Raw genomic sequence first — 56,377 nt, forward strand, 5'->3', positions numbered from 1 at the left:
TTTAATCTATAAATGAGAGTTTTTCAAATCGATAACATTATTTAGTTTTGAAGGTACAAAGAAGATTGTACTTGACAAAGCGAACAGGAATGTAATAGTATATGTAAGCGGTACAGAAGAAAGAAAAGGAAATGTTAAAAACTCTTCAAGGAGAGAAGAAGCTTGTTGAAGAGATACAAATTTCCGGTGGAAATGACGAGATGGACACACCCGTTCCCATACCGAACACGGAAGTTAAGCATCTCAGTGCTGATAATACTTGGCTGGTGACGGCCCGGGAAAGTAAGTCTCTGCCGGAATTATATCAGAGTTTTGAGCCTAAAGCTTGAAACTCTGTTTTATTTTGTTAAAAAAAATATAGAGCTGAATTTATAGATTATTATATCTTTTATGCGGGAATTTAGGATTTATACATAATTATAAGATAAGTTATATATTATAAGCCTATTATTAAAGTAAATTACGGCTTAAACCTTCGCGGCGATATTTTATATCGTTTTTTCAGGTCAATAAGCTTTTAAGCTAATTTTGAACGTAGTTTGGGTTTGAATTTGTTTTGACTTTAATTAAATAAAATAAAAATAACTCTTGCAAATGAATAAAAAATGTAGTAAAATATTGAATGTTGTGGCGAAGGCATACGATGACGTAGGAGATTGCTATTCAATAGAAATAGGTAACTTTTACTGAGAATGTCCGATTCAAGAAACCGGGCGACAAGTCACTGTACATTTTGCGTTATATAATATTGTGTAATATAATCGCTTTAAATGCCCAGGTTAAGTTTGTCCAATGAACCGAAGGTTCTGTGGGATAAGAACAATCCTGGGTTTTTATATAAAACGTTATGAAACACCCGGCGTAGTGTACAGAACAATACTTGTTGTACGTAACCAAATACAACGTACGAGGAGGTATATGTATGTCAAACAAACAGAAAATACGTATCAGATTAAAAGCGTTCGATCATCAGGTATTAGATCAATCAGCTGAAAAGATTGTTGAAACTGCCAAGAGAACAGGAGCAAAGGTTTCAGGACCGGTTCCTCTTCCTACTGAAAAGGAGATAATCACAATATTGAGAGCTCCGCACAAATACAAGGACTCAAGAGAGCAGTTTGAAATGAGAACTCATAAGAGATTGATTGATATTCTTCTTCCAACGCCAAAGACTGTTGACGCATTGATGAGACTGGATCTTCCAGCTGGCGTAGATATTGAGATTAAATTATAAGATATCTATAATATAATGAACTAACTCAGAGATTCATCGGTCAGGGCAGACAGGTCATGTTCATAGCGTGAAATGCGTCACGCAGACATATGAACCAATAACCATAGGAGGTAATTTAAATGAAAAAGGGAATGATAGGTAAAAAAATCGGAATGACTCAATTATTTGACGAAAAAGGATTGGTTATACCGGTGACAGTTATTGAAGCAGGTCCATTAACTGTTGTTCAAAAGAAGACAGTTGAGACTGACGGATATGATGCAATAAAGGTTGGATATTTAAAAGTTAAGGAAAAGAAGCTGAATAAGCCTAAATTAGGGCAGTTCACAAAGCTTAAGCTAGACCCGATGAAATATCTTAAAGAATTTAGGCTAGAAGATGTTTCAGGTTACGAAGTTGGACAGGAAATCAAAGCTGAAGATATGTTCCAATCTGGAGATAAAATAGACGTAACTGGTATCTCTAAAGGTAAAGGCTTTGCCGGTGTTGTTAAGAGATTTGGACAGAAAACCGGTCCGTTGACTCATGGTTCAATGTATCACAGAAGAACCGGTTCCTTGGGTTCAGGTACTACTCCGGGTAGAGTAATTAGAGGTAAGAAAATGCCAGGTCATTTGGGTATGGATAAAACTACAGTTCAAAATCTTGAAGTTGTCAGAGTTGATGCAGAGAGAAACCTTATTCTTATTAAGGGAGCTGTACCAGGTCCAAAGGGTGGATTGCTTGTTATTAAAAATACGGTTAAATCCGGTAAATAATAACGTTGAAGGGAGGACGTAACACATGCCAAAGGTTGATTTATATAACATGAAAGGTGAAGTAATCGGAGATGTTCAGCTTAGCGAAAATGTTTTCGGTACAGAAATAAATGAATTAGCACTTCACACTGTAGTAGTTAATCAGTTAGCAAACAGAAGACAGGGAACCCAGTCTACTAAAACCAAGAGTGAAGTTAGAGGTGGCGGTAAAAAGCCATGGAGACAAAAGGGAACCGGTCGTGCAAGACAAGGAAGTATCCGTTCGGCTCAGTGGATTAAGGGTGGTATTGTTTTAGGACCTAAGCCACGCAGCTACAAATATACTCTTCCTAAGAAGTTGAAGCGTATTGCATTAAAATCTGCATTGACATCCAAGGTATCAGCTAATGAAATGCTTGTATTAGATGCATTGGCATTAGATGCAATAAAGACAAAATCAATGGTAGGCGTTCTTAATAACCTGAAAATTGATTCGACTGCATTAATTGTAATTGATTCAAGTAATGAAAATGTTATTAAGTCTGCAAAAAATATTCCTGGAGTTAAGACTGCGTTTGTAAATACTATCAATGTATTTGATATTTTGAAGTATGACAAATTCATTATAACAAAGGATGTTGTTGAAAAGGTTGAGGAGGTGTACGCATAATGAGATTACCACAGGACATTATTCTTAAGCCATATATTACTGAAAAAAGTAATATGGAAATCGCTTCCGGAAAGTACACTTTTATAGTTGATGTTAAGTCAACAAAGACCGAAGTCAGAAAAGCGGTTGAAGCACTTTTTAATGTAAAGGTGTTGCAGGTAAATACGATGAATTATGATGGCAAAGTCAAGCGCACAGGTGTGCATGAAGGACCACGTCCGGCATGGAAAAAGGCTATTGTCAAAATAGATACTAATCCGAAGTCGGTTGAATACTTGGCTAAGGGCGGTAAGACAGTATCAAATGCTAAGAAATATAAATCCAGCATCGAAGAATTCGGTGTTGCTCAATAAAAGTTTTAAGTTATAAAGGAGTGAGAAGAGATGGCAGTAAAAAAGTATAGTCCTACAACCCCTGCCAGAAGGTTTATGACATCACTTGACTACTCGGAATTATCAAAGGTTGAGCCTGAGAAGTCATTGTTGGAGCCTAAAAGTAAAAACGGGGGAAGAAACTCATTTGGTAGGATTACTGTTCGTCACCAAGGCGGCGGTAATAGACAAAAATATAGAGTTATAGATTTTAAAAGAGATAAAGACGGGATTAAAGCAAAGGTAGCTACAATCGAATATGATCCAAATAGGACTGCAAATATTGCACTTCTTAACTATGCAGATGGCGAAAAGAGATATATTCTTGCGCCGGTAGGCTTAAGCATAGGTGATATGGTAGAGTCAGGTGAATCATCTGATATCAGACCGGGCAACGCACTTCCGCTTTCACATATTCCTCTTGGTTCATTAATTCATAATATTGAGCTTAAGCCCGGAAAAGGCGGACAGTTGGTAAGATCAGCCGGCAATTCTGCACAGCTTATGGCTAAAGAAGGCGAATATGCACAGGTTAGACTTCCGTCCGGCGAAGTTCGTATGATTAGAATTAATTGTAAAGCAACTATCGGACAGATTGGAAATATTGAACACGAAAATATTAAGGTTGGTAAAGCAGGAAGAAAAAGATGGATGGGTGTCAGACCTACAGTGCGTGGTGTTGTTATGAATCCATGTGATCACCCTCATGGTGGTGGAGAAGGCAAATCGCCTATCGGAAGACCAAGTCCTGTTACACCTTGGGGTAAACCAACTCTTGGTTATAAGACAAGAAAGAAGAAGAACAGTTCAGATAAGTTTATCGTTAAGAGAAGAAATCAGAAATAATGTATAGGGATGAGGCTTTTGAGCCTAGTAGTGAGAGCGGTGCAGCCGCTCCGCCAAATCCTAGAGATGCTGGCGAAGGGAGGATTTAAGAATTATGAGTAGATCAGTAAAAAAAGGACCTTATGTGTTAGAGTCTTTGATGAAGAAAATTGAAGATATGAACAAGGCTAATGAAAAGAAAGTTATCAAGACTTGGTCAAGAGCTTCAACTATATTTCCTCAAATGGTCGGACATACAATTGCTGTTCATGATGGAAAGAAGCATGTGCCGGTTTTTTTAACAGAAGATATGGTTGGCCACAAGCTTGGTGAATTCGCACCGACCAGAACATATAAGGGACACGGTGGCAATGAGAAATCCACTTCTCTGAGATAACAGAAGTTGGTTAATCAAGCACTGAAAGTATAAGTCTAAGATTAGAACTGAAAGGAGGCTATTCAGTTGGAGAAAAAGGTATTGTCCAAAGAGGAGCTATTAAAAAATAAAGATCAAATATTAGCTGAACAGAATGCTAAGCACAGGAAGTCAAATAAGCCTGCACTTCTTACTAAAAAAGAAAGAAAAGTTCTTGGTATAGGTAAGGATGAAGGAAGAGCAATATTAAAATATGCACGTATATCATCCAGAAAAGTTAAAATAGTACTGGATTTAATAAAAGATAAAGGTCTTGACGAGGCATATGCAATTCTCAAGTTTACTCCTAAAGCATCAGCAGAGGTTTTATATAAGATTCTCAAGTCAGCAGAGGCTAATGCAGTAAATAATAACAATTTAAATTATGGCGATCTTTATGTTGCTGAAGCATATGCAACACAGGGACCTACATTAAAGAGAATTCAGCCGCGTGCACAAGGAAGAGCGTTTAAAATTTTAAAAAGAACAAGTCATATTACACTGGTTGTAAAAGAAAGACAATAAGTGAAAAGGAGGTTGGATAATGGGCCAGAAAGTAAATCCACATGGATTCAGAATCGGGGTAATTAAAGATTGGGATACTAAATGGTATGCTAATAAAAAGACATTCAGCAATTATCTCGTTGAAGACGTTATGATCAGAGATTTTATAAAAAAGAAACTTTATATATCAGGTATATCAAGAATTGAAATTGATCGTGCAGCTAATAAAGTTAAAATTAATGTAAATACTGCAAAGCCGGGTCTTGTAATTGGTAAGGGTGGACAAGGCATTGAGGATTTAAGAAAAGAAGTTGAAAAATTGACTGGCAAGAGTGTTCTGATAAATATTACTGAGATTAAAACTCCTGATATGGATGCTCAGCTTGTTGCAGAAAATATTGCATCACAGCTTGAAAAGCGTATTTCCTTCAGAAGAGCTATGAAGCAGTGTATGTCCAGAACTATGAAAAGTGGTGCTAAGGGTATAAAAACTTCATGTGCTGGTAGACTTGGCGGAGCAGAAATTGCAAGAACTGAGCATTATCATGAAGGAACTATTCCGCTTCAAACACTTCGTGCTGATATAGACTATGGTTTTGCTGAAGCAAATACAACCTATGGAAAAATCGGCGTAAAGGTATGGATATATAAAGGAGAAGTTCTTCCAGCTGTTAAGAAAGAGATAAAAGCGGAAGGAGGAGTTAAATAATGTTAATGCCCAAAAGAGTAAAACGTAGAAGGGTTCACAGAGGCAGAATGACTGGTAAGGCTACCAGAGGCAATGTTGTAAGCAACGGCGAATTTGGCATTCAGGCTATGGAGCCTGCTTGGATAACAAGTAACCAAATCGAATCTGCCAGAATTGCTATGACTCGTTATATCAAGCGTGGTGGTCAAGTTTGGATTAAGATATTCCCAGATAAGCCGGTAACAAAAAAGCCTGCTGAAACTCGAATGGGTAGCGGTAAAGGTTCACCGGAATACTGGGTAGCAGTAGTTAAGCCGGGAAGAGTATTATTTGAGATCGCGGGAGTACCAGAAGAGACTGCAAGAGAAGCGTTAAGACTTGCTATGCATAAGCTTCCGGTAAAATGTAAATTTGTTGCCCGTGAGACAGAAATGGGTGGTGAAGCAAATGAAAGCTAGTGAAATCAGAGAAAAGAATATGGTAGAGTTGAATAAGGAATTGGTTGATTTAAAGTCTGAACTCTTCAAACTTAGATTTCAGCTTGCTACAAATCAGCTTGAGAACCCAATGAAGCTAAAGGATGTTAAAAAATCCATAGCCAAGGTTAAGACAATTATAAGGGAAAAAGAGCTTAGTGGTGCCGAAAAATAATAGTCAATAAGATTGATATAAGCTATTGAAAAACCTTAACCATAGAAGTATGTAAGTATTCGGAAGGAGGTAATTCCACTTGGTAGAAAGAGCACTGAGAAAGACTAGAGTTGGAAAGGTTGTCAGCAATAAAATGGATAAGACTATTGTTGTTGCTGTTGAAACTAGTGTAAAGCATCCGTTATACGGAAAGATTGTTAAAAGAACTTTTAAGCTGAAGGCACATGATGAAGAGAACAAGTGTAATATAGGCGATAAAGTTAAAGTTATGGAAACAAGGCCATTAAGTAAAGAAAAAAGATGGAGACTTGTTGAAATTGTTGAAAAGGCACAATAATATTGGTGTCAGTCTAAGCAGAAATATTGGAAGGAGGTACCATTATGATTCAAGTCCAGTCTAGAATGAAAGTAGCTGACAATACTGGAGCTAAAGAACTTATGTGTATAAAGGTTCTTGGCGGTTCTTGGAGAAAGTATGCTAACATAGGTGATGTAATAGTTGCTTCAGTTAAAAATGCAACACCCGGCGGTGTTGTAAAGAAGGGTGAAGTAGTTAAGTGTGTTATTGTACGTTCAAAAAGAGGTGTTAGAAGAGCAGATGGCTCATACATCAAATTTGATGAAAATGCTGCAGTAATTATAAAAGATGATAAAACCCCGAGAGGAACTCGTATATTTGGACCTGTTGCGAGAGAATTAAGAGATAAAGAATTTATGAAAATAGTTTCTCTGGCACCAGAAGTACTGTAAGGAAGGAGGCGGCTTAATTTGGCTAACAAAGTTCATATAAAGAAAGAAGATACGGTACTTGTTCTTTCAGGCAAGGATAAGGGTAAAAAGGGCAAAGTATTAAGCGTAAATCCTTCTACTAATCAAGTAATTGTTGAAGGTGTTAACATGGCAACTAAGCATAAAAAACCAAGAAGTAATTACCAGCAGGGTGGAATTATCCATCAGGAAGCACCTGTTGATAGTTCAAATCTGATGTTGGTATGTGACAAATGTGGCAAGCCTACAAAAGTAGCAAAGACAATTCTTGAAAATGGTGAGAAGGCAAGAACTTGCAAGAAATGTGATGAAATAATCGAAATAGTAATAAATAAAAAAGATGTTTAATAGCTCTACTGGAAGGAGGTAACGTGGATGGCAAGGTTGAAAGATAAATATAAATCGGAAGCAATTCCAGCTTTGCAGGCAAAGTTTAAATATAGCAGCAGCATGCAGATTCCGAAGCTTGAAAAAGTAGTTCTTAACATGGGCGTCGGAGAAGTTAAGGATAATCCAAAAGCTATGGATTCAGCTGTTAGTGATATGACGCTGATTTCTGGACAGAAGCCTGTTGTAACTAAGGCTAAAAAGTCAATAGCAGCATTTAAACTAAGACAAGGAATGAATATTGGTTGCAAAGTAACATTAAGAGGCGAAAGAATGTATGAGTTCGTTGACAAACTCTTAAATGTTGCTATACCTAGAGTAAGAGACTTTAGGGGTGTCTCAGGCAATTCATTTGACGGCAGAGGCAATTACTCTTTAGGAATCAAAGAACAGCTTATATTCCCTGAAATTGAATACGATAAGGTTGATAAAGTTAGAGGAATGGATATAGTTTTTGTGACTACGGCAAAAAGTGATGAAGAAGCCAGAGAGCTTTTGAAGTTGCTTGGTATGCCATTCAGCCAGAATTAAGGAGGGATTGAAGGCATGGCAAAGAAGTCCATGATAGTAAAGCAACAGCGTACACCCAGATTTAGTACTAGAGGTTACAATAGATGCAAATTATGTGGAAGACCGCATGCATACATTAGAAAATTTGGAATTTGCCGTTTGTGCTTTAGAGAATTAGCGTACAAGGGTCAAATACCTGGCGTTAAAAAGGCAAGCTGGTAATAGTCTTTGGAAGGAGGTTAAACATATGCAAATCACTGATGCAATCGCTGATATGTTAACCAGAATTAGAAATGCAGGTTCTGCTAAACATGAATCAGTTGATATACCCGCTTCCAACCTTAAAAGGTCAATAGCAACTATATTGCTGGAAGAAGGTTATATAAAGAATTTTGAAGAAATGAATGATGGTAAGCAGGGTGTTATCAGAGTTAATTTAAAGTATACAAATAACAAGCAGAATGTTATTACTGGAATAAAGAGAATAAGCAAGCCCGGGTTGAGAGTATATGCCGGTAAAGAGGAACTGCCTAAAGTATTGGGAGGACTCGGAATAGCAATAATTTCAACTTCAAGGGGAATTATGACTGACAAGAAAGCCAGAACTGAAGGTGTAGGCGGAGAAGTACTGGCATTTGTTTGGTAAAAGACGCAATTTTTCTGTTGAAAAATAGCGTAGGGAAAAACACTTCGTGTTTTTCATAATGGTCTGGCTGTTATAGATGGTTATCTGTGTACAGAAGATAGAAAGCACATTTTGTTTTTCCTGGCTATATGCCGATGAATGGCTATAAATTAATTAATAGCTAAAAAAAGGTCTGAAAAGGGCGAGTAATCGCTCATAATTTTAAGAACTGGAGGTATTGAAATGTCAAGAATAGGAAAGTTGCCTATTGCTGTCCCTAAGGGAGTAGATATTAAGCTTGACGGTGACAATGTATTGACTGTAAAAGGAGCAAAAGGCACACTTGTAAAAGCGTTCCACAAGGATATGATCATTAAAGTAGAAGGTGAGCAGATTTTAGTTCAGAGACCTTCTGATATTAAAATGCATAAGGCCCTTCATGGTTTAACAAGAACTCTTGTTAACAATATGGTTGAGGGTGTAACTAATGGATATGCAAAGAATCTTGAAATAAACGGTGTTGGTTACAGAGCTCAGAAGCAGGGGAAAAAGCTGGTATTAACATTGGGATATTCTCATCCTGTTGAAATGGATGATCCGGACGGAATTACAACTGAAGTACCTGCACCTAACAAGATAATTGTTAGAGGTATTGACAAGCAAGCTGTTGGAGAGTGGGCAGCAAAGATTCGCGGAAAGAGATTGCCTGAACCATATAAGGGTAAAGGTATTAAATACGATACTGAGGTTATCAGACGTAAAGAAGGTAAGTCAGGCGGCAAGGGTAAAAAGTAGAAAGGAGATGAGAGTAAATGATTAATAAACAGAACAAGAACGAGATTAGAGTCAGAAAGCACTTAAGAGTACGCAAAAAAATTAATGGAACTCAGGAACGTCCAAGAATGAACGTTTTTAGAAGTTTAAAGAATATCTATGTTCAAATCATTGATGATACGAACGGTAATACTCTTGTATCCGCTTCAACCCTTGATTCAGCTATAAAAGGAAAAGTTGCTAACGGTGGAAACAAGGAAGCAGCTAAAGAGGTTGGAAAATTAATAGCAGCTAAGGCTATTGAAAAGGGTATAAAGCAGGTTGTTTTTGATAGGGGCGGTTATATCTATCATGGAAGAGTTAAGGAGCTTGCAGATAGTGCCAGAGAAGCAGGTTTGGATTTCTAAGAGAAGGAGGGGAATACATTGCAACGAATTGATGCTAACACTTTAGGAGAGCTTAAAGAGAAAGTTGTTAATATAGGACGTGTAACAAAGGTTGTTAAAGGTGGTAGAAATTTCAGATTCAGTGCTCTTGTTGTTGTAGGAGATGAAAATGGATATGTTGGTAGCGGAATGGGAAAGGCAGCTGAAATACCCGAGGCTATTCGTAAGGGTATCGAAGATGCAAAGAAAAATCTTATTAAGGTTCCGTTAGTAGAAACAACAATTCCACATGAAGCTGTAGGAGTTTTCGGAGCAGGTAAAGTATTGCTCAAGCCGGCAGGAGAAGGAACTGGAGTTATAGCCGGCGGACCTGTCAGAGCTGTATTGGAGCTTGCCGGAATACATGATATCAGGACGAAGTCATTGGGATCAAACAATCCTATAAATATGGTCAATGCTACTATCAAGGGTCTTGCTCAGTTAAAGACAGTTGAAGATGTTGCCAGACTTCGCGGAAAAAATGCAGAAGAAATTCTAGGTTAGGGGGAAACATTAATGGCTAAGTTAAAGATAACTCTAAAACGAAGCACTAATAAAGCAGTCGCAAGGCAAAAAGCTACTGTAAAAGCGCTTGGTTTAGGAAAAATCAATACTTCTGTTGAGCAAAATGATAACCCTCAAATCAGAGGTATGATTAATAAAGTTTCACATCTTGTAAGTGTAGAAGAAATATAGGGAGGTGTAGTCAATGAAATTATTTGAATTACAGCCTGCTCCTGGATCCCAAAAACTACCTAACAGAAAAGGTAGAGGTATAGGCAGTGGTAACGGTAAAACAGCCGGCAAAGGTCATAAAGGACAGAATGCACGTGCGGGCGGCGGTGTTAGACCAGGCTTTGAAGGTGGTCAAATGCCTCTGTATATGAGATTACCAAAGAGAGGATTCAATAATTATGAGTTTGCAACTAAATATACAGAAGTGAATATTTCTCAATTGAATATATTTGAGGATGGTACTGTTGTAAATGAGGAGCTATTAAAATCATCTGGCCTTGCTAAAAAGATTATTGATGGAGTAGTTATTTTAGGTAACGGTGAATTAAATAAGAAATTAACAGTTCAGGCGGCTAAATTTACGAAAACAGCTATTGCAAAAATAGAAGCTGTAGGAGGAAAGGTCGAGGTGGTATAACGTGAGTGGAATGTTGGATACACTTAAGAATTCCTGGAAAATTCCTGATTTGAGAAAAAAACTCCTTATTACAGTGGGTTTGCTTATTGTTTTTAGGTTGGGTTCAAGACTTCCTGTGCCTGGCCTCGATCCTGCTGCTTTTGAGAAACTCCTTGGAAGCGGGCAGTTATTTAATTTTCTTGATGTTATTGGCGGCGGTGCTTTTAAAAATGCAACTATATTTGCAATGAGTATTACACCATATGTTAATTCATCAATTATAATGCAGCTCTTGACAATTGCTATACCCAGACTGGAGCAGTTGTCAAAGGAAGGCGAAGAAGGCAGGAAAAAGATAGGCCAATGGATTAGGTATGTTACAGTTATACTGGCTTTTTTACAAGCGACAGCTATTACTGTTGGTCTTAGATCTTCACTTATTTCAGGACTTAACGTTATGACCTTCATTACAGTAACATTTACACTCACTGCCGGTACAGCATTTTTGATGTGGCTTGGTGAACAGATTACAGAGTATGGTATCGGTAATGGTATATCTATGCTGATATTTGCCGGTATAGTATCGTCAGCTCCGACAGGTGCAATGTACCTTATAAATAATTATCAAATAGGAAACCTCGGCTCCGGAATTATAGGAATTATCAGTATTATAGCTATACTTTTAGTTTTTGTATTGGTAATAGCCTGCGTTGTTTGGGTTAATCAAGCTGAGAGGCGTATACCTGTACAATATGCAAAGAGAGTTGTGGGAAGAAAGGTATATGGAGGACAGAGCACTCATTTACCTATTAAGGTAAACTGGGCTGGTGTTATCCCGATAATTTTCGCTATGTCGATTATGATGCTGCCTTCTACTATAGTTGGATTTTTTGGCTCAAAATCAGAAAATGCATTTATTGTGTTTATGAAGGATTGGCCTTCACATTGGTCATATGCAGTATTTTACGGTATACTTATTGTTGCTTTTACATTCTTCTATACTTATGTTCAGTTCAATCCAATTGAGCTGGCTAATAATATGAAGAAAAACGGAGGATTTATTCCCGGTATAAGACCTGGAAAGCCGACATCTGATTATATCGCAAAGGTTTTGAACAGGATTACCTGGTTTGGTGCACTTTTCCTCGCAGTTATCACCCTGTTCCCATATTTAATTGGTGCTATTACCGGTGTCCAGGGCGTTTGGTTTGCCGGAACAAGCGTATTGATTCTAGTTGGTGTTGCACTTGATACTGTAAGACAGATTGAGTCACAAATGCTGACAAGACATTACAAGGGTTTTCTGGAATAAGAAGATATGTACTTTTTGTTTCAGAATATATTATTTGTGCAATTGATAAAAAAATGATAAAAATTGTTTGGGGTTTATGATACGTCATAGGCCCTAAACTTAGTATTAAATGTTTTATTTTTCGGCAAGAAAATTGCTATCGGCTTAAAGGCATAAATTTGAATAAGAGAGATAGGACAGTGTCTGAATATTTTATTGTGTAAAGGGCTTGAAGCCGTAATTGATTATATTGAATAAACGATAAAGGGGGACAGAGTCCATGCCGGTACTTATTACAACGAAATCTGTGCGTGGACATAATTCATGAAAATTATACTATTGGGGGCACCAGGTGCCGGTAAAGGTACTCAAGCAAAGGTAATCTCCGAAAAATATGAAATACCGCATATTTCAACAGGCGATATTTTCAGAGCAAATATAAAGGGCAATACAGCATTGGGGCAAAAGGTAAAGGGATATTTGGATAAAGGCGAGCTTGTTCCTGATGAGCTTACTGTAGAAATTATTAAAGATAGATTAGAAAATAATGATTGTGCCAAAGGATATATATTGGACGGATTTCCAAGAACAATTCCTCAGGCAGAATATTTGGATAAAGTTTTGATCGGGATGAATACTTCTATTGATAAAGCACTTTTAATAGATGTTAAGGATAAAGATATTATTGAAAGAATGTCCGGAAGACGTGTATGTAATAATTGCGGAGCTACATATAATATGGTTTTTAATCCTACGAAGGTTGAAGGCATTTGCGATGCCTGCAATTCCCCTGTGATTCAAAGGGCGGATGACTCGGCTGAAACTGTATTAAACAGATTAGAAACCTATCATAAGCAAACACAACCGCTTATTGATTACTATAAAAAAGCAGGAAAGCTTGTAACAGCAGAGGGTGCTGATGAAGTTAAAGAAACTACGGCAAGAGTTTTAAAAGTATTGGAGAGCTAAGCTATGTTTACTATTAAGTCGCAGGCGGAAATTGATAAGATGAGAAAATCCGGAGAGATTTTGTATGAAACTCTTCAGCTTATTAAGAAGAATTCTGTTCCGGGTGTTACTACTAAAGAATTGGACAGAATTGCTGAAGAATTTATAGTGAAAAACAAGGCTGTTCCGTCTTTCAAGGGATATGATGTGGGGATTCCTGGTGTTCCGCCTTTTCCTGCCAGCATATGTGCATCTGTCAATGAACAGGTGGTACATGGAATACCAGGTTTAAACAGGCTGAAAGATGGCGATATTATTAGCATAGATGTTGGGGTGTTTTTTAACGGATATCATGCTGATGCGGCCAGAACCTTCGCGGTTGGGAAAGTATCCGAGGGTGCACAGAAGTTGATCGATGTAACCAGACAAAGTTTTTTTGAGGGACTTAAGCAAATGGTTATAGGAAATCATATTCGTGATATTTCCGGTGCAATTCAAAATTATGCTGAAAATTCAGGATTCTCCGTTGTGAGGGATTTTGTAGGGCATGGTATTGGAACTCAAATGCATGAGCCACCTGAAATACCAAACTATGTTACAAAGCGCAGGGGGGTAAAGCTGGAAAAAGGGATGGTAATAGCTGTAGAACCTATGATAAATGAAGGCAGCTACAATGTTGAGGTATTGGATAATAACTGGACTGTTGTTACCTCTGATGGATTACTTTCGGCTCACTATGAGAATACTGTTGCAATAACGGAAGATGGGCCGGTGATACTGACAAGGTTCTAAAAAGTTTTTTTAATAAGCTATTGTTATTAGTTTTATTTTGTTGTATAATTTATAATTGGTTTGATTGTGAATCTAAATTATTGAGGTGACTAAGTTTGAATGTAGTCCTGGGACAGGTTGTGTATTCAAAAGCAGGGCGAGATACTGGGAAAATATTTATTATAACAGAGATTATAGACACTGATTACGTGTATATCAGCGATGGTGATCTTCGAAGAGTTGAAAATCCAAAAAAGAAGAAAATCAAACACTTAGTTATTACTAAAGATATTAATGATATAATTGTTCAAAAAATATCATCTGATATTAGAATTACGAATGCTGACATCAGGAAATCGCTTGCAGAATTTAAAAATTCAAATATAAAGGATGATTGATTATTTACTATAGATATTTCAACCTTTGGAGGAGGTGTTAGTTTGGCAAAAGATGATGTTATAGAGGTTGAGGGAACTGTTGTTGAGTCATTACCAAATGCTATGTTTCAAGTAGAATTAGAAAATGGACATAAGGTGCTTGCTCATATTTCAGGAAAGCTTAGGATGAATTTTATTAGGATTCTTCCGGGAGATAAGGTAACTCTTGAATTATCACCATACGATCTTACCAGAGGAAGAATTACTTGGAGAGCTAAATAATACATACCTTTATTATGGTCAATGACTAAAAAGAAAAGGTATTATTAAAAATATATAAGATTAAATAATATATGTAAATTTTTTCTTACCATAAGGAGGTTATTGTAATGAAAGTTAAACCATCAGTTAAGCCTATATGTGAAAAGTGTAAGATTATTAAGAGAAAAGGCAGAGTAATGGTTATTTGTGAGAATCCAAAGCACAAGCAGAAACAGGGTTAATAAGAACCCAATATTGTATTTATTAACTTCGTAAAATTTCATCAAGAAAGCGGCTGAACATAGAATTTTCAATTCATAAGAATTTTCAATTCATAAGAATTTTCAATTCCTTTGAATTATCCCAATTTCTTGTTTTTCTTGCTGATATTTTAAATATTTGACGATATCGTTTGGACTATGATGCCTGTGGGAATGGCGGTTGTATTTTACATCATTGTACATTCGGTGGAGAATTAGCTTGAAAAGCAAAATGCGGCTGCAAATTACCGCAACATTGCTTTGCTGATTTTTATGCCCAAGCTGGGCGTGGAGGTTAGCTCGAAAACGCGAGCATGCTTTAGGTGCATTCACCAATGAGCTTCGCGTGGCAAAAGGCCAAAGGCTTTTTGAAAGAAACATGAGAATTTTATTGGAGGTGTAAGATAAGATGGCACGTATTGCCGGAGTGGATTTGCCCAGAGAAAAAAGGGTAGAAATTGGTCTCACCTATATCTTTGGAATTGGAAGAGCTAAGTCTAATGAAATACTTGTGAAGACTGGCATTAACCCAGATACCAGAGTAAGAGATTTGACTGATGAGGAAGTAAATAAGCTTAGAGATGTAATTGACAAAGAGTTTAAGGTTGAAGGTGACCTGAGAAGAGAAATTGCTTTAAATATTAAGCGTCTTATTGAAATTGGATGCTACAGAGGAAGAAGACACAGAATGGGTCTTCCTGTCAGAGGTCAGCGTACAAAGACTAATGCCAGAACCAGAAAAGGGCCTTCAAAGCCTGTTAGCGGTAAAAAGAAATAGTTAAAGGAGGTTTGCAAACACATGGCAACAAAAACTGCTGGTGCTAAAAGGACTACCAGAAAGAGAAGAGAACGTAAAAATATTGAACGTGGAGCTGCTCATATACGTTCATCTTTTAATAATACAATTGTTACCTTGACAGATACTGCTGGAAACGCGTTATCATGGGCAAGTGCAGGTGGACTTGGTTTCAGGGGCTCAAGAAAGAGCACTCCGTTTGCTGCGCAAATGGCAGCTGAAACTGCTGCAAAGGCTGCAATGGAACATGGACTTAAGACTGTTGAAGTATACGTAAAGGGACCTGGAGCAGGTAGAGAAGCAGCTATAAGAGCATTACAGGCTGCAGGGTTAGAAGTAAGCCTTATTAAGGATGTAACACCAATTCCTCATAATGGCTGCAGACCACCTAAGCGTAGAAGAGTATAATTGATTATTAAAATGGAGGTGTAAACTTAGATGGCAAGATATACTGAAGCAGTTTGCAGACTCTGCCGCAGAGAAGGCGAAAAGTTATTCTTAAAGGGCGAGAGATGCTATACTGATAAATGTTCTATATCAAAAAGGGCGTATGCGCCAGGACAACATGGACAGGCAAGAAAGAAAATGTCTGAATATGGCATACAGCTTCGTGAGAAGCAAAAGGTTAGAAGATTTTACGGCGTATTGGAAAGCCAATTTAGCAAATATTTTGAAATGGCTTCAAGAAAGCGCACCGGAATCACAGGTGAAAATCTGTTGCAAATTTTAGAGACAAGACTTGATAATGCTGTCTACAGACTGGGCCTTGCAACATCAAGACCTGAGGCAAGACAGCTGGTTACTCATGGTCACTTTAAGATAAATGGCAAGCGTGTTAACATTCCATCTTATTTGTTAAAGGTGGGAGATGTTATTTCGGTTGCCGATAAGACAAAGAGTTCACCAAAGATAAAATCAATCAGCGACATTGCAGGCGGAAAAGTAATTCCAAAATGGCTTGAATTTGATGCTGAGAACTTAGTAGGAAAAGTTGCCGCTCTTCCTGCAAGAGAAGATATTGATTTACCAATAAAAGAACATTTAATCGTAGAGTTGTACTCCAAGTAATAATTCATAAAATGGTAGATGACTTGGAAGCAACTGAAAGAATTATTTTATTAATAATTCTCTATGAGGATTGTTTGTTAGAATCAGTTGCCCTCAAAAAATAAAAATGTTGTTAAGGGAGGGTTCTTGGTGATAGAAATAGAAAAACCTAGAATAGAATGTGTATCTAATAGCGATGATAACACTTATGGCAGGTTTATAATTGAGCCTTTGGAGAGAGGCTATGGTATTACGCTTGGTAATTCCTTAAGAAGAATATTGTTGTCTTCATTGCCTGGTGCAGCTGTTAATTCAATTAAGATTGATGGAGTATTACATGAATTCTCCACAGTTCCGGGTGTAGTTGAGGATGTAACAGAGATAATACTTAATATTAAGTCTCTTTCATTAAAAATGCATACAGAAGGATCAAAAGTTATTTACATTGATGCAAATGGAGAAGGACCAATTACGGCCGGTGATATTATCACCGATCAGGACGTTGAAATTTTAAATCCGGATCTTCATATTGCAACATTAAACGGTGACCATAGATTCTATATGGAAATGGTAATCAGTGTGGGTAGAGGTTATGTGGCTGCTGACAAGAATAAGCAGGCAGGGCAGCCGATCGGTGTGGTTCCGGTTGACTCTATTTATACACCGGTTAAAAAGGTCAACTATACTGTTGAAAATACTCGTGTAGGACAGATCACAGACTATGATAAGCTTACTTTGGAAGTTTGGACTGATGGAAGTATCAATCCTGATGAAGCTATAAGCCTTGGGGCAAAGATTCTGAGTGAACATTTGAATTTGTTTGTGGATTTGTCTGATCAGGCTAAGCATACAGAAATAATGGTAGAAAAAGAAGAAACTAAAAAAGAGAAAGTTCTTGAAATGACTATTGAAGAGCTGGATTTATCTGTAAGGTCTTACAATTGTCTTAAGAGAGCCGGTATAAATACTGTTGAGGATCTTACCAACAAAACCGAAGAGGATATGATGAAGGTTAGAAATCTAGGCAGAAAATCTCTTGAAGAAGTTCTTCAAAAACTGCAGGCTCTTGGTCTTGTATTAACTCCAAGCGAAGAGTAATTTTTGAATTGCCGTCTGATACTGGAAGATTAATAAATAATAAATCGTATTCGTTAAATTATTGAGCAAGGAGGGAAAGAAATGCCAGGATATAGAAAGTTAGGTCGTGCGTCAGACCAAAGAAAAGCCATTTTAAAGAATCTGACAACAGCCTTATTTGTAAGTGGTAAAATTCAAACTACTGAAGCGAGAGCTAAGGAAGTTAAAAATATTGCTGAAAAACTTATCACTATGGCAATCAAGGAAGCTGATAACTTTACTTCAAAGGCAGTGAAGGTCAGTAGTGCAAAGGTTGACAGCAAGGGTAACAAGCTTACTGATTCTAAGACATCAAAGAATGGCAAGAAGTATTTGGTTATTGACAGAGAAATAAAGACTGATATGGTGTCCGTTGACAGTCCATCAAGATTGCATGCCAGAAGGCTCATGATGAATTGGGTATATAGACCGACAACAGCTGATGGAAAGAATATTAATATCACAGATAAGCTTTTTGATGAAATTGCTCCAAAGTATAAAGGGAAAAACGGTGGTTACACCAGAATTTACAAGATTGGACAAAGAAGAGGCGACGCTGCTGAAATGGTTATCCTTGAATTGGTCTAATTTAAAAATGAAATAGCATGTTGGACTGCCAACTTGTTACATGGTAATTTTGAACTGGAAATAGGGGATTAGGCATCAATAGTGCTTAATCCCCATATTTATTTTATAAAGGTTAGTTTTGGAGGTAAGCTTTGAACAGCAATATTTTTGATGTAAGTGACGTTAACTTTTTATATGCTGCCTATGACAATAACAGTCAAGATGTTCATGCCCTTAAGGATATTAATATTAAGATTCAAAAGGGCGATTTCGTTGTTATTCTCGGAAGGAACGGCTCCGGTAAATCCACATTATCGAGACTTTTAAATGCCTTGCTTATTCCACAGACAGGTAAGGTTCTGGTAATGGGAATGGATACCGCAGATGAAAATAATACTTGGAGTATACGAAGTACGGCAGGAATGGTATTTCAAAATCCAGACAATCAAATAATTGCAACTACTGTTGAAGAGGATGTTGCGTTTGGGCCTGAAAATCTGGGAGTTGAGCCCGGGGAAATAAGAAAGAGAGTAGATGATGCCTTAGCAACTGTCGGTATAAGCCATTTAAAAGAAAATGCGCCGCATCTTTTATCCGGAGGACAGAAGCAGAGAGTCGCAATTGCGGGTATTCTTGCCATGAAGCCACAGTGCATTATTTTGGATGAAGCTACTTCCATGCTGGACCCTGTCGGACGAAAAGAGGTAATGAGCATATTGCGGAAATTGAATGAAGAGGAAAGCATTACCATAGTCCACATAACACATCATATGGATGAAGCAGCACTGGCTAAGAGATTGATTATAGTTGACAATGGGAAAATTGTTCTTGATGGCAAGCCTAGGGAAGTGTTTAGCAAGGTAAGTATTTTAAAAAGCTTTGGGTTGGATGTTCCTCAAGTGACTGATTTATTCTATTCTCTCAAGCAGCAAGGAATAGATATAAAAAAATTACCGTTGACAGTTGAAGAGGCGTTTGAAATTATTGATGATTTACAAAAACACACCTCTTAAGATTATATTTTCTTTATGCTTTTGTAAACTCTTATTCCGCCGCTTTTATCCATATCCTTAACATTACCGAAAACCTTCATCATAGTGTTTTTCAGTGTTGAGCCGCCTTTGTTATGAAAGGCTACTAACCAAAGTGAGCCGTTATCTGATAAATGTTCGTAGGCTTCCGATATTAAGCGTATATTTAATTCTTTGCCGGCTGCAATCGGAGGATTTGAAACTATATCGTCAAATATTCTATCTGATAAGGATGAAAAAAGATTGCTGTTTATTACTTCAACTTTAAGGTTATTAGTCTTTGAATTATTTCTGGAATATTCCAATGCCCTGTTGTTTACATCGATCATTGCAACCTTTTGTTCGGGGAAAAGAGCCTTTATATATAAACCTATGGCTCCGTAACCGCAGCCGATGTCAAGGACGGCAGATCCGCTCGGAGAAAAGCTCTTAATGAGATTGCAGGAGGCTTTATCAATTCTTGTTCCAAATGAGAATACTCCGCTTACAGATGTAAAGCTCAGTTGAATACCTGAAAGGTTTTCGGCAAATGCTTTTTCCTTGATATCTGATTCGGGATTTTCTGAATAGTAATGCTGACTCATGCTTGTAAACCTCCGGGAGTTCATGTAAAATCGCTATAATTAAATATTATTGCGTCCAAATAACCGTTAGCTAATATTATAACATAAATAAAGAATAAATTATTAAAAAATTCCATGATGAAGGTTTAAGCCTGAGGCATATGCTATTGGTCTACGCCGTCTTTTCTTCATATCCAGTTGCAGCATAATATAATAATTTTTATCAACGATAAAACAGGGTATAATAATTTGGTAATATATTATTGCTCTTTTCTTCATAATGGAGCACATTTGTGGTATTATAGATTGACGGGTGAACGGTAAGCTTTTAAGCTGGCTGTTTTGCACAGCTTGGGTTTGAATCTTGTTTTTGATTTTAGAAGGCCTTAGCCTCAAAGCCATACTATCTTCCGGGAGCATCGGTTTTTTGCCGAGAGTAATTGACTTTTGTAAATAATTATTAGGAGCAACAGTAGAGTATGCCAATTAAAATTGAAAATTTGTACTACACATATATGAATGGCGGGCCCTTTAAAAAAGATGCCTTGCATGATATAAATTTGGAGATAGCTGATGGAGAATTTATTGGAATTATTGGACATACCGGATCAGGCAAATCAACATTGATTCAGCATTTAAACGGTATTTTAAAGCCGACAAAGGGGAATGTAATAATCAATAATATAAACACCATGCAAAAAAATTTAAAAGAGCTGAGAAGCCAGGTGGGTATTGTTTTTCAATATCCGGAGCACCAGCTTTTTGAAGAGACTGTAAAGAAGGACATATCCTTTGGCTTAATTAATCAGGGGCTGAGTCAGGAGGAAATTGATAAGAGAGTAATTTCCTCATTGGAATCAGTAGGTCTCAGTGATAGAATTCTTGATAAATCACCATTTGAGCTTTCAGGAGGACAGAAGAGAAGGACAGCTATTGCAGGAGTCGTCGCAATGATGCCTAGAATACTGGTTCTGGATGAGCCGACGGCAGGACTGGATCCGAAAGGCCGGGATGAAATTTTTGGTTATATCAGTAAGCTCCATGAGGACTTTAATATGACTGTTATTCTTGTTTCTCACAGCATGGAGGACATAGCGAAGCTGACTGACAGGGTTATAGTTATGAATGAGGGGACAGTATTTATGGATAAGCCGTCGAGTGAGGTATATGCCGATCCGAAGGCACTTGAAGGAATAGGCCTGTCAGCTCCGCAAATAACATATTTAATGAAAAGGCTGAAAACTATATTTCCTGAAATTAATGAAAAGGTATTAACTGTTGAAGCAGCCTCAGAAGAATTGATAAAGCAGCTGAACAAGCGTGTGCATTGAACAAACCGGTACTAGAAGAAATTAATTCAAAGAAACCTATTAGAGCAACCGGGGTTTTATTAAGTGAGAAGGGAGAATTAACAAAAGGCATACGGTCTTTTGAGAAAAACATGATAAGAGATATAACAATCGGGCAGTATGTTCCGGGAAGTTCACTTTTGCATAAGTCAGATCCGCGGACAAAACTTATACTTACATTTGTAATGATGATATTTATTTTTATGATAGATACTTACTGGGGGTATCTGACACTTGCCATATTTACGGCGATTACTGTTATTACCTCAGGTATTCCGGTTAAATTTGTTTTGAAGGGATTAAAACCAATTGTTTTTATAGTTGTCTTTGCTGCTGTAATAAATACATTTACAATAAGCGGTACTCCGATTTTTGAATTAGGCTTTCTTAAACCGACTTATGAAGGGCTGAATGTTGCGGTGAAGATGGCTATTAGGCTATTTCTCCTGATAATTATGGCCAGTCTGTTAACCTATACAACTACGCCGATATCCCTTACAGACGGTATTGAGAAGCTTCTGAATCCTTTAAAGCGTATAAAGGTACCTGTTCATGAGATATCGATGATGATGACGATTGCATTAAGATTCATTCCGACGCTTCTTGAAGAAACTGATAAAATTATTAAAGCTCAATCCTCCAGAGGTGCGGATTTTGAAAACGGAAATTTAATTGCAAGAGCAAAAAGCTTCATTCCGGTACTGATTCCACTGTTTATCAGTGCTTTCAGAAGAGCCGACGAATTAGCAACGGCAATGGAAGCAAGGTGCTATAGAGGAAGTGAAGGAAGAACCCGGATGAAGCAGCTTAATTTCACGAAGAACGATGTTATCATAGCAGCTATTACAATTGCGTTTATGGCGTGGGTGCTGGTTATGCAGAATGTTTCAAAATAACTTGATAAAGTTTTTAATACAAAAGCTTATTTAAGCGATAGTAGTTGTCTCATAATTAAATTATCAATTATAGGTGTGGAATGCGAAAAATCAAGCTTAAAATAGAATATGACGGTACCAATTATCATGGGTGGCAGATACAGAAAAATGCTAATTCTGTGCAGGAAACTATTGAAAAGGCTATTTACAAGCTATTGGGAGATAAGACGGGGATTGTGGGCTGCAGCAGAACGGATGTGGGAGTACATGCATATGGGCAGGTGGCTCATTTTGTTACGGATTCAAGTATTCCGGGAGAGAAATTTTCCTACGCAATAAACAATCTGCTTCCGGAGGATATTGTCATAAAACATTCAGAAGAGGTTCAGGAGGATTTCCATTCCAGATATTCCGCCAAAGGTAAAAAGTACAGATATTTAATATATAATGAGGCTCATGCCTCGGCAATTATGCGCAACAGGACATACCATGTCAGACCTGAGCTGGATTTTGAAAACATGAAAAGGGCAGCAAGGTATTTTACGGGACAGCATGATTTTGCTGCTTTTCAGGCAACAGGCGGGCAGGTTAGAAGTACTGTAAGAGAGATATTTAGTATTGAGCTTTTAAGGAAAGAAGACAATCTGATTAGTATAGAAGTTTCCGGAAGCGGCTTTTTATACAATATGGTAAGGATAATAGCCGGTACTTTAGTATATGTAGGAATGGGAAAAATTGAGGCCGATGAAATACCGGATATAATTGAGAGTGCGGACAGGACCAGAGCAGGCAAAACTGCACCTGCTGAGGGACTGTATCTGATGGAGATTTATTATTGACGGAGCTTGAGGAAAAGCGGTTTTTTGAGGTATAAAGCTTTTTTATGATTATTTCTAATGGAAAATATGGTATCAAAAAAGTGAAATGAAAAGTGATTATACGAGAGAATGGGACATATATCGAGATAAATAGAGAGAAAATAAGAGATAAATTAAATTATTCGCAATTTATACTTGACAGGGAGTTGTGTCTATATTAAAATATGTAAGTGTCCTAAACGGTTACTTTTAAAATTAAGAAGAAATTAACTGTTAACATAAAAAGGTTATAGATTTTAGAGGAGGTTGTATTAAAGAATGAAAACTTTCATGGCAAAAGCTGAACAAGTTGAAAGAAAATGGTACATTGTTGATGCAGAAGGTAAGCCCCTTGGAAGATTGGCGAGTGAAGTTGCCAGCATTTTGAGAGGTAAAAATAAGCCGATATTCACACCGCATTGCGATACCGGTGATCATGTAATTGTATTAAATGCAGCGAAGGTAGTTCTGACAGGTAAAAAACTTGAGCAGAAAACTCACAAAACTCACTCTCAGCATCCAGGCGGATTTAAGGAGATTAAGTACAGACATTTATTAGAAAAGTATCCTGAAAGAGCTATTGAATTAGCTGTAAAGGGAATGCTTCCAAAGAACAGTCTTGGCAGACAGATGTTCAGAAAGCTTAAGGTATACGCCGGTTCTGAGCATGTTAACCAGGCACAGAAGCCTGAAGTACTTGATTTAGATATTTAAGGGAGGGAGAATATATAATGGCAAAGGTATACTACTACGGTACAGGACGTAGAAAAAAATCAATCGCAAGAGTAAGACTTGTTCCTGGTGAGGGCAAGATATTGATAAATGACAGGGCATTGGATGACTATTTTGGTTTGGAAACAATGAAGGTTATAGTTAAGCAGCCATTAACGCTTACTGATACACTTTCAAAGTTTGATGTTATATGCACAGTAGTTGGCGGAGGGTTCACCGGTCAAGCAGGTGCAATCAGACATGGTATTTCAAGAGCGCTTTTAAAGGCTGATGAAGAACTCAGACCAGCTCTTAAAAAGGCAGGCTTCCTGACTAGAGACCCAAGAATGAAGGAAAGAAAGAAATACGGTCTCAAGAAAGCGAGAAAGGCATCACAGTTCTCCAAAAGATAGTTTGTTTTCAATTACCGGGCATGTTTGTTCAAAATTACAAAGATATTTTTGCAAGAAACAACCGTCAGGGGAAATCAATTCCTTGGCGGTTTTTTGCTTCAAAAAGTCTGGCTGAGGTCAATTACTGAACAGCTATGATTATAAAGACATGTATTATGAATAATGATAGAATATATAAAGATAAAATTGAAAAATATATTTTCGGGAGGTTACGAAAGCCAATGAGTCATACACTGACAGAAGAAAACATTCAAAAATTGAGAGATGAGCTGGAATACAGGATAACTGTAAAAAGGTCTGAAATAGCAAAAGAAAAGCTGATAGCGGCGGCACATGGTGACAGGTCTGAAAATGCAGAATACAAGGAGGCTTGTGAGAGATTCAATGCTAATGATGATAGGATTCAGCAGTTGATGACTATTATTTCTACAGCAACTGTAATTGATGATAAAAATGCTGATAAGACCAAGCTTGGCATAAATACCAGAGCAAGAATAAAATTTGTTGAGGACGGGGATGAAGATATTATAACATTAGTAACGACAATGGATGCCGATGTAAAAAAAATGTATATAAGTATTGAGGCTGATTTGGGAAAGGCCTTATTTGGTAAAAAAGCCGGAGACGTGGTTGAAGTCAATGCCCAGAGCGGTAAATATACAGTTGAAGTATTAGAAATTCTATAGGGGCTGCTGGTCAAAGAAGGATTGATAAGCGAAAAATAGCGGAGGTTAGCTTAAAAAGCTAGAAAACAGAGTGCAGGCATAGTGTATTTTAGAGGGGTAAAAGGCTAGCTACCGCTGCGAAGCAGGTTTGCCGCAGTTGCCTTACTATAAATTTTTGTGCCGAAAACTCGGCGTAGGAGGTTATTATGAAAAAGATCAGGCTGCTATGCTTTCCTCATGCAGGAGGCTCGGCAGCAACATATAACAGGTGGAAAAAATATCTGGACAGCAGTATCGAAGTAGTACCGGTAGAATTGGCAGGAAGAGGTTCCCGCATGAAGGACTGCTTTTATGACAGTATGCCTGAAGCAATTGATGATGTATGCAGTATTATAAGTCCGTTAATTAAAAACTGCGATTATGCTGTATATGGGCATAGCATGGGGACTATAATAGCTTTTGAGCTTTGCCACAGGCTTATGGAGGAAGGCAGGCGGGAACCCTTGCATTTGTTTGTTTCTGGAAGATATCCTCCAAATATTAAAAGAGATGAAAAGTATCTGAGCAGGTTACCTGACAGGGAGTTTCTGGATGAAATTTTCAGTCTTGGAGGAACCAGCAAGGAGATTTTTAAGAGCAGGGAATTGCTGGATATATTTATTCCTATATTAAGGGCAGATTACAGGATGATAGAAAAGTATAAATACACAAGCTATAATAAAAAATTTAATTTCGGCATTACTGCTTTCAACGGAAGAGCTGATGCAGTTGTTTCCTATGACGAAATAACGGAATGGAGACAGCATACTGCAGCAAGGCATCCGGTATATGAATTTGACGGAGATCACTTCTTCATAAATGAAAAAACTGAAGAAATTACTGAAATTATTAACAGTACTCTTAGAGATTTTATAATTTGATACATATTTTCAAAGGATTCTGCATGCCTCATAAAAAAACTGTCTTGCATTAAAGGTAGCCTTTTTATGAGGGCTGTTGGTCTTTTTGGCGCAAATGGCATAAAAGCTGTTTTCATCAAGGGATGAATGAAAAAAAGAATAGTCAATAAGGCTTTGTTCCGATTCTGTCATAATACTGTTGCTCTCAACATTTACAGTAAAAGAATCCAGAGGAATAGAAAGACCTTTTCCTACTGCTTTGATGTAGCTTTCCTTTAAAGTCCACAGCTTAAAAAAATATGCTTGCTTTTCTTCATCAGGCTGATTTGTGAGAGCTGTGTATTCCTCATTTGAGAAGAATCTTCTTGCAATTTCCAAATCTGTAGGCTTCATTACCTCCACATCAATACCGACGGGATAATCGCTTATTGCACAGGCTACCCAGCTGCCCGAGTGAGAGATGTTGAAATGAGCCTTGTAATGGCCTGAAAGGAAGGGCTTACCGTATTCATTTTTTTCAAAAGCTATATTTGTATTTTTAATGTTCAAGCTTCTGCAAATTACGTATCTGGATAAAAGATTACCAACAAGAGCTCTTTGTGAATCTTCAAAATGATAGAACCTGTGTATCTGAGCTTTTTTGTCCTCTGAGACATATCTGAGCAGAATATCAAAGGCATCCTTTTCAAGGTTGTTATCAAGATTAACTATATAAATATCAAGCAAAAAATATACCTCCTGAACTATCAGTCAACCAGCATGGTTAAAGTCAACAGTTTTGATAAGTTAAATATAGAATATATCAGACTTAAATGCAATGCCTTATCACACAGTAAGGAATATTTTTCAAATGGAAATTTTAACGGCAGTAAGATATGAAGGAATAATACAGCTTAGGGGGTAATATCCTACTGATTGTTATCCGCTTAAGCCTATTGAAGCTACAGCAAATAGATTAAACACCCCCTGTGAATGTTAGAAACAGAAGAATAGCATTAGCGGCGATAATAATACTTGTTACTATTATTCCGACTATATTTGTTGAAGGCCTGTTTACCAAGGCTCCCATAAAGTCCTTGCGTTTAGTGATAATAAGCATTGGAATTATCGCTACTGGAAGTATAAAGCTTAGTATAACCTGACTGGATATAAGGGCTTGCATAGGATTTATGCCTGATAGTATTATAAGCATAGCTGGAAACATTGTTATAAGTCTTGTTATATTATCACTTATTTTCAGACCCACAAAGCCCTGCATAATTGTAGTGCCTGCCATGGTACCCACAATTGAGGAGGACAGTCCTGACGCTATTAATGCCAAGCCAAAGGCTCCGCTTGAAGCGGTACCTAAAAGCGGTGACAGTGATTGGTGGGCTTGCTCGATTGATTCCACAACCAGACCGTTTCTGTAAAAAACGGCAGCAGAGACTATAACCATAGCTGCATTAATTATAAAGGCTATGTTCATAGCGATGGTAATATCCAGCCTTTCCATTTTAAAATGCTCTTTTTTAGACTCCTCTGAGGTATGTGTGTTTCTTTCCTGAACCAGCTGTGAGTGCAAAAAAATAACATGAGGCATAACAGTTGCACCAAGCATACCGACGGCAATCATCACAGCCTCGCCGTTAGGAAGTGAAGGTATCAAGGCATGTAAGCCTGTTGCGGCCCAATCAGGTTTTGCAAGAAAAACCTCCAGAGTATAGGAGATGCAAATTACAGCTACCAGCACTGTGATAAAGGCCTCAAGGACTCTTTGCCCGTATTTTCCCATGTAAACAATAAAAAAAGTAATGACTGCGGTTATTATACCGGCTGCCGGCATAGGAATACGAAACAGCAGATAAAGGCCAAGAGTGCTGCCGAGGAATTCTGCCAGATTAGTCGCCATTGCGGCAAGCTCGGCAGCAATCCAAAGGCCCCAGTTTGTTTTGCGCGAAAAAACCCTTCCGCACATTTGAGGTAAATTATACCCGGTTGCAATACCCAGCTTTGCTGAGAGAAACTGCAAAAAAATTGCCATAAGATTACTCCAAAGAATAACCCAAATAAGGTTGTAGTTGAACTTGGAGCCTCCGCTTATATTTGTGGCAAAATTTCCGGGGTCTATGTACGCTACACTTACAATGAAGGCAGGACCTAAAAAACGAAGAAAGGTTTTAAATTTATTTAATTGTTTAAAAGTATACCTGTTATAATTTGTTTTTTTTACAACAGTCAATGGCTGCGCTTGGGCCTCTGTTTCTGTAACATAATTTTCATTTAACAAATGGCAACACCTCTGTAGTTATTCTCAGCTAAAAACTTTAGTTAAGCCTAATTTTGTTTACCTAAAACTAAGATATGTGCAATTATAAAGAAGTGTTACATCCTTGTTACCCAAACTATCGACGGGTTATTATAATAATTTTATGAAAAATTAATTTTTTTGCTGCGGTTTGTAAAAATGCTTGCAGTTATGTCCTAATAAAGTTATTATTTTTACATGAGAGGATAAAGCATTCCTGCGGTAAGTATGCGCAAGAAGCTGTCAATTTATAGTAATGATTTTTATTACTTTTATTTTTATGTGTTTTTTGGAGGAAATACTTCATGCTGTTAATATATAATGGGAAAATAGTAACAATGACCGAGACAGATTTTGAGAAGGGATATGTTTTAATTGATAATGGTAAAATAAAAGCTGTCGGTCAGGATATTAATGAAGCTGCCGGTATTCTTAATACCGATGTGCAGAAGATAGATGCTCAGGGAGGCTATGTACTTCCCGGCTTAATTGATGCACATAGTCATATCGGAATGTGGGAGGATGCAGTTGGCTTTGAGGGGGATGACGGCAATGAATCCACCGATCCCGTAATGCCTCATTTAAGAGCTATTGATGCAGTTTACCATGCAGACAGATCATTTGTAGAGGCATATGAAAATGGGGTTACAACGGTTATAACAGGTCCCGGAAGTGCAAATGTCATAGGCGGACAATTTGCGGCATTGAAAACATATGGACGGTATGTTGATGAGATGCTTTTGAAGCAGCCTGTAGCCATGAAGGTAGCTTTTGGAGAAAATCCCAAAACAATATATAATGAAAAGCATCAGGCACCAATGACTAGAATGGCAACGGCTGCTATTCTCAGAGAAAGCCTGTTTGAGGCAAAAGAATACAGGGAACGCTTGAATAACTTCAAATCCAATCCGGATGAATATGAAAAGCCGGATTTTGATTTTAAGAAGGAGGCTCTTGTACAGGTTCTGGATAAGGAAATTCCTCTTAAAGCACATGCTCACAGAGCTGATGATATAATGACCGCTATAAGGATAGCAAAAGAGTTTGATGTCGGAATTACGTTGGATCATTGTACTGAAGGACATCTTATTAAGGAGGCTTTAGCTGAAGCAGGCCTTCCTGTGATTGTTGGCCCAATGATTACGGATAGATCGAAGATAGAGCTCAGAAATCAAAATTTAAAAACGCCCGGAATTTTATCCAAGCTGGGTATAAAAGTAGCTATAATGACTGACCACCCATGTGTACCTCAGCATTATCTATGCCTGTGCGCGGCTATTGCCGCAAGAGAGGGTATGGATGAAAGAGAGGCAATGAAGGCAATTACAATTAATGCGGCGGAAATTACAGGAATAAACGACAGAGTAGGATCTATTGAAACAGGTAAGGATGCCGATATAGTTATATATGATGGAAATCCTTTTGAATTGAAAACCAGAGTGCAGAAGACAATAATAAACGGAATTGTAGTATATGAAAGGGTGTAGCCAGAGATACTGGCGAAATGGAGGGCTGTTTTTAATGTTCAGAATTGAAACACATTCCTTTGAGGAAACAGTGGAATTTGGCAAAAGGCTGGGATATATTTTGAATTCCGGTGATATAATATGTTTGTCGGGTGATTTGGGAACGGGGAAAACAGCTCTGACAAATGGGATTGCCAAAGCACTGGGAATAAATTCATATATAACAAGTCCTACCTTTACACTTGTAAACGAGTATGAAGGCAGGCTTCCGCTATATCACTTTGATGTTTACAGAATAGCCGATTCAGATGAGATGTTTGATATAGGCTTTGAAGAATACATTAATGGACAGGGTATTACAATAATTGAGTGGGGAGAACAAATACAGGATATCCTCCCTAAGGAGATAATAAAAATAAAAATAACCAAAAACCTCAATAAGGGTCTTGATGTCAGGGAGATAGCGATTGATTTTACAGGAGACAAATACTGCAGATATCAAAACAAGCTATAAACTATTTGGCAAATTTTGTGCCAAGCACAGTAGTTGAGCACAAATGGGGTTTCTGCGCTTTGAGCACAGTGAAAGGAAGAATTGCCCGTATGAAAATACTTGCGGTAGATACCTCTACAAATGTTGCTTCTGTTGCAATATTGGAGGATGATATAATAATTGGAGAATATAGCTGCAACAAAGGAAAGACACATTCACAGAAATTAATGCCTATGATTCAGAGTCTGTTGGAGAAGGTCAAGCTGGATACGGAAGATATAGATGCCTTTGCCGCATCTATAGGGCCGGGCTCATTTACAGGACTCAGAATAGGTGTTACGACAATAAAGGCTATGGCTTTTGCGGCGGGCAAGCCGGTTATAAGCGTTTATACACTGGATGCACTGGCTTACAATATGTCAATGTCTAAGGCTTTGATATGCCCTGTTATAGATGCCAGAAACAATCAGGTTTTTACGGCAGTTTACAGGTTTGAGGGCGGGAAGCCGGAAAGACTCACAGAATTCTTGGGAATACATATTAATGAATTAGTAGAGATTATTCGTTCTATGGAGGGTGAGGTGGTTTTTCTGGGGGATGCCTGTAATATGCATAGGGAATATCTTACTCAAGAGCTGGGAGGACGTGCAAGTATAGCGGCTCCTAATGCGGCAATGGCAGATGCTTCATCAGTGGCACTGCTGGCACGTGATTCCTTTATGGAAGGAAAATCAGAAAGCAGCTATGAAATGCTGCCGTTTTATCTCAGAAAGTCACAGGCTGAAAGGGAACTGGAAAAAAGTGAGCAAAGGGATAGAGCAAAATGATTGACAATATAGAGGTAAGGGAAATGAAGCAGGAGCATCTTGACGGCATAATGGTAATAGAAAACCTGAGCTTTAGAATACCATGGTCGAGAAACTCCTTTTTAGAAGAGCTTACAACAAATGAGCTGGCTGTTTATTTTGTAGCTGTATCAGGAGGTCAGGTTATCGGTTACGGCGGAATGTGGAAGATATTTGATGAAGGGCATATAACAAATATTGCGGTTCATCCTGAATTCAGGCGTTGCGGTGCGGCATCCAGAATATTGGATGAAATTATTAACGTGTGCAATGAAAATAAAGTCGGAGGTCTTACGCTTGAGGTACGCAAAAGCAATTATGCAGCACAGAAGCTATATGAAAAATATGGTTTTAAAGCAGAAGGCCTGCGAAAAAGATACTACTCAGATAATGGTGAGGATGCATTAATTATGTGGAGACATAATAACTAATTAATTACTAATACTGGAGGGCATATATGTCTAAACCAATGGAACTAACATATCAGGAACTTGAAAATAAACTTGACACAGCTTCATTTCCATTCAGCAATACTTCCAAATTAGGTACATATGATGGAATAATTGGACAGGAAAGAGCAGCAAAAGCTATGAAATTTGGTCTTAAAATGAAAACCAGAGGCTACAATATTTATATGGCAGGTGCTACAGGAACCGGAAAAACCAGTTTTGCAAAGCAAATAGTTAAAGAGGTGGCCATAAATCAAAGTGTACCTGATGATTGGTGCTATATTTATAATTTCAGCAGGCCAAATCAGCCAATGGCAATTAATCTTCCAGCAGGGACAGGGAAAATATTTCAGAAGGATATGGAAGAATTTGTAAAAATAATCAAACAGGAAATTGTAAATGCTTTTGATAATGAAAAGTACGAAAAGGAAAAGGAAGAAATTTTAGACGAGTATGAAGCTATAAAGGATGATCTTCTTTCAAAGCTAAGCGAGGACGCAGAGGCACAGGGGTTTAAAGTCAACACAGGCAGCTCGGGAATTTATTTTTTACCTATAATAGAAGGCAAAACCATAAGTGAAGAGGAATTTGACAAGCTTGATGATGACATTAAAGACCAGATAGATGAGAAAACAGACATTCTGCAGCAGGATACTCTTGAAATAATCCGCAAGCTTAAAAGCAATGAAAAGGAAACAAAGCAGAAGGTCTCAGAGTGGGAAGGGAAAATAGCATTATTGGCTATAGGAGTTCAGGTAAATGACCTTAAGGAAAAGTACAAGAAATTTGAAGTGATAGAAGATTATCTGGAGAAGGTTCAGCAGGATATTCTTGACAATCTGGATGAATTTAAGGAAGAAGAGGTCAGCGAAGAGCAGCCCCAGTTGATTATCCCGTGGGTTCAAAAGGAAGAAACACCCCTTCACAGATATAAGGTAAATGTATTAGTTGATAACAGCAGCTTAAAGGGTGCTCCGGTTATTATTGACTTCAACCCTTCATATTCAAACTTGATTGGCAAGATAGAGTACGAGAATGAATTTGGGTCTGTTTCTACCGATTACACAAAGATAAAGCCAGGACTGTTCCATCTTGCGAACGGTGGCTACATTATACTTCAGGCAAAGGATGTGTTAAGTAATCCGCAGGCATACGAGGCAATTACCAGAGCTCTTAAAACTAAAAAAATAACAATTGAAAATATGAAAGATCAGACCGGGGTTGTTACTGTAACTGCAATTAAGCCCCAATCTATCCCTGTGGATATTAAGGTGATATTAGTTGGAAGTACATCTATATATCAGCTTTTGTATGAATATGAGGAGGATTTCAGAAAGTTCTTTAAGGTTAAAGCTGATTTTGATGAAGAAATGGAGAAGAGTGAAGAAAATATACTGAAGCTTGCTTCATTTATCAGCGGCTTCTGCAACAAGGAGAGAACTCTTCATTATGATAAATCAGGTGTGGCAAAGGTAGTTGAATATGCTTCATGGCTGGTTGAAGACCAGAAAAAAATGTCAACAAGATTTAATGATATTTGTGAAATTCTGTGTGAAGCCTGTATGTGGGCTGAGGATGACAATTCAAAATATGTAAAGGCAAAGCACGTGAAACAAGCAATAACAGAGAAAAATTACAGAAATGACAGGCTGGATAAAAAGCTTCTGGATATGCTGAACGAAGGCACCTTGATGATAGATACCGATGGCAGTGAGGTCGGGCAAATAAACGGTCTTACGGTTATGGACATGGGAGACTATTCCTTTGGAAAACCGGCAAGAATAACCGCATCGACCTATATAGGTGAAAGCGGTATTGTTAATATAGAAAGAGAAGTAGAATTAAGCGGAACCTCACATAGCAAGGGTGTTTTGATATTAAACGGATATATCGGACAAAAATATGCACAGGATTTTCCACTGTCACTATCGGCAAGCCTGTGCTTTGAACAATTGTACGGTGGTATAGATGGGGACAGTGCATCAAGCGCGGAGCTTTATGCTATATTATCAAGCTTATCAGATATGCCTATAAAGCAATATATTGCCGTAACAGGCTCAGTTAATCAAAAGGGAGAGATACAGCCTGTCGGAGGAGTAACACATAAGATTGAAGGCTTTTTCGAGCTTTGCAGGATAAAAGGCTTAAATGGCAAACAGGGAGTAATAATACCGTATCAAAATATCAGAAACCTTGTTTTAAATGATGAGGTTGTAAATGCAGTACGGAAAAAGCAGTTTCATATATACCCTGTTAAAACGATAGATGAAGGAATTGAGTTATTGACAGGTATGGAGGCAGGAGTAAAGGACGCCAACGGTAAATACGAGGAAGGAACGATAAATTATCTGGTTGGCAAAAAGCTGGAACGCTTTGCATCAGCGGTATTAAATTCTGGAAATCATAAAAAATAGAAATATGGTGAAAACAAGGGAAAAACAATTTAAGATAAACAATGTTGGATTGCCGGCTTGCGTTGTTTATACACTCAATACTTAATCAGACAAATATAAAAAAACACCGTAATTATATTATGTAAAAGAGTTTATTCTGTTATCAGTACCAAAACTTGAATATGCTCTATGCAAATTCAATTATAACGGCGTTTAAGAAGTAAGGGGGTGTATCAAGCGTTGGTTCAGACAGATGAAGAACTGGTGTCACAATGCTTAAAAGGTGACAGCAGTGCTTTTGAGGAAATTGTCAGTCGATATAAAAAGCTAGTATATAGTGTAGTCTACAAAATGATACCAGATAGAGAAGAAGTAAACGATGTTTCTCAGGAGGTTTTTATCAGGCTTTATAAATCTCTTGATAAATATAATCCGGAGTATAAGATGTCAACCTGGATTGTAAAAATCACTTCCAATCTATGTTTAGATACTCTCAGAAAGAAAAAACAGGATACAGTGGCGCTTGATGATGCAATTGGGGTTTCCAGCAATACAGACACACCGGAAGAGGCTTTAATAAAAAATCAAAGATCGCAGCTGATAAAAAGTGCTATAAATGAGCTGCCTGATAAGTATAAAATATTGATAACTCTTTTCCATAGCAATGGGTTATCATATGAAGAGATGACAAAGGTGCTTAATGAGCCTATGTCAATTATAAAAAACAGACTTTACAGAGCAAGGCTGATGCTTAAGGCAAAGCTTGACAGAGCAAGAAAGGAGGAGATATTATGAGATGTGAAGATTTCAGAAACCATATTATGAAATTCTTTGACAAGGAACTGAATGATATTGAAGAAGCACAGCTAAAGCAGCATCTTAAAATCTGTAAAAATTGTTCGGACGAATTTAATAAGCTGAAGGAAGTAATTGATTTTGTTGAACAAGACTCAGAAATTGAGCCTCCTGAGGATTTTGAACTTCAAGTAATGAGCAGAATTGAAAATGAAGTTAAAATCTATAAGAACCATAGTGAAAATAATACATTTGTATTTGATATTTTATTAATTTCCGTAACATTAATATTTGTTATATTTTTTGGCGGATTACTTTTTGAGGGTATGAAGGAACCAATTAACTTTATACAAGTTTCAAGATTTGTGGCAGATAACATAAAGGATTTTATTGCAGCAGCCATAAGTATGGGCAGAGCTATATTGATTGCTGTTATGAGTGTGACCGCATCAATATACAAAACATATTATTTCGGATATATTATTCTTGGAATTCTGCTATTTGTTACACAAGGTGTATTTTTCAAGATGGTTAGACAGAGTAATGGAGGGTCGCAATGAAAAAATATACAAGGACTGTATTAATTACTCTTATTCTGATAGTATTTTCATCATTTGCAGTATCCGCTGCTCAGAATAATATTACTTCGGACAATCTTGTCATATTTGAAGATAAAGCATTGGATAACATTAACAGCGGAAATGTAACAGTAGTGGGCGGTAACGCTGAAATACAGAAGGGCGTGAGCGGAAGTGTCATAGTTGTATTCGGGAAGGCAGTCCTTAATGGAAATATCGGCGGAGATGTAGTATCTGTTTTTGGCGAGCTGGATATTCAAGACGGCACTTTGATACAAGGTAATCTGGTTTCTGTAGGCAAGCTTAAAAAGGCGGATACTGTTTCTGTATCTGGGACTAGGTTTGCTGTTGATTTTGACCTTATTTCATTATTCAAGTCAAATGGAATCGTAATAAATGCATTTATAATATTAGCAGTATTAACATTAGCCTTAGGGCTTATATTTATTAGTATATTTTCAAAAAGATACCGGGTTATGGAATATTCAATGAAGTCAGGAAATTTGAGGAGATTGATTCTGGGGCTGTTATTTATAGTCAGTGCCACTATAGTGCTGGTATTTTTAATGTTTTTGGTCATTGTTCCCTTTGTGTATATTCTTATGCTGATGTTTGCTGATATTGTCTCGGGAATCTATATCGGGAGTTTTATATTTAAGAATAATAATGAAAAATCAACTATATTCATAGAATTTTTTGTGGGACATATAATAGTAAATATTTTAAAAATAGTTCCTTTGATTTTATTGCCTGAAGGGGCATATACGGCAATGCTGGTATATGGTATATGTCTGGTAGTGCTTGAAGGGGCTATGGCGGCATTTGGAATAGGAACGGTCATAGATACAGGCTTTGGAAAAGATAAAAAGCTTCTGAAAACAAAAGAGGATTTATAATCTGTTTACAATTTTCATATATTTGAAATATAATATTTTCATGATTTGATTTATAGGCTCTTTTTTTGGTATAATAGAAAATATATATTCTCAAGTATAGAAAGTTGGGGGAACACGAAGATGATTTCGAATAAGGTTGTTATAAACTGTCCGTCAGGGTTGAATTCCAAAGCAGCAGCTTTGCTTGTTCAAAAGGTATCAAAATTCAGCTCAAATATTTGGCTGGAAAAGGGCGAGAGAAGGGCAAACGCAAAGAGCCTGCTAGGGTTGCTTTCACTGGGAGTAGAGAGACAGGCAACAATTAATATAATAGTCGACGGCGAAGATGAAGAAAAAGCGTCAAAAGAAATCTCAGAGTATTTTTTAAGCGGTTTCTGAAATCAATGATGAACGATGAAAGATTATAAGTAGGAATATAAAATAGCTGTGGTTTATTTAAATCACAGCGCTTTTATAGTAGGCGGATTTTTGGTGCCGTACACAAGTTGCTTGAAATTTTTGCTTAAGCTATGAGGTGAATTACTTGTTTGATATCCATGAAGAACTGAAGAAATTGCCCGATAAGCCAGGCGTATATATAATGAAGGATGCCGGGGGCATGGTTATATATGTTGGGAAAGCAGTAGTACTGAAAAACAGGGTAAGGCAATATTTCCATCAGTCGGCAAATCACCCTCCCAAGGTTCAGGCAATGGTGTCCAAAATCAGTGAATTTGAGTATATTGTTACAGATTCTGAAGTTGAAGCCCTGATGCTGGAATGTAATTTAATAAAAAAATACAGACCTAAATACAATATTCTGTTAAAGGATGATAAAAATTATCCTTATATAAAGGTAACTATGAATGAGGAATATCCCAGAATACTTAAAACCAGACGTGTAGAAAGAGACGGAGCTAAGTATTTTGGTCCATATTCCAGCAACTTAGCGGTTAATGACACAATAGACACGCTTAATAAACTATTTCCGGTGAAAACGTGCGGTAAAAGGCTGCCGAAGGATATCGGAAAGGCGCGCCCATGCCTGAATTACTACATGAAGCAGTGCTTGGCTCCTTGTCAGGGTGAAGTTAACAAGGAGGAATATCATGAAATGATGAAAAAGATTTGCTCCTTTCTGGGGGGGCAGTATGAAGAGATACTTAATGATTTAAAAACTCAAATGGCAGATGCTTCGGAACAGCTTGAGTTTGAAAAGGCGGCGCAGCTGAGGAATAAGATATCCAGTATTGCCCAGCTTTCGGAAAAGCAGAAGGTGCTTTCCGCAGATGGGCAGGACAGGGATATAATTGGTTTCTCAGGGGATGCCTCAGATTTGTGTATCCAGATATTTTTTGTAAGAAACGGGCGGGTAATAGGACGTGAGCATTATATTTTTGAAGGTGAGGGAAATGAAGATACAGGATATTCACTTTCAACATTTATCAAGCAGTTTTATAATAAGGTACAGCATATACCTTCGGAAATAGTAATCCAGCAGGAAATAGAAGACGGTGAAACGATATCACAGTGGCTGTCAGGCAAAAGAGGAAATAAGGTGAAGCTAAGAGTCCCTGTGAGGGGAGAGCTGGTCAGACTGGTTAAAATGGTATCACAGAACGCGGATATTTCTTTGAAGCTTTATAAAGATAGGCTTAAAAGGGAGGATAATCCGCATAAAGAAGGAATTAATCAATTGAAGAAGGTTCTTGAGCTGGAGAATGCACCAAGGAGAATCGAAGCCTATGATATATCAAATACCGGCTCGTCTGAAATAGTTGCTTCAATGGTGGTATTTATTGACGGGAAGCCGGCCCGTCAGGAATACAGAAAATTTAAAATTAAATCCATAGAACAGCAGAATGATTATGCAAGCATGCAGGAGACCCTGTACAGAAGATTTTTACGCGCTAAAAAGGAAAAAGATGAAAATACGCAAAATCCCAAATTTTCTGAGTTGCCTGACTTGATTTTAGTAGACGGCGGCACAGCGCATGTTAATGCGGCTCAACAGGTTGCGGATGAATTTGAATACGGCATGTTAATAGCCGGTATGGCTAAGGATAGCAGACATCGTACAAAGTCTCTTATACACAGAGGCGAAGAGTACGAATTGTCATCAAATATGCCTTTGCTCAGATTAATTACAGAAATTCAGGATGAAACTCACAGAGTAGCAGTTGAATATAACAGGCGGCTCAGGGCTAAAAGATATACCCATTCGGAACTGGATGATATAAACGGTATAGGAGAAGCCAGAAAGAAGGCATTGCTGAAGCATTTCAAGTCATTGGCCGCTGTTAAAAAGGCTGATATTCATAAGCTGCAGGAGGTTGAAGGGATAAATGAAAAGGTTGCGGCGCAAATATATAATTTTTTTAGGAAGGCATGAGAGCAGGAAAAAATCTGCCGGAAATTCAGGCGATGAAAAATTAAGCACTAATTAATAATAAATTACTCAGCTTTCCGGGTTGAAGGTTGATATATGATGGATAAAAAGGTATTAAGGAATAGGTGTATAGTTTATGTCAATCTTTGCAATAGCAGATTTACACTTGGCGTTGGGAATAGATAAGCCCATGGACATTTTTGGCGGCAGATGGGCAAATTACATGGAAAAGCTCAGAAACAACTGGATAGGTGCTGTTAAAGAAGAGGACAGTGTTATAATTCCGGGAGATATTTCATGGGCCACATATATAGACAATGCATATGAGGATTTTAAATACATTGAGGCTCTGCCAGGCAGGAAAATAATTTCCAAGGGGAATCATGACTACTGGTGGACTACAGCCTCAAAGCTGAATAAATATCTTGATGAAAATGGTTTTAAGACAATCTCGTTTATGCATAATAATGCATTCAGCATAGAGGATTTTGCAATATGCGGTGCAAGGGGCTGGAAATGTCCGGGTGAAGATGACTTTAAGAAGGACGATGACAAAATATATAAGCGGGAGATTGCCAGATTAGAGCTTTCAATTAAATCGGCCCAGTCTGTTCAGCATAAGAAAAAGCTGGTTTTCATGCATTATCCTCCCGTAACTTCAAGAAGTCAGGAATCGGGCTTTATAGATTTAATGAAGAAAAATGAAATTACCGAGTGCTATTTCGGACACCTGCACGGAGAAGGAATTAAAGGAGCAATTGAAGGCTTTTACGAAGGTATTAAGCTAAAACTTATTTCAGCGGATTATTTAGATTTTATGCCGCTGCTAATACAGCCGAAGTAATATAGATAGCTGTGCCTGCCTTAAAGCAAAGCTTTTCAATGGCAGCGGCAGGGATACTTTGGCGTGACTAAAGTCAATTACGGTTCAAGCCTTCGCGATGATATATCGTCTTTTCAGGCGAATTAAGCTTTTAAGCTAATTTTGAACACGGTTTGGGTTTGATTTGTTTTGACTTTAGGAGGCTTCAGCCTCAAACCCAAACTATCGACCGATGAAATCGGTTTTTTAGCCGATAGTAATTGACTTGGAAAATAGAGGTTGGCAGAACTGTTTAATTTGTCGATAATATGGGTATATAATAACTTGAAATATGATTGTGATATGGTATAATTGAATGGTTAATTTTTTAAATTGAAAAAATTTTCTGTCTATAGTCAGAAAAATGAAATTCATCCACAAACAGGCGAGCTAGATAGATAAATATGTCGCTAAGATAAAATTAATATTAAAACTAAATACCGGGAGGAAGTTTACAAAGATGAACGTAAAAATGGAAGATATTGAAAAGAATGTTGTACAGCTTGAGATAGAAGTTGATACAGCTAAGTTTGAAGAGGGTATGCAAAAATCTTTTGCAAAAAATGCTTCAAAATTTAATGTACCTGGCTTTAGAAAAGGCAAAGCTCCAAGAAATATTGTTGTGCGCTACTATGGCGAGCAGGTATTATATGATGACGCAATAAACATAGTTTGTTCTGAGGCATATGATCTGGCTGTTGATGAAAAAAATCTGCATCCGGTAGATAGACCGGAAATAGATATTCTACAAATCGGAAATAATCAGAATTTAATATTTACTGCCAAGGTTACTGTTAAGCCGGAGGTTGAACTGGGTGCATACATGGGAGTAGAGGTTAAAAAGACAGATGCTGCTGTAAGTGACGAGGATTTGGAAAATGAATTTGATAAAGTAGTTGAAAAAAATTCACGTTTGGTTTCTGTTACAGACAGACCGGTACAGGATGGAGATACAGCATTAATTGACTTCGAAGGCTTTATTGATGATGTTCCGTTTGAAGGCGGTAAGGGTATCGACTACAGCTTGGTAATAGGTTCAGGAACATTTATTCCCGGATTTGAGGAACAATTAATCGGAAAGAATGTCGGCGAAGATGTGGATGTTAATGTTTCCTTCCCGGAGGACTACGGCAAGGATGACTTAAAAGGAAAGCCCGCATTGTTCAAGGTTAATGTTAAGGAAATAAAGTTTAAAGAATTGCCTGAAATAGATGATGAATTTGCTAAGGATATAAGTGAGTTTGACACTCTTGATGAATATAAAAAGGATTTGAGAAATAAATTAGAAGAAGCTGCACAACATAAGGCTGACCATGAAAATGAAAATAATGTTATAAAGCATATTGCAGAAAATGCAACTGTTGAGATTCCTCAGGTCATGGTAGAAAAGCAGATTGATGCCATGGCAAAGGATTTCGATATGAGGCTTCGTTATCAGGGCTTGGATCTGGGAAGATATCTGGAAATGATGGGGATGGATTTTGAAGGCTTCAGAGGACAGTTCGCAGATAGGGCTAAAGATGAAGTCAGGGTTCAGTTGGTAGTAGAGAAAATTTGTCAGGTTGAGGACGTTCAGGTTTCAGATGAAGAGGCTGATACTGAAATTAATAAAATGGCTGAGGCATACAAGCAGTCGGTTGAAGACCTCAAAAAGACATTAAGTCCTGAAGATATGGACTATATAAAAAAGGACATAGCATTCAGAAAAACAATAAAATTATTGGTGGATAATGCTAAGTTAGTATAACTTAATATTATATATCAAGGGGAAATAGGCAATATTATATTAATGTAGTTTATTATAGTTGATAAGTGTTCCATGAATTAAAAACTAACATATATTAATAAGGGAGGTATGTTCATGAGTTTGGTACCTATGGTTGTTGAACAGACAAATCGTGGTGAGAGGTCTTATGATATTTTTTCCAGGCTATTAAATGATAGGATCATTGTATTAAGTGATGAGGTTAATGATGTAACTGCAAGCTTAGTAGTGGCACAAATGCTTTATCTGGAAGCACAGGATCCTGACAAAGACATTCAGTTTTATATAAACAGTCCGGGTGGAGCAGTACATTCAGGATTTGCGATATATGATACTATGCAGTATGTTAAGTGCGACGTATCAACCATATGTATGGGAATGGCTGCCAGCATGGGGGCTTTTCTGTTAGCGGCAGGTGCAAAAGGAAAGAGATTTGCACTTCCGAACAGTGAAATCATGATACATCAGCCTCTTGGCGGCGCTAAAGGTCAGGCAACCGATATTAAAATTCACGCAGAGAATATTTTAAAAACTAAGGATAAATTAAACAGAATACTTAGTGAAAGAACAGGGCAGCCTCTTGAAAAAATTGAGAAGGATACTGACAGAGACTTCTTTATGTCTGCGGAGGAAGCAAAGGCATACGGATTGGTTGATGATATTATGGATAGAAGAAAATAGTTGAGGTGCAATTATGACCAGATATGATGAGAAGAAGCAGTTAAAGTGTTCTTTTTGCGGTAAATCTCAAGAACAGGTTAAGAGGTTGGTTGCAGGGCCTGGTGTTTACATCTGCGATGAATGTATTGAGCTTTGCTCAGAGATTATCGAGGAAGAATTTGAAGATACTAAAATTGATGCAGAAGTAAACGAGATACCGAAACCAAGAGAAATAAAGGATATTCTTGATGAATATGTTGTTGGTCAGGAATATGCAAAAAAATCTCTTTCTGTAGCTGTATATAATCACTATAAGAGAATAAACAGTGATTTTAAGTCTTCGGAGGTAGAGCTTCAAAAAAGTAATATACTTTTACTTGGCCCTACCGGTAGCGGTAAAACTTTTTTGGCACAGACACTTGCAAAAATACTGAACGTTCCTTTTGCTATTGCTGATGCTACTTCTCTCACTGAAGCAGGCTATGTCGGAGAGGATGTAGAGAATATACTGCTCCGGCTTATTCAAGCGGCAGATTACGATATTGAAAAAGCTGAAAAAGGTATTATCTATATTGATGAAATTGATAAGATAGCCCGTAAGTCAGAAAATCCATCTATAACTAGGGATGTTAGCGGTGAAGGTGTACAACAGGCTTTGCTGAAAATTCTTGAAGGAACATTGGCATCAGTCCCGCCCCAAGGAGGAAGGAAACATCCTCATCAGGAGTTTATCCAAATTGATACTACTAATATATTATTTATATGCGGCGGTGCTTTTGACGGAATTGATAAAATAATACAAAACAGAATAGGTAAAAAGTCTCTTGGCTTTGGAGCAAAGATAGAAAGCAACAAGGATAAGGACGTAGGGGAGCTGTTAAAGGATATTTTGCCGCAGGATTTATTAAAGTTTGGGCTTATACCTGAATTTGTCGGAAGACTTCCGATAGTGGTTACGCTTCAGTCTTTAGACGAAAGTGCCCTTGTACAGATTCTGACAGAACCGAAAAATGCTTTGATAAAGCAATATCAGAAAATCTTTGAAATGGATGATGTTTTATTGGAGATACAGAATGATGCCTTGATAGGCATTGCTCAGAAGGCAATATCGAGGAATACCGGTGCAAGAGGGCTAAGAGCGATACTTGAAGAAATGATGCTCGGAGTAATGTACGATATTCCGTCTATGAGCAATGTTGAAAAGTGTATTATCAGTAAGGCTGTAGTGGAAAGTGGTGCTGAACCGGAGCTGATTCTGAATGAGAATCGCAAGTCTTTAAAAAAAACCGGTGTAAAGAAACCTAAATCTAAAAAGGAATCTGTTTCATAGTATTATTTAAACAATAAGACTGTTTTAACACAGAGGGTTAAGGAATTCTGTGTTAAAGCAGTTTTTTATTTTGAAATATTTTAATAATGTTCAGTACTTTATTGGATAAAATAATTATCATTGCCAATAATATAATTGTACACATGAAAACAGAAATAATTATAAATTCATTAAGCAATACAATGTGTATGATTTAAATATCCAAGGAGGTATGGAATATTGACAACGATAATGTTAATCATACAGTTTTTTTTCTCTATTGTAATCGGTATCTATTTCTTCTCGTTACTTAAAAACCAGCAAGGCAATAAAAGCGCTATTGAGAAGGAATCCAAGAAAGAGCTTGAAAAACTGAGAAAATTAAGAGAGATACATTTGACGGAGCCATTGTCTGAAAAGACACGTCCGGCTGCGCTGAAGGATATCGTGGGGCAGGAACAAGGAATTAAAGCCTTGAGAGCATCCCTTTGCGGAACAAATCCCCAGCATGTGATAATTTATGGACCTCCTGGAGTGGGAAAAACAGCGGCAGCCAGAGTTATTCTTGAAGAGGCGAAAAATAATGTATGCTCTCCTTTCAAGAGAGAAGCGAAGTTTATAGAAATTGATGCGACAACACTAAGATTTGATGAAAGAGGTATTGCCGATCCGTTGATTGGTTCTGTTCATGACCCGATTTATCAGGGTGCAGGAGCATATGGTGCGGCAGGTGTGCCTCAGCCGAAGCAGGGAGCGGTAACTAAGGCTCATGGAGGGGTGCTGTTTATTGATGAAATAGGAGAGCTTCATCCAATTCAAATGAATAAGCTGCTGAAGGTTCTTGAAGACAGGAGAGTGTTTCTTGAAAGTGCATATTACAGTTCAGAAGACAGCAATATCCCGTCTCATATACATGATATATTTCAAAAGGGTTTGCCTGCTGATTTCAGGCTTGTGGGAGCTACGACGAGGACTCCGGATGAAATACCGGCGGCAATAAGGTCAAGATGCGTAGAAATATATTTCAGGCCTCTTAGAGCCGATGAAGTTAGCAGGATATGTGAGAATGCCGCCCAAAAAGGAGGGTATTGCCTGTCAGAAGGATGCAGCGATGTAGTTGCCAAATATGCCCAGAATGGAAGAGATGCTGTAAACATAATTCAAATTGCAGGAGGAGTTGCGGTAGTTGAAAACAGGAGAGTAATTGAAATAAAGGATATTGAGTGGGTCGTTGAATTTGGACACTATAGCCCGCGAATTGAAAAGAAGGTAAGTGCTGCACAGCAGATTGGCTGTATAAACGGTTTGGCCGTATTCGGAAACAGCACAGGCATGGTTCTTGATATAGAGGTTACAGCATTGCAGGCAGCGCATGGAAACGGCGGTATTAAAATTACAGGAATAGTTGAAGAAGAGGAAATGGATAATAGGGGGCATAAGCTGAAAAAAACCAGCTCGGCTAAAGCATCTGTTGAGAATGTATTAACGGTTTTAAAACGATATATGAATATTGATTTTAAGGATTATGAAATACATTTAAACTTTCCGGGGGGAATTCCTATTGATGGCCCATCGGCAGGAATTGCAATAGCAACTGCTGTTTATTCGGCAATCAAAAATATTCCTGTAGGCGGAGATTTGGCCATGACCGGAGAAATCTCCATAAAAGGAAATGTCAAGCCGGTCGGAGGAGTAGTGGCAAAGGTTGATGCTGCCAGAGCCGCAGGCATCAAAAAGGTATTCATTCCAAAGGAAAATTATCAGGAGCTGTTTGATGACATGGATATTGAAGTAATACCTGTAGAGACAATAGCAGAAGTAATGAAAAAGGTATTCAATGCAGATTTGGTTGAAAGAAAGGATGATGCGGTTATCAATAATACTGTTCCTATTTCTATATTAACCGCTCAGGGGACAACATAAATTTGTGTATATGACTAAACTTCCCCAGTATAAGCAGCACAGATGTATAATTTTTTATGCCGGGAAGCCGGGTATATAAGTTTAAGTGATATCGGCCAATACACTTAATTAAAATAAACACCACGCTTTAAATTTGTAAGAGCGTGGTGTTTTATTGCAGAACCGGCTTTGGACTTAAGGCGTTTTCATATGATATAATAAATTTTGCGGGCAATTTATTAAGGCTTTCCGTACAGAGGAGAATAATTAAGTTGTAAATTTGGCCTATGCACGAAATAAGAATGAATATACATATACCGGAGAGGATACTTATGAAAAAAAATAGTAAAAAAGCAATTGCATCATTTTTTGCTGCCGCGTTGGTTCTGGTGGGTGGTTATACCTTCCATAATGATGGATTATCCGTACCTGAATTTTTTCAGGATATATTTGTCCAGACAAGCTCGGGAAACGGCATTGATAATTTAGAAAAAACTAAATTTCCGGAGGATATAATCAAAATACAGGAGGAAGGCATTAAGCCGTTTGGATATATTAATGCAGCTGTAGAAAAGGTTGTTGACGGAGATACGTTTCACATAAAATATAAAAATGCAGGCTATAAGGTCAGAATGCTTGATATAGACACACCGGAGTCGGTAAAGTCCGGCGTTGAGGCTCAGCCCTTTTCCGTTGAGGCCAGTAATCTGACTAAGGATATTCTGGCAGGAAGGACTGTAAAGCTGGTATTTGAAAAGGAGACAGCAGACCAATATGACAGATTGCTTGCACATGTGATACTTGAAGACGGAACCTATTATAATGCTTTAATGGTTCAAAACGGGTATGCCATATCTGTTTTTTACAAGCCCAATACACTGCTAAAGGATTTTATTTCAGATTTGCAGGACGGGGCAATCATAAAAAAAGCTGGATTTTGGCAGCTGCCGGAGGCTTCCCGGCCATTTATCAAGAATAATAAAGGGAATTACATAGCATCATACAAATTAAAAGCAGATGCCGCATAAGAAAGTCAATTACTATCGGCTAAAAACCGATTATATCAGCCGATAATAATATATTTTTACAAATAAAATCTGCATATTGGGGATAAACACCAAAAATTAGGACTTCAGCACTAGCAGTTGTGGTATATATTTTCTATATAAATACTACATTGTATTTGGTAATATTAGGGAGAACATTAGCATATCTCCTTTTTTCGGAGCATGGGGCCATATGGCTCCATGTTTTTTGTTTTATTTTTAGGCTGCATTAAATTTATTAATGCAGCTGTTTTTTACAATATTTTTATAGCCAATATGTTTTTATGAGAGCTGCCAGAGATATGCATATACGTTGACGGGATATGAAATATGGCGGTTTCGGAATTTTTAAATTGTATATGATTTATTTAGGCAGATAAGCCGAGATTTTCTGTTCACCTTGAAAATTAGTAAGCATTGGGATATTATAAAAAAGACCTATCTTTGACAAGGGTTTGGCATGGCAGTTTATGGAGGAGAAAAATGGATACATTAATTCTTGGAATAGAAAGCAGCTGTGATGAAACAGCCGCTGCAGTTATTAAAAATGGCAGATATATTATGTCGAATATAATTTCAACTCAGGTTGACCTTCATAAAAGGTATGGAGGAGTAGTACCGGAGATAGCATCAAGAAAGCATGTTGAGCTTATTATACCTGTAATTAATCAGGCGCTTGATGAAGCAGGAGTATTATTATCAGAAATAGATGCTATAGGGGTAACATACGGTCCCGGTCTTGTAGGAGCTTTACTGGTAGGGTTAACTGCCGGCAAGGCAATTGCCTATACCGCTAAGAAACCATTGATAGGAGTACATCATATTGAGGGGCATATTGCAGCAAACTATTTGCAATATCCGGATTTGGAGCCTCCGTTTATATGCCTTGTGGCATCAGGAGGACATAGCCATATTGTACATGTAAAGGATTACGGGGAATTTGAAATACTTGGACAGACACGGGATGATGCGGCAGGCGAGGCCTTTGACAAAATTTCAAGGGCTGTTGGGTTGGGATATCCGGGAGGCCCTCTGATTGACAAGTATGCACAAAAGGGTAACAGTAGAGCAATTTCGTTCCCGAGAGTTTATTTTGATGACGGGACATTGGATTTCAGCTTCAGCGGACTAAAAACAGCTGTTTTGAATTATTTAAACAGATTGGAGCAAACGGGCGAGGCAATAAACATTCCTGATGTTGCAGCGAGCTTTCAACAGGCTGTTGTGGATGTTCTTGTAAAAAATACTATAGCAGCGGCAAAGAAAAATAATATCAGTAAGATAGCCTTGGCAGGCGGTGTTGCAGCCAATTCACAGCTTAGACATGATATGAAGGAAATAGCCGGTAAGCAAGGCATAGAGGTAATGTATCCGGGCCTGATCTTATGTACCGATAATGCAGCAATGATAGGCTGTGCCGCTTATTATGAGTATATAAAAGGGAAACGGGCAGGTATGGATTTAAATGCGGTTCCCGGATTAAGGCTGGGGTAAAAAATAGTATAGTAATTAAATTCTGTTTAAGCAATTATACCGATATGGCTATTATTTAACAGAGCTTTTGCCGGGAAGATTTAGTTAATAAGGTTAAGAGCAGTTAGTTATCCACAGCTGTGGGAAATAATAAAAAAACTTTGCTTTGCTGTATTATTAATGTATACAAAGAACAGAGCTTATTTTAAAAAAGTATACTGACATTATGGAATGCCTGAAATTAGCGGATTTAAGGACTCAACGGTTTCGCTGTGAATAAAAGTATGTATATAATTTGTGGGTTATGTGGAAATATCTCAAAATACAGAAAAAACGGGAGTTTCGTAGCTGTGGATAAATATGTGGATGATGTGCATAAAATTTGCTGATTCAGTTATATTTGTTTTGGAAATATAATACAATAGATTTTTAAATTGCAGAACATGTATGTACAAAGTCAATTACTATCGGCTGAAAGCCTCCTGAAGTACAAACCCTAACCCCCAAACCGCTGAAACCTTAAAATAAATGCTTGAAAGCTATGTTCGCCTGGAAGGAGAAGGTTTCAACCTTAATTGACTTTATGGAAATTCAGGCTGCATCTGATAAGAAAAGCTGCTCAAATAAAATATTCCCGGTGGAATCCTTTATTTGGTGACAATAGGACAACCGGAAATAATTAATATTGATAATAGACTTTTTAAAAAGAGTTAGATAACTTAAAAATTCTCAATACACTTAAGGCTGAATTAAAGTCTTACAGTTTTACAGGCTGTCTTGCTTTTGAGCCGCTGAAAGCTGGTTGTATTGATTATAATATTCTGTTACCTTTTGAACATAGTCTTGTGTTTCAGCATAAGGAGGAATTCCGCCGTATTTTGTCACACTGTTCGGACCGGCATTGTATGCGGCTAATGCCAAGCTGACATCACCTTTGAAACTGGATAGTTGGTTTTTCAAGTACATCGTACCGCCATTTATATTCTGAGCAATATCAAATGGATCGCTTACACCAAGTGAGGCTGCCGTACTGGGCATTAATTGCATCAAGCCCTGGGCACCGGAAGAAGATATTGAAGTAGGATCGAAAGAAGACTCCTGCTTCATTACGGCGCGAATCAGGTTTTTATCTACACCATACTTGGAAGAGGCATTATTTATGGCTGTGTTTATCAGTTCCATCAATTCTGATTTGTCATTTGGTATATAGGCTGTTGAGTTTGCAAGCGCTTTACGTGCTTTTAACAGATTGATATTTGTATCATCTCCGGATTTTTCCATTAAGCTCTTTAAATAATTGTTCATAACGGAATTACCGGTTAAATCAGAATAATCTCCCAGTAATGATTTATCCAAGCCTAATGAAGAGGAATCAAGGCCTAACAGAGCAGCATCAGATAAGTAATCTTCAAAAGAAGTATCAGAACTTGTTTCGCTGGTAGTTAATTTTGGGGCAATACTGGAAAGCCTGCTGTTTATATCAGCTAATTTTTGCTCAAATATAGCATTAATATCTAATTTCATTTGTTGACCTCCAACTCAAAATAATGAAATTCCGCATTACAGGGGCAACCCGAGAGTATTCATTATTCATGCATCTATAGCTCTATTTATATATAAAGTCAATTACTACCGACTTTCAGGTTCTTTACGTTTAAAGCCTTCCAAAGCTGAAAATATATTTAAAGCCCAAGCTGTGGGAAACAATACAGCCTAAAGTACTGTCCCCGTATTATAGGCAAGGGCTTAGAATATTAATAGACCTTTACCGCAATTAATATATCGGCAGTTTAGTATAATTTAATTATAGGAAATGTTTGCTGAAGAATCAAATTTATACTGATTAGGATACTTCAATAAGCATTTTTTTTGAAAATTTTGAACAGGCATTTCTTGTATTCCCGTCAAATTCTCTTGCTGAGAATAGCTTGCATTTTCCAAGATGCTCATTGGGAGAGTCCAATTGAACCATAAAATACTCACAGTGTAGGCATTTGAAATTTAGCTGCTGTGAAGAAGCTGATTCGCAGGAGTTTTTATACTTGAAGCAAATATAATCGGGCGTAACAACTCCATGATATTTACAGAGAATATCCTTTGTTAAATGCAGGGAAACCCCCCGCTCACAATTATTACAGCACTTAACCTGCTTCATAGCTACCTTCCTTGTAAATAAATTTGTATTATCAGTTGCCAAGCCAATATTTTACAAAGCCTCTGCGGCATTCTGAGGTAATAAAGTCTTATTGCCATCTTGCAGAATTGCACGGTAATTTTATTCGGACAGAGGTGCTTCCTTGGCAGCTGGGAATCATTAACGGTATACATATTATACCATTTATGCCGCTGATAGCAAAGAAATGGGAAATACATTAAATGAGGCATATAAGCAAATATTACTAAAATAAAATTATTTATTATGTATTTTTTTACGGTTAAGGATGATTTTCCTTCAAAAATGCAGTTATCTAATGTATAATAACAATAAATAAATTTTTCAGTAGTTTAGGAGAGAGCATGAGAAAGCCAAAAATATTAAGAACACGTTATATTCCATTTGAAACAGTGGATATTTCCAGTGACGAAATGTTATTCAGAGATGATGAGATTTTGATTACCAGATGGAAGGCTATAAAGCCAAGAGCAGATATTTCAGGCGGTATTTCATATACATTTTTAAAAGAAGGCATTAAAATAAGCAGGTTTTATGATGCTGATAAAAAGTTTGCGTATTGGTATTGTGATATTATAGATGTAAAATATGACAACGATATAGATCAGTACACCTTAATAGATTTATTGCTTGATGTTAAGCTGATGCCGGACGGAACAATGAAGGTTCTGGATGCAGACGAGCTTGCCGATGCACTTGAGGAAGGTTTGATAACGCAGGAACAGGCATGCAGGTCCTTAAAGAAAATGGACAGCATATTGCAGAAGATATATAAAAGCAGTTTTCCTCCTTTAGTATGCTTAGATGAGAAGTATTGGGAAGTATAAGGATATGCGGTAATATGGATTATAATATTAATTGAAGCTGTTTTTAATGGGTGTTTTGGCTGAAAATATAATTGAGAAGAGTTTACAGCCGGATTTGGAGATTTTTCATGGATAGAATTATTGATTTGCATGTACATAGTATTGCTTCAGACGGTAGTATGAGCCCATCTGAGCTGGTACGCCATGCAAAGGAGTCGGGACTTTCGGCAGTTGCACTGACTGACCATGATACCGTTGAAGGTATCAGAGAGGCTTTGGAGGAAGGCGAGAGAATTGGCCTTGAGGTTATACCGGGGCTTGAAATAAGTACTAATTTCAAGCCTGAAATGCATATTTTAGGGTATTTTCCTAACGGGAATAAATATATGAATGTGCAGAAGGAGCTTACAGCAATCAGAAAGGGCAGAGACGACAGGAATAAAAAGATTATAGCAAGGCTTAATGAGCTGGGTGTCAGCATTACCGAGAGGGAAATAAAAGAAACAGCATCGGGAGATACAATAGGACGTCCGCATTTTGCACGGTTGCTGCAGGAGAGGGGATATGTCAGAACCATGCAGGAGGCCTTTGACAAATATCTCGGGAAGAATGGCACTGCATATTTCAAAAGACTTGAATTGGAGCCTGCCGATGGGATTAAATTGATTAAAAATGCAGGAGGAATTCCTGTGCTTGCTCATCCGGCTCTTTTAAACATGAGCTGCAATGAGCTTGACAGGCTTCTGCCAGAGCTGAAGGAATACGGATTGGCTGGTATTGAGGCCATATACAGTGAAAATACAAAAGAAGAAACCGGCAATTTGCTCAGGCTGGCAATAAGGCATCAATTGCTGGTTACGGGCGGCAGTGATTATCATGGGACATACAAGAGCGGAATTGAAATAGGGTCGGGAAGAGGTAACCTCAAGATTCCCTATGAACTGGCAGAAAAGCTTAAGAAGGCTTGAAAAGTTCTGTTTTATGTAACTTGACCTTAATGAAGCATGGTGCTATAATTTTAATGTCAGATAAATACTTTTTGGCAACCCTTTATTAAAAGGGTTATTTTTATCAGATTTCAATTGTTAAGTTATTTAATCTGATTTATTTTGCAACAGGCGGTTAATAATATGGTAAAGGAATCATTTAAGGTAATTGCACAAAACAAAAAAGCTCGTCATGAATACTTCATTGAAGAAACAATTGAGGCAGGTATTGTGCTGTCCGGGACTGAGGTTAAGTCAATCAGGCAGGGCAAGCTGAATTTGAAAGACAGCTATGCAACTGTTTCAGGCGGTGAAGTAATACTGAGCGGAATGCATATAAGTCCGTATGAGCAAGGAAATATTTATAATAAGGATCCTTTACGGAACAGAAAGCTTTTGCTGCATAAATCAGAGATAAACAGACTGCTTGGGTTGATTCAGCAGAAAGGTCTTACATTAATACCTACTCAGGCTTACCTTAAAAGAGGTATGGTAAAAATAGAGCTGGGTGTTGCGCGGGGCAAAAAGCTGTATGACAAGCGTGATGATATTGCGGCCCGTGACGCAAAGAGAGAAATTGACCGAAAGATTAAAGAGCAGTTCAGATAGTTCGGTTGAGTGTATGCATAGATTTTCCAGAAACAGTAGCTTGATGTTCTGTAGGATAGATGCTATTATGTAAGCGGTAGCTTGATAAAGTCAAGTACTATCGTCTAAAAGCTTAACGAATTTAAAGCTTAAACTGCTTTAAAGTATAAGTTTCCAAAGGATGACAGAATATCTTCAAGCTACTTTATAGCAGATGCTTTTGCTGTAATTGACTTTAGTGAATATTTTGTTTTAATAAAGCTTATTAGTCCCAAGTTTATACATGGGGGCGTAATGGTTTCGACGGGATTGTTGAGACTTGATAAGCGGGTAGAGGATTCTCGTTGGCCTCTTAAAAAACGAGAACTTAAATTTAAACGCTAAAAACGATAATTTCGCTTTAGCTGCTGCCTAAGGGCAGCCCGTCAGTCCCGGGTTAACTGCACCCGGGGTAGCTGGCGTCATCAAGTCAGTCCTTTTGCATAGGAAGGTCAAATGCTAGCACTAATTCAGCCGTAGCCTTGAGCTGAATCGGACTTTAAAGGCTACCGAAAACGAAACCTTGCCTGTGGGGGTTTGTCGTAGGGAAACGCAAGGTTATTGTCCTGCAAAGGATACGTGACCGGGCACAAAGCATAGGCTACACCCGTAGAAGTTCTTGAGGATATGGTTTCGGACAGGGGTTCGACTCCCCTCGCCTCCACCAAATCTAAACCTCGTTATTGATACAATGACGAGAAGCCGAAAAGTCCAGCATTGCTGGGCTTTTTTGCATTTTAGAGGAAAAACCACGTCGTTTTGAGAGGTACTTTTTACGCATTTTTTGCGCCTTCTCGTGTCATGATGCACCAGAGGTTTTCCTACACTCGCCTATCGTGTCATCGTTCAAAGAAACGTGTCATAATGCACCAGACATGAAGTTGCCTCGCTGCCAGCCGGTTTGTACCGGAAGGCAACGGGGCTTTTTACTTTTCATATAACCGAATTGTGGCAAGATGTACCCGCACTGTATTGAGCTTTGAATTATAGTTGCAAAATTGCTGCTTTTACGAAATGAGGGGATAATCTTGACAATCCTGCTAAAATAGATTATAATGAATTTATTCATTGGCGTGCTCAAAGGGGGAATCGCAATGCGTGAAACACAGAAAAATAGTAGATCCAAACGGACAAGAATAGTAAAGGAACCCGAAGAACGGCGACAGGAAATAATAGAGACCGCATTAGAACTATTTTCAGAAAAAGGTTATACTGATACTGCGATGCAGGATATTTCAGAAAAAATGAATGTTTCCCCCGGGCTTTGTTATCGGTATTTCAAATCAAAAGTAGAACTTTTTGCCGCAACATCTGAATATTATGCTCAGCAGGCTGTTGAGCAAATTAAGCTTCCGGTGTCAAGCAATCTGTCTGCACTAGAAAAATTCAATCTTGTACTAAAGAGGATTTTTGAATACACTATTAAACACCATGACTATGAAGCGAGCTATAAAGAAGACGAGGCCATCCGAGCCAGTCGATTGGACAACGTTGCAGAAAACATGGTTGATGTGTTGATTCCGATTATTGAGCAAGGAGTTTCTGATGGAACTTTTGTCTGCAGCAATGTTGAATATACCACCCGACTCTTCACATATGGAATTATTCATACAATCCATTCAACTATGCCATCTCAAAATACAAAAGAATATTTTGTTTCTTATCTGGATTTTTTGAAAGATATGTTCACTAAATCTTTAGAGATTAAAACACCAAATGATTTAGGAAATAGCTGGCAAGACTTATACAAATAAAAACCTGAGGGCTTACCGATAAGGAAGGCCTTTTTTTCTGCTTTTTTATTGAATAAATTTACTCATCCTATTGACAGGCGCAAAAATACGTGCTATCATATTATTGAATGAATTTATTCAATAATATGAGGGATATCCAAAATCACTGCGTATGAAAGGACATGATCTTATGAATCAAATAATTCAAGTGAATAACTTGAAAAAAAGTTATGGTGACCTAGAAGCGGTAAAAGGCATCACATTTTCGGTTGAAAAAGGTACGCTCTTTGCGTTTCTGGGACAGAACGGAGCCGGAAAAAGTACGACCATCAATATTCTTTGCACTTTGCTGGATAAAACAGAGGGCGAAGTTGTTATTAACAATCACTACTTAGGAAAAGAGAATGACGCAATTCGTAAAGACATAGGGATTGTATTTCAGCAAAGCCTATTAGATGAAAAATTAACTGTCAGGGAAAACATACTTACGCGAGGGGATTTTTACGGTCTATCATCAAAAACGTTAGGAGAAAATTATCAATTTGTATCTGACTATTTGGACATTGATGAAATTGAAAAGCAAAAATACGGTACATTGTCCGGCGGTCAACGCCGACGGGTTGATATTGCAAGAGCTTTGATACACCGTCCTAATATTCTATTTTTAGACGAACCGAGTACAGGGCTTGATCCCCAGGCAAGGGTTTTTGTTTGGGACGCAATTAAGAAGCTCCAACAAGACACAGGAATGACAGTATTCCTCACTACTCACTATATGGAAGAAGCAACAGTTGCCAGCAATATTATCATACTGCGCAAGGGTGAAATTATTGCGGAAGGCAGCGCCTATAAGCTGAAGGAGCAATACGCAAAAGATAAACTGAGAGTTGCTTTCAAAAACTGCGAACAAGCAGATGAATTTCTGAACAACTCCCATATCTCCTATAAAACCCGAAAAGATTTTTACACCATCTATGTACAAAGCAGCATGGAAGCCTTAGCGCTTTTAAAAGCGATGGAGGAAAATATAGATTCATTTGAAATGATACAAGGCACCATGGACGATGTGTTCTTGAAATTGGTTGGTGATAATAAGGAGGATTATACGAAATGAAAGCACTATTGAGCTTGGTTAATCGGAACAACAAAGTTTTCAGACGCGACAGGGTGCAAATTGTTTTTGCACTTTTGACGGTAGGAATACTGATAGCACTTTATGCCCTTTTCTTAAGACAAGAGAATTTGTCACAGTTAGAGAACATTGTAGGTAGCAATATACCCGCTATGTACTGGCTGGCTGACACTCATATGGTAGCAGGCTTACTAACGATCTGTACCGTAACGACAACACTCACCGCATTTGGTGTAATGGTTTGGGATAAGGAAAGGCAAAAAGATATAGATTTTCTGGCGACACCCTTATCAAGAAATAAGATACAGTGGGGCTATCTTATCAATGCCATGTTGATTGGACTTGTATTTACTGCAATTGCATTCTTTCTGTGTGAGTTGTTTATCAAGGCCGCCGGAGGAGAATTTCTTACATTTGCAGAAACCATGAAAGTTTTTGGATTGCTTATATTATCATTGCTACTTGCAAGCAGTATGAATTTGTTTATTTCCTTTTTGGTTAAAACACAACGCGCTTTTTCAACAATAAATACAATTGTGGGAACCTTAATTGGATTTTTATTAGGGGCATATTTCCCGATGGGTGTATTCCCACAACCCGTTCAATTTTTGATTAAGATATTTCCATTAAGCCATATAGCAACATTGTTAAGACAGGTTATGATGGAAAGACCTATGCAATTAGTTTTCAGTAACACGACAGCTTCGATTGATACATACAAACTCCATTATGGGGTTGTTTACAGCCTGAACGGAAATATCGTTTCACCTATATCAAGTATTATTTTTATCTTGATTTCAACTGTCGTGTTCGCATCCCTGTCAATTTATATCTTTAAAAAAATTAACAAGTAAAGTCCAAAAGGCTTGAAAAGAAGATGATTAGATTTTGAATCCAGTGTAGGCAACCAGATGTCATTATGCAAAGAGGCAGAACTTTTTGCAGCGACCAGTGCCGGTATGCTTGGTGGAATAGCAACCGGAATCAGCCAAACCGAAAAGCCTCACATCGGCTGACCTGTGCTTACTGTGGCAGGGAATTTATCAGCTACGGCAACCCGAACCGGAAATACTGCGGTCACGCCTGCTATACTTCCGACCGTTTCGGAGAGGCGGTGCGCTTATTACCAATGAGCAGTTTGACCGTGAAAAGAATTATGGCGCGGCAATGGCACTTGCCCGTGCAATGCTCTCCAAGGGTCTGATCACCGAGAAAGACTACCGTAAAATTGATACAATTTACAAGGCGAAATGTCGCCCTGTAATTGGCGCTTTACCGACCGAAAACCCTTGACTTTTCGGGCTTTCAGAGTGATGAATGTAATGCTGAATCATTCGGTTCAAGCACCCGGAAAGGAGGGTTTTTTATGCGAGTTATAACGAAACTCGAACCTATAGCGCAGCCAATACCAAGATGGAAGTATGTCGGCGTATATGCCGACGAAGCGCTCACCGGCACAAAGGATGCCAGACCGGAGTTTCAGCGGTTGATAAAGGACTGCAGAAACGGCAAAATCGACATGGTCATTACCAAGTCCATCGCACGGTTCGCGCGAAACACGGTGACCATGCTGGAAATCGTGCGGGAGTTAAAGCTGCTCGGCATTGATGTCTATTTTGAAAAAGAGAATATACACTCTCTCAGCGGGGATGGCGAGTTGATGCTCACCATCCTCGCTTCTTACGCGCAGGAGGAAAGCCGCTCGGTTTCAGAAAACTGCAAATGGCGAATCAGAAAACGCTTTGCACAGGGCGAGCTTGTCAGCCTGCGGTTTATGTTCGGTTATCGTATCGAAAAAGGCGAGGTGGAAGTTGATCCGG

The 56,377-nt window shown here is 37.9% G+C and carries 70 protein-coding genes, 1 rRNA gene and 1 other RNA gene (1 of these 72 cut by a window edge); 67 read left to right on the top strand and 5 right to left on the bottom strand.

Features of this window, described 5'->3' with window-relative positions; translation table 11 throughout:
• The first annotated feature begins 182 nt into the window (after positions 1 to 182).
• From rrf to LY28_RS16095, 34 genes are all read left to right on the top strand, one after another.
• A 5S ribosomal RNA gene (rrf, locus tag LY28_RS15930) occupies positions 183 to 299 on the top strand.
• Between the two features lie 623 nt (positions 300 to 922).
• Entirely contained in the window at positions 923 to 1,234 is a 312-nt protein-coding gene (gene rpsJ / locus LY28_RS15935; protein ID WP_004626630.1) for a 30S ribosomal protein S10, read from the top strand.
• A gap of 119 nt (positions 1,235 to 1,353) precedes the next feature.
• Entirely contained in the window at positions 1,354 to 1,992 is a 639-nt protein-coding gene (gene rplC, locus LY28_RS15940) for a 50S ribosomal protein L3 (RefSeq protein ID WP_110463178.1), read from the top strand.
• A 25-nt stretch (positions 1,993 to 2,017) separates the two neighbouring features.
• Positions 2,018 to 2,641, top strand: coding sequence for a 50S ribosomal protein L4 (rplD, locus tag LY28_RS15945; RefSeq protein WP_110463179.1), 624 nt, complete (start codon positions 2,018 to 2,020; stop codon positions 2,639 to 2,641).
• A complete protein-coding gene (gene rplW / locus LY28_RS15950) occupies positions 2,641 to 2,994 on the top strand; it encodes a 50S ribosomal protein L23 (protein WP_110463180.1) in 354 nt (117 codons plus the stop codon). The genes rplD and rplW overlap by 1 nt, the downstream gene beginning before the upstream one ends.
• Before the next feature lie 30 nt (positions 2,995 to 3,024).
• On the top strand, positions 3,025 to 3,858 hold the full coding sequence (rplB, locus tag LY28_RS15955) for a 50S ribosomal protein L2 (protein ID WP_110463181.1): 834 nt from the start codon (positions 3,025 to 3,027) through the stop codon (positions 3,856 to 3,858).
• 94 nt (positions 3,859 to 3,952) lie between these two features.
• The gene (gene rpsS / locus LY28_RS15960; protein WP_110463182.1) at positions 3,953 to 4,234 is read left to right on the top strand and encodes a 30S ribosomal protein S19; all 282 of its coding nucleotides are present in this window, start codon (positions 3,953 to 3,955) and stop codon (positions 4,232 to 4,234) included.
• Between the two features lie 198 nt (positions 4,235 to 4,432).
• Positions 4,433 to 4,777 (top strand): 50S ribosomal protein L22, encoded by a 345-nt coding sequence (rplV, locus tag LY28_RS15965; RefSeq protein WP_479692090.1) that lies wholly within the window; start codon positions 4,433 to 4,435, stop codon positions 4,775 to 4,777.
• Between the two features lie 19 nt (positions 4,778 to 4,796).
• The gene (gene rpsC, locus LY28_RS15970; protein ID WP_110463184.1) at positions 4,797 to 5,465 is read left to right on the top strand and encodes a 30S ribosomal protein S3; all 669 of its coding nucleotides are present in this window, start codon (positions 4,797 to 4,799) and stop codon (positions 5,463 to 5,465) included.
• Entirely contained in the window at positions 5,465 to 5,902 is a 438-nt protein-coding gene (rplP, locus tag LY28_RS15975) for a 50S ribosomal protein L16 (protein ID WP_110463185.1), read from the top strand. The genes rpsC and rplP overlap by 1 nt, the downstream gene beginning before the upstream one ends.
• Positions 5,892 to 6,095, top strand: coding sequence for a 50S ribosomal protein L29 (rpmC, locus tag LY28_RS15980; RefSeq protein ID WP_110463186.1), 204 nt, complete (start codon positions 5,892 to 5,894; stop codon positions 6,093 to 6,095). The genes rplP and rpmC overlap by 11 nt, the downstream gene beginning before the upstream one ends.
• A 79-nt stretch (positions 6,096 to 6,174) precedes the next feature.
• Positions 6,175 to 6,432, top strand: a complete 258-nt coding sequence (rpsQ, locus tag LY28_RS15985) for a 30S ribosomal protein S17 (protein ID WP_110463187.1) — start codon at positions 6,175 to 6,177, stop codon at positions 6,430 to 6,432.
• 44 nt (positions 6,433 to 6,476) lie between these two features.
• Positions 6,477 to 6,845, top strand: coding sequence for a 50S ribosomal protein L14 (rplN, locus tag LY28_RS15990; protein WP_110463188.1), 369 nt, complete (start codon positions 6,477 to 6,479; stop codon positions 6,843 to 6,845).
• A gap of 18 nt (positions 6,846 to 6,863) precedes the next feature.
• A complete protein-coding gene (gene rplX / locus LY28_RS15995; RefSeq protein ID WP_110463189.1) occupies positions 6,864 to 7,211 on the top strand; it encodes a 50S ribosomal protein L24 in 348 nt (115 codons plus the stop codon).
• 27 nt (positions 7,212 to 7,238) lie between these two features.
• Positions 7,239 to 7,781 carry a 50S ribosomal protein L5 gene (rplE, locus tag LY28_RS16000; RefSeq protein ID WP_110463190.1) on the top strand — a complete coding sequence of 181 codons (543 nt, stop codon included), beginning with the start codon at positions 7,239 to 7,241 and terminating at the stop codon, positions 7,779 to 7,781.
• 15 nt (positions 7,782 to 7,796) lie between these two features.
• Entirely contained in the window at positions 7,797 to 7,982 is a 186-nt protein-coding gene (locus LY28_RS16005; protein ID WP_110463191.1) for a type Z 30S ribosomal protein S14, read from the top strand.
• Positions 7,983 to 8,007: 25 nt separating this feature from the next.
• On the top strand, positions 8,008 to 8,406 hold the full coding sequence (rpsH, locus tag LY28_RS16010; protein WP_110463192.1) for a 30S ribosomal protein S8: 399 nt from the start codon (positions 8,008 to 8,010) through the stop codon (positions 8,404 to 8,406).
• A 222-nt stretch (positions 8,407 to 8,628) separates the two neighbouring features.
• Complete coding sequence (gene rplF / locus LY28_RS16015) at positions 8,629 to 9,180, top strand: 50S ribosomal protein L6 (protein ID WP_110463193.1); 552 nt, start codon at positions 8,629 to 8,631, stop codon at positions 9,178 to 9,180.
• Positions 9,181 to 9,197: 17 nt separating this feature from the next.
• Positions 9,198 to 9,566, top strand: a complete 369-nt coding sequence (rplR, locus tag LY28_RS16020; RefSeq protein WP_110463194.1) for a 50S ribosomal protein L18 — start codon at positions 9,198 to 9,200, stop codon at positions 9,564 to 9,566.
• Positions 9,567 to 9,584: 18 nt separating this feature from the next.
• Positions 9,585 to 10,088, top strand: coding sequence for a 30S ribosomal protein S5 (rpsE, locus tag LY28_RS16025; protein ID WP_110463195.1), 504 nt, complete (start codon positions 9,585 to 9,587; stop codon positions 10,086 to 10,088).
• Between the two features lie 12 nt (positions 10,089 to 10,100).
• Complete coding sequence (rpmD, locus tag LY28_RS16030) at positions 10,101 to 10,280, top strand: 50S ribosomal protein L30 (RefSeq protein WP_110463196.1); 180 nt, start codon at positions 10,101 to 10,103, stop codon at positions 10,278 to 10,280.
• A gap of 13 nt (positions 10,281 to 10,293) precedes the next feature.
• A complete protein-coding gene (rplO, locus tag LY28_RS16035) occupies positions 10,294 to 10,737 on the top strand; it encodes a 50S ribosomal protein L15 (protein ID WP_110463197.1) in 444 nt (147 codons plus the stop codon).
• 1 nt (position 10,738) lies between these two features.
• On the top strand, positions 10,739 to 12,028 hold the full coding sequence (gene secY, locus LY28_RS16040; protein WP_110463198.1) for a preprotein translocase subunit SecY: 1,290 nt from the start codon (positions 10,739 to 10,741) through the stop codon (positions 12,026 to 12,028).
• A gap of 303 nt (positions 12,029 to 12,331) precedes the next feature.
• Complete coding sequence (locus LY28_RS16045; protein ID WP_110463199.1) at positions 12,332 to 12,976, top strand: adenylate kinase; 645 nt, start codon at positions 12,332 to 12,334, stop codon at positions 12,974 to 12,976.
• A gap of 3 nt (positions 12,977 to 12,979) precedes the next feature.
• Positions 12,980 to 13,747 carry a type I methionyl aminopeptidase gene (gene map / locus LY28_RS16050; RefSeq protein ID WP_110463200.1) on the top strand — a complete coding sequence of 256 codons (768 nt, stop codon included), beginning with the start codon at positions 12,980 to 12,982 and terminating at the stop codon, positions 13,745 to 13,747.
• Between the two features lie 95 nt (positions 13,748 to 13,842).
• The gene (locus LY28_RS16055) at positions 13,843 to 14,124 is read left to right on the top strand and encodes a KOW domain-containing RNA-binding protein (protein WP_110463201.1); all 282 of its coding nucleotides are present in this window, start codon (positions 13,843 to 13,845) and stop codon (positions 14,122 to 14,124) included.
• Positions 14,125 to 14,166: 42 nt separating this feature from the next.
• Positions 14,167 to 14,385 (top strand): translation initiation factor IF-1, encoded by a 219-nt coding sequence (infA, locus tag LY28_RS16060; protein WP_110463202.1) that lies wholly within the window; start codon positions 14,167 to 14,169, stop codon positions 14,383 to 14,385.
• A 107-nt stretch (positions 14,386 to 14,492) separates the two neighbouring features.
• Positions 14,493 to 14,606: a 50S ribosomal protein L36 gene (gene rpmJ, locus LY28_RS16065; RefSeq protein WP_110463203.1), complete on the top strand. Its 114-nt coding sequence runs from the start codon at positions 14,493 to 14,495 to the stop codon at positions 14,604 to 14,606.
• A gap of 427 nt (positions 14,607 to 15,033) precedes the next feature.
• On the top strand, positions 15,034 to 15,402 hold the full coding sequence (rpsM, locus tag LY28_RS16070; protein ID WP_110463204.1) for a 30S ribosomal protein S13: 369 nt from the start codon (positions 15,034 to 15,036) through the stop codon (positions 15,400 to 15,402).
• Between the two features lie 21 nt (positions 15,403 to 15,423).
• On the top strand, positions 15,424 to 15,828 hold the full coding sequence (gene rpsK, locus LY28_RS16075) for a 30S ribosomal protein S11 (protein ID WP_004620814.1): 405 nt from the start codon (positions 15,424 to 15,426) through the stop codon (positions 15,826 to 15,828).
• A 30-nt stretch (positions 15,829 to 15,858) separates the two neighbouring features.
• Positions 15,859 to 16,488 carry a 30S ribosomal protein S4 gene (rpsD, locus tag LY28_RS16080; protein ID WP_110463205.1) on the top strand — a complete coding sequence of 210 codons (630 nt, stop codon included), beginning with the start codon at positions 15,859 to 15,861 and terminating at the stop codon, positions 16,486 to 16,488.
• Between the two features lie 129 nt (positions 16,489 to 16,617).
• Positions 16,618 to 17,565 carry a DNA-directed RNA polymerase subunit alpha gene (locus LY28_RS16085; protein ID WP_110463206.1) on the top strand — a complete coding sequence of 316 codons (948 nt, stop codon included), beginning with the start codon at positions 16,618 to 16,620 and terminating at the stop codon, positions 17,563 to 17,565.
• Positions 17,566 to 17,646: 81 nt separating this feature from the next.
• The gene (locus LY28_RS16090; protein ID WP_110463207.1) at positions 17,647 to 18,171 is read left to right on the top strand and encodes a bL17 family ribosomal protein; all 525 of its coding nucleotides are present in this window, start codon (positions 17,647 to 17,649) and stop codon (positions 18,169 to 18,171) included.
• A 131-nt stretch (positions 18,172 to 18,302) separates the two neighbouring features.
• The gene (locus tag LY28_RS16095; RefSeq protein WP_110463208.1) at positions 18,303 to 19,163 is read left to right on the top strand and encodes an energy-coupling factor transporter ATPase; all 861 of its coding nucleotides are present in this window, start codon (positions 18,303 to 18,305) and stop codon (positions 19,161 to 19,163) included.
• A gap of 2 nt (positions 19,164 to 19,165) precedes the next feature.
• Here the strand turns inward: LY28_RS16095 and LY28_RS16100 are convergent, their stop codons facing one another.
• The gene (locus LY28_RS16100) at positions 19,166 to 19,765 is read right to left on the bottom strand and encodes a class I SAM-dependent methyltransferase (RefSeq protein ID WP_110463209.1); all 600 of its coding nucleotides are present in this window, start codon (positions 19,763 to 19,765) and stop codon (positions 19,166 to 19,168) included.
• A gap of 458 nt (positions 19,766 to 20,223) precedes the next feature.
• On the opposite strand from LY28_RS16100, the gene LY28_RS16110 reads away from it, so the two are divergent.
• The 7 genes from LY28_RS16110 (at position 20,224) to LY28_RS16140 (ending at position 25,534) form a co-directional block, all read left to right on the top strand.
• Positions 20,224 to 21,075, top strand: a complete 852-nt coding sequence (locus LY28_RS16110; RefSeq protein WP_110463211.1) for an energy-coupling factor transporter ATPase — start codon at positions 20,224 to 20,226, stop codon at positions 21,073 to 21,075.
• Between the two features lie 110 nt (positions 21,076 to 21,185).
• Positions 21,186 to 21,989: an energy-coupling factor transporter transmembrane component T family protein gene (locus LY28_RS16115; protein WP_110463256.1), complete on the top strand. Its 804-nt coding sequence runs from the start codon at positions 21,186 to 21,188 to the stop codon at positions 21,987 to 21,989.
• A gap of 80 nt (positions 21,990 to 22,069) precedes the next feature.
• Positions 22,070 to 22,807 carry a tRNA pseudouridine(38-40) synthase TruA gene (gene truA, locus LY28_RS16120; protein ID WP_110463212.1) on the top strand — a complete coding sequence of 246 codons (738 nt, stop codon included), beginning with the start codon at positions 22,070 to 22,072 and terminating at the stop codon, positions 22,805 to 22,807.
• A gap of 297 nt (positions 22,808 to 23,104) precedes the next feature.
• Positions 23,105 to 23,539 carry a 50S ribosomal protein L13 gene (gene rplM, locus LY28_RS16125; protein WP_110463213.1) on the top strand — a complete coding sequence of 145 codons (435 nt, stop codon included), beginning with the start codon at positions 23,105 to 23,107 and terminating at the stop codon, positions 23,537 to 23,539.
• Between the two features lie 17 nt (positions 23,540 to 23,556).
• The gene (rpsI, locus tag LY28_RS16130) at positions 23,557 to 23,949 is read left to right on the top strand and encodes a 30S ribosomal protein S9 (RefSeq protein WP_110463214.1); all 393 of its coding nucleotides are present in this window, start codon (positions 23,557 to 23,559) and stop codon (positions 23,947 to 23,949) included.
• A 221-nt stretch (positions 23,950 to 24,170) separates the two neighbouring features.
• A complete protein-coding gene (locus LY28_RS16135) occupies positions 24,171 to 24,635 on the top strand; it encodes a GreA/GreB family elongation factor (protein ID WP_110463257.1) in 465 nt (154 codons plus the stop codon).
• A gap of 185 nt (positions 24,636 to 24,820) precedes the next feature.
• On the top strand, positions 24,821 to 25,534 hold the full coding sequence (locus LY28_RS16140; protein WP_110463215.1) for a thioesterase II family protein: 714 nt from the start codon (positions 24,821 to 24,823) through the stop codon (positions 25,532 to 25,534).
• 9 nt (positions 25,535 to 25,543) lie between these two features.
• On the opposite strand, the gene LY28_RS16145 is transcribed toward LY28_RS16140, so the two are convergent.
• Positions 25,544 to 26,239 carry a 4'-phosphopantetheinyl transferase family protein gene (locus LY28_RS16145; protein WP_110463216.1) on the bottom strand — a complete coding sequence of 232 codons (696 nt, stop codon included), beginning with the start codon at positions 26,237 to 26,239 and terminating at the stop codon, positions 25,544 to 25,546.
• Between the two features lie 229 nt (positions 26,240 to 26,468).
• On the bottom strand, positions 26,469 to 27,782 hold the full coding sequence (locus LY28_RS16150; RefSeq protein ID WP_110463217.1) for an Nramp family divalent metal transporter: 1,314 nt from the start codon (positions 27,780 to 27,782) through the stop codon (positions 26,469 to 26,471).
• A 323-nt stretch (positions 27,783 to 28,105) separates the two neighbouring features.
• Here LY28_RS16150 and LY28_RS16155 point away from each other — a divergent pair, with 323 nt between their 5' ends.
• From LY28_RS16155 to tsaD, 17 genes are all read left to right on the top strand, one after another.
• Positions 28,106 to 29,287: an amidohydrolase gene (locus tag LY28_RS16155; RefSeq protein ID WP_110463218.1), complete on the top strand. Its 1,182-nt coding sequence runs from the start codon at positions 28,106 to 28,108 to the stop codon at positions 29,285 to 29,287.
• 34 nt (positions 29,288 to 29,321) lie between these two features.
• Complete coding sequence (tsaE, locus tag LY28_RS16160) at positions 29,322 to 29,780, top strand: tRNA (adenosine(37)-N6)-threonylcarbamoyltransferase complex ATPase subunit type 1 TsaE (protein WP_110463219.1); 459 nt, start codon at positions 29,322 to 29,324, stop codon at positions 29,778 to 29,780.
• 68 nt (positions 29,781 to 29,848) lie between these two features.
• Positions 29,849 to 30,586: a tRNA (adenosine(37)-N6)-threonylcarbamoyltransferase complex dimerization subunit type 1 TsaB gene (gene tsaB / locus LY28_RS16165; protein ID WP_479692091.1), complete on the top strand. Its 738-nt coding sequence runs from the start codon at positions 29,849 to 29,851 to the stop codon at positions 30,584 to 30,586.
• Complete coding sequence (gene rimI, locus LY28_RS16170; RefSeq protein WP_110463221.1) at positions 30,583 to 31,035, top strand: ribosomal protein S18-alanine N-acetyltransferase; 453 nt, start codon at positions 30,583 to 30,585, stop codon at positions 31,033 to 31,035. Before tsaB ends, rimI begins: the two co-directional genes overlap by 4 nt.
• Positions 31,036 to 31,061: 26 nt before the next feature.
• Positions 31,062 to 33,467, top strand: a complete 2,406-nt coding sequence (locus LY28_RS16175; protein ID WP_110463222.1) for a Lon protease family protein — start codon at positions 31,062 to 31,064, stop codon at positions 33,465 to 33,467.
• 219 nt (positions 33,468 to 33,686) lie between these two features.
• Positions 33,687 to 34,241, top strand: coding sequence for an RNA polymerase sigma factor (locus LY28_RS16180; RefSeq protein WP_110463223.1), 555 nt, complete (start codon positions 33,687 to 33,689; stop codon positions 34,239 to 34,241).
• Positions 34,238 to 34,801 carry an anti-sigma factor family protein gene (locus tag LY28_RS16185; protein ID WP_110463224.1) on the top strand — a complete coding sequence of 188 codons (564 nt, stop codon included), beginning with the start codon at positions 34,238 to 34,240 and terminating at the stop codon, positions 34,799 to 34,801. Before LY28_RS16180 ends, LY28_RS16185 begins: the two co-directional genes overlap by 4 nt.
• Positions 34,798 to 35,715: a hypothetical protein gene (locus LY28_RS16190; protein ID WP_110463225.1), complete on the top strand. Its 918-nt coding sequence runs from the start codon at positions 34,798 to 34,800 to the stop codon at positions 35,713 to 35,715. Before LY28_RS16185 ends, LY28_RS16190 begins: the two co-directional genes overlap by 4 nt.
• 120 nt (positions 35,716 to 35,835) lie before the next feature.
• Positions 35,836 to 36,093, top strand: a complete 258-nt coding sequence (locus LY28_RS16195; protein ID WP_110463226.1) for an HPr family phosphocarrier protein — start codon at positions 35,836 to 35,838, stop codon at positions 36,091 to 36,093.
• A gap of 136 nt (positions 36,094 to 36,229) precedes the next feature.
• Entirely contained in the window at positions 36,230 to 38,086 is a 1,857-nt protein-coding gene (gene uvrC / locus LY28_RS16200; protein WP_479692089.1) for an excinuclease ABC subunit UvrC, read from the top strand.
• A 133-nt stretch (positions 38,087 to 38,219) separates the two neighbouring features.
• Entirely contained in the window at positions 38,220 to 38,927 is a 708-nt protein-coding gene (locus LY28_RS16205) for a metallophosphoesterase (protein ID WP_110463228.1), read from the top strand.
• Positions 38,928 to 39,405: 478 nt separating this feature from the next.
• The gene (gene tig, locus LY28_RS16210; protein ID WP_110463229.1) at positions 39,406 to 40,692 is read left to right on the top strand and encodes a trigger factor; all 1,287 of its coding nucleotides are present in this window, start codon (positions 39,406 to 39,408) and stop codon (positions 40,690 to 40,692) included.
• Between the two features lie 114 nt (positions 40,693 to 40,806).
• Entirely contained in the window at positions 40,807 to 41,391 is a 585-nt protein-coding gene (gene clpP, locus LY28_RS16215) for an ATP-dependent Clp endopeptidase proteolytic subunit ClpP (protein WP_110463230.1), read from the top strand.
• Positions 41,392 to 41,404: 13 nt separating this feature from the next.
• Positions 41,405 to 42,700 (top strand): ATP-dependent Clp protease ATP-binding subunit ClpX, encoded by a 1,296-nt coding sequence (gene clpX / locus LY28_RS16220; protein WP_110463231.1) that lies wholly within the window; start codon positions 41,405 to 41,407, stop codon positions 42,698 to 42,700.
• A 231-nt stretch (positions 42,701 to 42,931) separates the two neighbouring features.
• The gene (gene lonB, locus LY28_RS16225) at positions 42,932 to 44,602 is read left to right on the top strand and encodes an ATP-dependent protease LonB (protein ID WP_479692092.1); all 1,671 of its coding nucleotides are present in this window, start codon (positions 42,932 to 42,934) and stop codon (positions 44,600 to 44,602) included.
• Between the two features lie 311 nt (positions 44,603 to 44,913).
• Complete coding sequence (locus tag LY28_RS16230) at positions 44,914 to 45,609, top strand: thermonuclease family protein (RefSeq protein WP_110463233.1); 696 nt, start codon at positions 44,914 to 44,916, stop codon at positions 45,607 to 45,609.
• A gap of 501 nt (positions 45,610 to 46,110) precedes the next feature.
• A complete protein-coding gene (gene tsaD, locus LY28_RS16235) occupies positions 46,111 to 47,121 on the top strand; it encodes a tRNA (adenosine(37)-N6)-threonylcarbamoyltransferase complex transferase subunit TsaD (RefSeq protein ID WP_110463234.1) in 1,011 nt (336 codons plus the stop codon).
• Between the two features lie 744 nt (positions 47,122 to 47,865).
• Here the strand turns inward: tsaD and LY28_RS16240 are convergent.
• Both LY28_RS16240 and LY28_RS16245 read right to left on the bottom strand, forming a co-directional pair.
• Positions 47,866 to 48,624: a lytic transglycosylase domain-containing protein gene (locus LY28_RS16240; protein ID WP_110463235.1), complete on the bottom strand. Its 759-nt coding sequence runs from the start codon at positions 48,622 to 48,624 to the stop codon at positions 47,866 to 47,868.
• A 319-nt stretch (positions 48,625 to 48,943) separates the two neighbouring features.
• Entirely contained in the window at positions 48,944 to 49,255 is a 312-nt protein-coding gene (locus tag LY28_RS16245; protein WP_110463236.1) for a hypothetical protein, read from the bottom strand.
• Positions 49,256 to 49,617: 362 nt separating this feature from the next.
• Between LY28_RS16245 and LY28_RS16250 the strand changes: the two genes are divergently transcribed.
• The 9 genes from LY28_RS16250 to LY28_RS16285 all read left to right on the top strand — a co-directional run.
• Positions 49,618 to 50,100 (top strand): ribonuclease FAU-1 family protein, encoded by a 483-nt coding sequence (locus LY28_RS16250; RefSeq protein ID WP_110463237.1) that lies wholly within the window; start codon positions 49,618 to 49,620, stop codon positions 50,098 to 50,100.
• Between the two features lie 107 nt (positions 50,101 to 50,207).
• Positions 50,208 to 51,047 (top strand): PHP domain-containing protein, encoded by an 840-nt coding sequence (locus LY28_RS16255; RefSeq protein WP_110463238.1) that lies wholly within the window; start codon positions 50,208 to 50,210, stop codon positions 51,045 to 51,047.
• Between the two features lie 162 nt (positions 51,048 to 51,209).
• Complete coding sequence (smpB, locus tag LY28_RS16260) at positions 51,210 to 51,674, top strand: SsrA-binding protein SmpB (protein ID WP_110463239.1); 465 nt, start codon at positions 51,210 to 51,212, stop codon at positions 51,672 to 51,674.
• A 264-nt stretch (positions 51,675 to 51,938) separates the two neighbouring features.
• Positions 51,939 to 52,359, top strand: a transfer-messenger RNA (tmRNA) gene (ssrA, locus tag LY28_RS16265).
• 427 nt (positions 52,360 to 52,786) lie between these two features.
• Entirely contained in the window at positions 52,787 to 53,446 is a 660-nt protein-coding gene (locus LY28_RS16270) for a TetR/AcrR family transcriptional regulator (protein WP_110463240.1), read from the top strand.
• Positions 53,447 to 53,615: 169 nt separating this feature from the next.
• Positions 53,616 to 54,539: an ABC transporter ATP-binding protein gene (locus LY28_RS16275; protein ID WP_110463258.1), complete on the top strand. Its 924-nt coding sequence runs from the start codon at positions 53,616 to 53,618 to the stop codon at positions 54,537 to 54,539.
• Entirely contained in the window at positions 54,536 to 55,411 is an 876-nt protein-coding gene (locus LY28_RS16280) for an ABC transporter permease (protein ID WP_110463241.1), read from the top strand. Before LY28_RS16275 ends, LY28_RS16280 begins: the two co-directional genes overlap by 4 nt.
• A gap of 268 nt (positions 55,412 to 55,679) precedes the next feature.
• Positions 55,680 to 55,850, top strand: a complete 171-nt coding sequence (locus LY28_RS19755; protein ID WP_340162550.1) for an SHOCT domain-containing protein — start codon at positions 55,680 to 55,682, stop codon at positions 55,848 to 55,850.
• A gap of 73 nt (positions 55,851 to 55,923) precedes the next feature.
• Positions 55,924 to 56,377: the beginning of a recombinase family protein gene (locus tag LY28_RS16285; RefSeq protein WP_110463242.1), read on the top strand. It continues 788 nt past the right edge of the window; the window shows 454 of its 1,242 coding nt (coding positions 1-454); its start codon is at positions 55,924 to 55,926; its stop codon lies beyond the right edge, outside the window.

The organism is Ruminiclostridium sufflavum DSM 19573 (assembly GCF_003208175.1).
Classification (GTDB): domain Bacteria; phylum Bacillota; class Clostridia; order Acetivibrionales; family DSM-1351; genus Ruminiclostridium; species Ruminiclostridium sufflavum.

What these genes read in the sequence shown, in the direction of transcription:
- rpsJ (WP_004626630.1), top strand. Translation starts at nt 923, where the DNA reads ATGTCAAACAAACAGAAAATACGTATCAGATTAAAAGCGTTCGATCAT.
- rplC (WP_110463178.1), top strand. Translation starts at nt 1,354, where the DNA reads ATGAAAAAGGGAATGATAGGTAAAAAAATCGGAATGACTCAATTATTT.
- rplD (WP_110463179.1), top strand. Translation starts at nt 2,018, where the DNA reads ATGCCAAAGGTTGATTTATATAACATGAAAGGTGAAGTAATCGGAGAT.
- rplW (WP_110463180.1), top strand. Translation starts at nt 2,641, where the DNA reads ATGAGATTACCACAGGACATTATTCTTAAGCCATATATTACTGAAAAA.
- rplB (WP_110463181.1), top strand. Translation starts at nt 3,025, where the DNA reads ATGGCAGTAAAAAAGTATAGTCCTACAACCCCTGCCAGAAGGTTTATG.
- rpsS (WP_110463182.1), top strand. Translation starts at nt 3,953, where the DNA reads ATGAGTAGATCAGTAAAAAAAGGACCTTATGTGTTAGAGTCTTTGATG.
- rpsC (WP_110463184.1), top strand. Translation starts at nt 4,797, where the DNA reads ATGGGCCAGAAAGTAAATCCACATGGATTCAGAATCGGGGTAATTAAA.
- rplP (WP_110463185.1), top strand. Translation starts at nt 5,465, where the DNA reads ATGTTAATGCCCAAAAGAGTAAAACGTAGAAGGGTTCACAGAGGCAGA.
- rpmC (WP_110463186.1), top strand. Translation starts at nt 5,892, where the DNA reads ATGAAAGCTAGTGAAATCAGAGAAAAGAATATGGTAGAGTTGAATAAG.
- rplN (WP_110463188.1), top strand. Translation starts at nt 6,477, where the DNA reads ATGATTCAAGTCCAGTCTAGAATGAAAGTAGCTGACAATACTGGAGCT.
- rplE (WP_110463190.1), top strand. Translation starts at nt 7,239, where the DNA reads ATGGCAAGGTTGAAAGATAAATATAAATCGGAAGCAATTCCAGCTTTG.
- LY28_RS16005 (WP_110463191.1), top strand. Translation starts at nt 7,797, where the DNA reads ATGGCAAAGAAGTCCATGATAGTAAAGCAACAGCGTACACCCAGATTT.
- rpsH (WP_110463192.1), top strand. Translation starts at nt 8,008, where the DNA reads ATGCAAATCACTGATGCAATCGCTGATATGTTAACCAGAATTAGAAAT.
- rplF (WP_110463193.1), top strand. Translation starts at nt 8,629, where the DNA reads ATGTCAAGAATAGGAAAGTTGCCTATTGCTGTCCCTAAGGGAGTAGAT.
- rplR (WP_110463194.1), top strand. Translation starts at nt 9,198, where the DNA reads ATGATTAATAAACAGAACAAGAACGAGATTAGAGTCAGAAAGCACTTA.
- rpmD (WP_110463196.1), top strand. Translation starts at nt 10,101, where the DNA reads ATGGCTAAGTTAAAGATAACTCTAAAACGAAGCACTAATAAAGCAGTC.
- rplO (WP_110463197.1), top strand. Translation starts at nt 10,294, where the DNA reads ATGAAATTATTTGAATTACAGCCTGCTCCTGGATCCCAAAAACTACCT.
- LY28_RS16045 (WP_110463199.1), top strand. Translation starts at nt 12,332, where the DNA reads ATGAAAATTATACTATTGGGGGCACCAGGTGCCGGTAAAGGTACTCAA.
- map (WP_110463200.1), top strand. Translation starts at nt 12,980, where the DNA reads ATGTTTACTATTAAGTCGCAGGCGGAAATTGATAAGATGAGAAAATCC.
- rpmJ (WP_110463203.1), top strand. Translation starts at nt 14,493, where the DNA reads ATGAAAGTTAAACCATCAGTTAAGCCTATATGTGAAAAGTGTAAGATT.
- rpsM (WP_110463204.1), top strand. Translation starts at nt 15,034, where the DNA reads ATGGCACGTATTGCCGGAGTGGATTTGCCCAGAGAAAAAAGGGTAGAA.
- rpsK (WP_004620814.1), top strand. Translation starts at nt 15,424, where the DNA reads ATGGCAACAAAAACTGCTGGTGCTAAAAGGACTACCAGAAAGAGAAGA.
- rpsD (WP_110463205.1), top strand. Translation starts at nt 15,859, where the DNA reads ATGGCAAGATATACTGAAGCAGTTTGCAGACTCTGCCGCAGAGAAGGC.
- LY28_RS16090 (WP_110463207.1), top strand. Translation starts at nt 17,647, where the DNA reads ATGCCAGGATATAGAAAGTTAGGTCGTGCGTCAGACCAAAGAAAAGCC.
- LY28_RS16100 (WP_110463209.1), bottom strand. Translation starts at nt 19,765, where the DNA reads ATGAGTCAGCATTACTATTCAGAAAATCCCGAATCAGATATCAAGGAA.
- LY28_RS16110 (WP_110463211.1), top strand. Translation starts at nt 20,224, where the DNA reads ATGCCAATTAAAATTGAAAATTTGTACTACACATATATGAATGGCGGG.
- LY28_RS16115 (WP_110463256.1), top strand. Translation starts at nt 21,186, where the DNA reads ATGATAAGAGATATAACAATCGGGCAGTATGTTCCGGGAAGTTCACTT.
- truA (WP_110463212.1), top strand. Translation starts at nt 22,070, where the DNA reads ATGCGAAAAATCAAGCTTAAAATAGAATATGACGGTACCAATTATCAT.
- rplM (WP_110463213.1), top strand. Translation starts at nt 23,105, where the DNA reads ATGAAAACTTTCATGGCAAAAGCTGAACAAGTTGAAAGAAAATGGTAC.
- rpsI (WP_110463214.1), top strand. Translation starts at nt 23,557, where the DNA reads ATGGCAAAGGTATACTACTACGGTACAGGACGTAGAAAAAAATCAATC.
- LY28_RS16135 (WP_110463257.1), top strand. Translation starts at nt 24,171, where the DNA reads ATGAGTCATACACTGACAGAAGAAAACATTCAAAAATTGAGAGATGAG.
- LY28_RS16140 (WP_110463215.1), top strand. Translation starts at nt 24,821, where the DNA reads ATGAAAAAGATCAGGCTGCTATGCTTTCCTCATGCAGGAGGCTCGGCA.
- LY28_RS16155 (WP_110463218.1), top strand. Translation starts at nt 28,106, where the DNA reads ATGCTGTTAATATATAATGGGAAAATAGTAACAATGACCGAGACAGAT.
- tsaE (WP_110463219.1), top strand. Translation starts at nt 29,322, where the DNA reads ATGTTCAGAATTGAAACACATTCCTTTGAGGAAACAGTGGAATTTGGC.
- rimI (WP_110463221.1), top strand. Translation starts at nt 30,583, where the DNA reads ATGATTGACAATATAGAGGTAAGGGAAATGAAGCAGGAGCATCTTGAC.
- LY28_RS16175 (WP_110463222.1), top strand. Translation starts at nt 31,062, where the DNA reads ATGTCTAAACCAATGGAACTAACATATCAGGAACTTGAAAATAAACTT.
- LY28_RS16185 (WP_110463224.1), top strand. Translation starts at nt 34,238, where the DNA reads ATGAGATGTGAAGATTTCAGAAACCATATTATGAAATTCTTTGACAAG.
- LY28_RS16190 (WP_110463225.1), top strand. Translation starts at nt 34,798, where the DNA reads ATGAAAAAATATACAAGGACTGTATTAATTACTCTTATTCTGATAGTA.
- LY28_RS16195 (WP_110463226.1), top strand. Translation starts at nt 35,836, where the DNA reads ATGATTTCGAATAAGGTTGTTATAAACTGTCCGTCAGGGTTGAATTCC.
- LY28_RS16205 (WP_110463228.1), top strand. Translation starts at nt 38,220, where the DNA reads ATGTCAATCTTTGCAATAGCAGATTTACACTTGGCGTTGGGAATAGAT.
- tig (WP_110463229.1), top strand. Translation starts at nt 39,406, where the DNA reads ATGAACGTAAAAATGGAAGATATTGAAAAGAATGTTGTACAGCTTGAG.
- clpP (WP_110463230.1), top strand. Translation starts at nt 40,807, where the DNA reads ATGAGTTTGGTACCTATGGTTGTTGAACAGACAAATCGTGGTGAGAGG.
- clpX (WP_110463231.1), top strand. Translation starts at nt 41,405, where the DNA reads ATGACCAGATATGATGAGAAGAAGCAGTTAAAGTGTTCTTTTTGCGGT.
- lonB (WP_479692092.1), top strand. Translation starts at nt 42,932, where the DNA reads ATGTTAATCATACAGTTTTTTTTCTCTATTGTAATCGGTATCTATTTC.
- LY28_RS16230 (WP_110463233.1), top strand. Translation starts at nt 44,914, where the DNA reads ATGAAAAAAAATAGTAAAAAAGCAATTGCATCATTTTTTGCTGCCGCG.
- tsaD (WP_110463234.1), top strand. Translation starts at nt 46,111, where the DNA reads ATGGATACATTAATTCTTGGAATAGAAAGCAGCTGTGATGAAACAGCC.
- LY28_RS16240 (WP_110463235.1), bottom strand. Translation starts at nt 48,624, where the DNA reads ATGAAATTAGATATTAATGCTATATTTGAGCAAAAATTAGCTGATATA.
- LY28_RS16245 (WP_110463236.1), bottom strand. Translation starts at nt 49,255, where the DNA reads ATGAAGCAGGTTAAGTGCTGTAATAATTGTGAGCGGGGGGTTTCCCTG.
- LY28_RS16250 (WP_110463237.1), top strand. Translation starts at nt 49,618, where the DNA reads ATGAGAAAGCCAAAAATATTAAGAACACGTTATATTCCATTTGAAACA.
- LY28_RS16255 (WP_110463238.1), top strand. Translation starts at nt 50,208, where the DNA reads ATGGATAGAATTATTGATTTGCATGTACATAGTATTGCTTCAGACGGT.
- smpB (WP_110463239.1), top strand. Translation starts at nt 51,210, where the DNA reads ATGGTAAAGGAATCATTTAAGGTAATTGCACAAAACAAAAAAGCTCGT.
- LY28_RS16270 (WP_110463240.1), top strand. Translation starts at nt 52,787, where the DNA reads ATGCGTGAAACACAGAAAAATAGTAGATCCAAACGGACAAGAATAGTA.
- LY28_RS16275 (WP_110463258.1), top strand. Translation starts at nt 53,616, where the DNA reads ATGAATCAAATAATTCAAGTGAATAACTTGAAAAAAAGTTATGGTGAC.
- LY28_RS16280 (WP_110463241.1), top strand. Translation starts at nt 54,536, where the DNA reads ATGAAAGCACTATTGAGCTTGGTTAATCGGAACAACAAAGTTTTCAGA.